Origin of the sequence: Lacrimispora sp., assembly GCF_032078915.1 — a bacterium.
Taxonomy (GTDB): domain Bacteria; phylum Bacillota; class Clostridia; order Lachnospirales; family Lachnospiraceae; genus Lacrimispora.
On record NZ_DAMAUN010000008.1, the window covers coordinates 18,241 to 75,911 of the forward strand.

The window sequence follows — 57,671 nt, forward strand, 5'->3', positions numbered from 1 at the left end:
CGGTCCAGGGAAAGCTCACCTATGATGTACTGCATCTCATCGTTGGTGGTGATGCTTCCCTCCATAATCCTTCTCATGTAGGATTCAACGACCACAGGCTTCTGTTTCTCCACCAAAAGGTTTAAAGAGGTAGCCATGGATTCCTTTACAGTCAGCTCATTTGCAAGCTGGGTCAGGCAGCGGCTGCCGAAGGAAGAAAAAATTCCCGCTATGATTCCGCCCAGACATAAGGACGCAATGGTAATGGCCGTAAAAAAACGCTGGTAAGGGAGGATAGAGTAATAAGCCTTATCCGCAGGCTGGACCAGATAGTAGGTCCAATTATTATAGGAAGAAGCAACCGTGGTCACCAGCATCTCCTGGCGGTGCCCCTTGGGGGTAAAGTGGGCTGTCTGGTTTCCGTAATCCAGTCCTTTTAAGGCATCAGAGTTCTCTGCCTCCCCTGCTCCGGACAGAAGGAACGCCTGGGAGCCGTTTTTGTCATAAGCAACCAGGTACCCTTCTCCATATAAGTTCATGTCTGAAAAATACGCTGTGATCAGGTCATAGTCAAATTCATAACAAAGAACAGAATCCGCACCTGCTTTAAGAACTGAGGCGGTGAGGGGCTGGATGTAGAGGAAGCTCCTGGAGGTACTCTGTAAATGTCCGAAGGGGATGAATTTGTTCCAGAATTCACTGTTTAAAAGGGCTTCGGAAAACTGTTTGGGTTCGATCTGATACGTTGTGTTATGCCGGATATAAAAATCGTAATCCGAAAACAGGGTGGAAGAAACTGCGTATTTGGAATTTTTCATATAAATAAATGAATTACTGATAGGAAGCAGCAGCTCAACCGGAGTGATGGATTTTAAACTCTGCTGGGTCTTATAGGCCAGGTGGTAAAAATCGGGTTCTTCATCCCCTGTCAGATGAGAAAGATCATTGAACAGGATATTGGAAGAGGTCTGTCTCGCTGCTGCATTCATCAGTTTCATGGTGTAATCCAGCTGAGTGACAGAGGAAGAGAGGGTGAGCCGGTTCTGTTTGTTGATACCGTTTTTAACCTGGCAGCAGGATATGTAGTACAATATTACTCCGATAATAAGAATTATTGCCAGTATCAGAATGTAGGACAACATTAACTGATTTTTAAATGAGATGCCGCTATTTTGTTTTTTCATGTTTACCATTCCTTTTTTCATATGAAGAAATTATAGTATGAATTATTATCAAAAGCAACAAATTGGAATAACAGGGTAAAATCTGCACACTGATAGTAAAAAATGTATTCAAAAACAGCCTGTATTTTAACATATCATTCATTTCCAGGTAATGATAAAGGAAAAAAACATATCAATTGCACAATGAAAAAATGAATTGTATCCGGGCATAGAAAAAAGTGTACAATGGCATGTAAAATTGAGCGTTGATAATGGAGGTGCCGGATGCTATCATGGCAATGCGAAAAAAATTCGCACCACAAATAAACTCTTATGGGAGGTATGAAATGAGAATCAAGAAAATGTTTGCAGCTGGAATGGCCGTGACAATGGCGGCCTCCGTCATCTTAAGCGGATGCGCTTCAAAGACTGCAGAAGTACCAACCACCGGTTCCGGCTCTGCTATCGGTGAGGCAACAGGGGAAAATGAGATCAAAAAACCGGAAAAGATTACTGTTTTAGTAGACGGAACGGTTACCACCAAAATTAATAACAGAGATGCCTTTGAGAAACGATGGGAGGAGCTTACCGGAATTGAACTGGAGTTTATACAGCCGGATCATGATGCCTATTATGATGTAGTTGGACAGACCTTTGCTTCGGGCCCTGATAACTGGCCGGATGCAATCATTCTGTCTTCTTCCTATTATACCGGATATGCGCAGGAGGGGGCATTGTGGGACATGACAGACACCTGGGAGAATTCAGAATTAAAGGCTTCCGGTCGTGTGACAGGTGAAGATGTAATTGAAAATATGAAGATCGACGGACACTTATATGGCCTCCCTGTTACCAGGGGAAATGGCTGCATCACCTATGTAAAGAAAGCATGGCTGGATAATTGCGGTTTGGAAGTACCAGAAACCTATGACGAGTATTATGACATGCTGAAGGCGTTTACAGAGGGTGATCCGGATGGAAACGGAGTCAATGGGGATACCTACGGTGTTTCCGCACCAGGAATCGTTGGAACAGAGGCTCCCTATGTAAATTATCTGCCTGAATTTTACCAGGATGCATATCCTTCCTTTATAAAGGGAGAGGACGGCGTATGGTACGACGGATTTACAAAGGATAACTTTAAGGAAGCCCTGACAAGGCTGAGGGAAGCTTATGCAGCCGGCTATATCGATAAGGAAACCCTGACCAACGGAAGCAAGGATTGCCGCAACAAATTTTATGAGGATAAGTTTGGTGTGTTTACTTACTGGGCAGGTACATGGGCAACAAATTTAAAGAGCAATCTGGAGAAGAACGGAAAAGACGGCGAGCTGGTCGCTTTAAAACCACTTAAGGAAACAGGTACATATATAGAAAGAATTCCTCCCGTATGGGCAATTACATCTGCCTGTGAGAATCCGGAAGGCGTGTATAAGTATCTCATCGAATCCATGCTGGATGGAGGCGATATGCAGACCCTGTGGACTTACGGTGTGGAAGACATCCACTGGTCAACAAAGGCAGAGGCTGTGCTGGACAATACATATGGGGATGGCGTATTTCATTTAAAGGAAAGCCTGGAGTTTCCAGGTACACAGTATACAAAACAGCATATGGATCCCATGCTCTCCATTACGGAATGGGAGAATAATCCCGGTGAAGATACGGTAGAGGAATCAGCCAGGGAATCCCAGATCATGTTCAATGAAAACTGCCGTCAGGCTCAGATCGTTCCTTCCACTGAAGTAATGGCAACTTACAACGGAGATTTGACCACATTAAAGAACTCCATCATTGCAGACGTTGTTGTCCAGGGGATCTCCATCGAGGAGGGTTATAAGCGCTTTGAGGCTGAAAATGGGGCAAAATGGTCCCAGATGATCGTTGATTCCTTAAATGAACAGACATCTGCAAAATAGTTCAGGAAGGTAGAGTATGAGTAAATTAAGAAGAAGGCCTGCAGCAAATGCTGCAGGCGAAAATAAACGTCCTCTGCTTGTTTCGATTTATTATTACAGAGGTTTTTACATAATGTTCCTTCCTGTTCTTATTTTTGCAGTGATCTTTCATTATCTTCCCATGTTCGGAATCCGGCTTGCTTTCTTTTCCTATAAAGGAATCAAGGATCCTGTATTCGTAGGCCTGGCAAATTTTGAAAAGATGGTTAACATGCCCGGGTTTTGGAGCGCTTTCGGCAATACCATCACCTTAAGTGTCACCAAGCTACTGTTAAATACGTTCATGGGAGTCGTACTTTCTCTTATGCTTAATGAGATCAGGTCCCTGGTTTTCAAAAAGTTTTCCCAGACAGTGGTATACCTTCCTCATTTCATGTCATGGGTGGTTACTGCCTCCGTCTTTACCTTAATTCTTTCTCCCACCGGTGCAGGACTGGTCAACTCCATACTAATGAAGCTTGGAATTGTAAACGATGGAATCTATTTTCTGGGAAACCAGAAATGGTGGCGGCCGATGTTTTACATCATCAACATCTGGAAGGACACCGGCTGGGGAACGATCATCTTCATGGCGACGCTGTCCGGGATCAGCCCGGAGCTTTACGAGGCTGCCTCCATGGACGGGGCAGGGAGGTGGAACCAGATGCGTTACATTACCCTGCCGGGCCTTTCCAATACCATCATCACGGTTCTGATTTTAAATCTGGCCAAAGTCATGAACTTATTTGAATCCGTATTCGTACTGCAAAATGATGCGGTTGTTCAGAAAGCGGATGTTCTTCAGACTTACATTTACACACAAACATTCAATTCCGGCGCTCTTCCTGACTACGGCTATACCACGGCAGTAGGCCTGACCTCTTCATTGGTTGGCTGCTTCCTTGTCCTGATCTGCAACAAGGCAAGCCACAAGGTCCGCGGAAGAGGAATTGTATAGAGGGGAGAAAGAAATGAAAAAGAAAGCAACCGCATTTGACTATGTGCTGGTGATGATATTCGTGCTCATAAGCTTAGTTATGATTATCCCCATTTACAAAGTACTGATTGACTCCCTGGACTTAAAAACAGCTTACGGTATGAAGCTGTTTCCGGAGGAGTTTGGCCTTGAGGGATACATTTCCGTATTCACAAACCCGACTCTGTACCGGCCGTTCCTGGTATCCTGTCTTACCACAGTCGCCGGAACCTTTATCGGCCTTACCATTTCCACTCTTGGAGCCTATGTCCTGATTCAGTGGAAGATGCCCGGCAGAAATTTTTTTGCTAACCTTCTGCTGTTTACGATGATATTTAACGGCGGTATGATCCCAACTTATCTGGTGATGAAGGGGCTTCACCTGACCAATACCCTGTTTGTGGTGATCCTTCTTCCGGCCATCAATGTTTACAATATGGTCCTGATGAGAAATTTCTTTGAAGGAATTCCGGTAAGTCTGTTTGAATCCGCGGAAATAGACGGCTGTTCCCCGATGAGGATATTCTTCGGGATTGTCCTTCCTCTTTCCAAGGCGGCTCTTACGGCCATTGGCCTGATGTATGCCGTAGGTTACTGGAACGATTACACCAATTATAAACTTTATATTACCAATGAAAACCTTTACAACTTCCAAATGAAGTTAAGATCTGTCATAATGGGAAGTGATCTGCCAACGGCAGTTGGGGGAGCAACGGAGAATACGGTGAAAAATGCTGCAGTCATCGTAGCAATCCTGCCCTTTATGATCATTTATCCGTTCTGCCAGAAGTATTTTATTCAGGGTGTGAATATCGGAGCTGTAAAGGAATAACGGCCTGGCAGGGAAAGGGGCAGAATGTCTGTCCCTTTTTCTCTATGTTAATAATATGACAAGGGGGTAATAACAATGTATCAAAATCCGATCTTGTATGCAGATTATTCAGATCCGGATGTCATCCGGGTGGGAGAGGATTACTATATGGTGGCCTCTTCCTTTACCTATCTTCCAGGGGTTCCCCTTCTTCATTCCAGAGATTTGGTCCACTGGGAAATCATCAACTATTGTGTCCGCACTCTTCCCTTTGATAAATACAACAAGCCTTCCCATGGTTCAGGAACCTGGGCTCCGTCCATTCGATTTCATGACGGGATATTCTACGTGTTCGTTCCGCTGCCGGATGAAGGGATCTTTGTGGCCCGGTCCGCAGATCCATATGGAGAGTTTGCCTTGAATTGCCTGCATCCAGCCAGAGGCTGGATCGATCCATGTCCTTTTTGGGATGACGATGGGAAAGCCTATATGGTATTTGCCTATGCAAACAGCCGCAGCGGCATCAAGCACCGGCTGGATCTGGTGGAGATCGACTCCCAGTGCACAAAGCTTTTGGGAGAGCCGGTTACCATTTTTGACGGAAAGCAGCTTGGGCCAACCACGGAAGGACCAAAACTTTACAAGTATCAGGGATATTATTATATCCTGATGCCTTCCGGAGGCGTGGCAGCCGGATGGCAGTCCGCTCTGCGCGCAGAAGCTGTCACAGGTCCATATGAATACCGGATCGTCATGCACCAGGGAAATACAGAGGTAAATGGCCCTCATCAGGGAGGCTGGGTAACAGCGGGCGACGGAAGACACTGGTTTGTCCATTTCCAGGATGTGACCGAGCTGGGGAGAATCACCCACCTTCAGCCCCTGTGCTTTCATGCAGGATGGCCCTTTATTGGAAGCGAGCAGAACGGGGATGGCATCGGAGAACCTGTAAAGGAGTGGGATATTCCAGCCAAAGGACAGCCGGAGTACCGGATCGTCCAGTCCGATGATTTTTGCGGGAACCGCCTGGGCCTTCAGTGGCAATGGCAGGCCAATCCGCAGGATACCTTCTATTCCATAAATGGACATTCCGGAATCCGGCTTTTCTGTCTTGCGAACCCGGCAAGAGAAAATCTCTTATGGTATGCTCCCAACGCCATGACCCAGATCCCCCAGCACCAGGCCTTTTCTGCGGTGACAAAGGTAAAGCTTAAGGGAAAGGAAACAGGAGATGTGGCGGTTATCGGCATGATCGGCCATTCATATGCTTATATGGGGCTGATGAAAACAGAGGCCGGCAACCGGCTAGTGCTCTATTCGGGAACCGTCACATATAAGGAATATGAGGGAGAAGCAAAGGAGAACCAGGAAGTTTCCAGCCCCTATGAGAAGGATACGGTTTATCTTAAGGTAGAAGTATTCCGAAACAAGACCTACCGGTTTTTCTGGTCTGCGGATGGAATACGCTACACATCCATAGGAGAGGCCAATCCACTGCGGAGAGCCACCTGGACCGGGGCAAAGCTCTGCCTCTGGAGCTCAAACAAAAACAATGTAATTTCAGAGGGGTACGGAGAATATGATTTCATACACATCGAAGACAGAAGCAATTGCGAAACAGGCCTTTAAAGCAGCAAAAAATGGGGATCAGCCGGCGGTTATCCGTCTGATCGATCACTCCTTTAATACGGAAGACTGCGATGAAAAGGGAAACAGCCTGCTTCACTATGCAGTAAAAGGGAAGAATCCGGATCTTGTAAAATATTTGGTGGAAACATGCGGTATGGATCCTGCATGGGCCAATCAGGATATGGTAACACCCTACGATCTGGCCCGGGGCATTTCTCCCATTGAGAAATACTTTCAGTCGTCCTGCGGTTTTTCCTATGAGGATTGCTACCGGAACCCGGTGTGCAGGGGGATGCATCCGGATCCCAGCATCGTTCGGGTGGGGGAAGATTACTATATGGTCAATTCCAGCTTTATCTGCTTTCCCTGTATTCCTATTTCCCATTCCAGGGATTTAGTCCATTGGAAAACCATCGGATATGGGGTGACGGACCCGAAGTGGGCGGAGGAATACTTAGGAGAGCTGGAGGGCGGAAGGGGCTTTTGGGCTCCGGATATCAGCTATCACAACGGAAGGTTCTATATCTGCGCCACCTTAAGAAGGAACGACGATGCCCCTTTTATCCAGACCCAGATGATCACCAGCTCCGGGAGTCCGGAGGGACCTTACGAAACACCGGTCATCCACAATGTACTGGGGATCGACCCCTCTCTTTTTACTGATGACGACGGGAAACGGTACATGCTTTTAAACCGGGGAGCCCGGATCATGGAGATATCAGAGGATGGAACGAGGATTCTCACAGAGCCTTCTCTTATATGGTACGGCCATTCCGGCCATGCACCGGAGGGGCCGCATATCATAAAAAAGGATGGATACTATTACTGCTTTCTTGCAGAGGGAGGAACGGGAAAGGGCCACATGATCACTGCGGCAAGGTCCAAAAGCCTGTTTGGCCCTTATGAAAACTGCCCCTATAATCCCATTTTGCAGCAAAAGGATGAGATCGGAAGCATCCAGTGCTGCGGTCACGGAAAACCAGTACAGACTCCGGATGGAAGATGGTTCATCGTGTACCTGTGTTCCCGCTTCCTGGAAGGCCGGTGGGGGATGTTAGGCAGAGAAACCTGTCTGGATGAAATGACCTGGTCAGCCGATAGCTGGCCAGTCATCAATCGGGGGAGAGGGCCATCCTACATGGCAGCTTTACCATTTCCCGCTGATTTAAGGCAGAACTTTGAGGGGAAGAGCTTTGAGGGGCAGGCGCCAGAGGTATGGCTTTCCCCCAGAACAAAAGATCCGGAAATCGTAGGGGAAAATTCGGATGGAACCATATGGATCAAGGGGGATGGGCTTGACTTAAACCAGAGGGAGTGCAAGAGCCTTTTAGTGAAGAGTCAGCCTGATTTTCGCTTTTCCGTGGAATTTGAAATGAGTTTTCCCCATGAGGGAGAAGAGGCGTTTACCTCGGACGCAGGCGTGACCCTTTATTATGATGAGAATACTTACATAAAATTCGGAGTGACAAGGGACCAGGTATTTGTATCTGAATATGTAGACGACACCTATGTAAGGACAGAAACAAAGCCGTTCCGGTTCCAGGGCCCGGTGACATTCCGGGTGGATACAAACGGACTTATAAGAAACTTTTTATTAAACAGTAAGCTTCTGTGGCAATGGACAGATGTGACCTCCATCTGTTCGGAGGGCCTGGTAAAAGGCAAGCGCTTTACAGGAGCCATGTATGGAGTGTATGTAAATGGCAGTAATCTATTATGCTGGAGACAGCACAGTGAAATTCAATAAGATATCCACCTATCCACAGACCGGGATATCCCAGGCACTGTTATTATACTTAAAGGATTCCGTGGAAATGAAAAGCTTTGCCCAGAATGGGCGGAGTACAAAATCTTTTATTGATGAGGGGCGCCTTGCTCTGATCGAAAACGAGATAAAGAAAGGAGATTATCTCTTTATCCAGTTCGGTCACAACGATGAAAAAGACGATCCGGCAAGGCATACGGATCCGGACACTACTTTTCCGGAAAATCTCATACGGTTTATTAACGCCGCAAAGGAAAAGGACGCCTGGCCAGTCCTGATCACCCCCATAGCCAGAAGGATATTTGATGAAAACGGAGTCTTCCGGCCGGGCAGCCACGGTGCGTACCCGGAGGCGGTCAAGCGGACCGGAAGAAAAGCAGGTGTTCCTGTTATCGATTTGACAGCGATTACGGAAACCTATCTGGCATCTCTGGGAGATCTGGCCTCAAAAGCCTATTTTATGTGGCCGAAGGACAATACCCATTTAAAGCCTGAGGGAGCAGTCCTTATGGCCGGTTTTCTCTGTGACGAGCTGCAAAAACTGGGATCTCCCTATGGGGATCTCCTGGAAACCAGGGAAGAGTATCCGGAAAATACGGGACTTGATGTTTCCTAAGGAGCGGGCTATGAAAAATTATGAAGAAATTGAACGCCGTTTTGTCCGGTGTTATCAAAAATACGGGAATCATTCCGTCATGGTTCTTCTGGGTTTTTATAAGGGCCAGTATCATAAGTTCTTAATCTCCACCTTCTTTTTTCTGATCAAGCATGCTCCCAGCCTTTTTTCGGCTCTGCTGATTGCCAATGTGATCAATGGGGCCCTGGAAGGAGGTGAGGCTGGAAAACAGGCCATTTTATTAAATGTGGCGGTCTGGCTTGGGCTGCTGGTCATCCATCTGCCTGCCAACTGGTTTCATAACAAATATAAAAATAAAGTCATCCGTAAGACTGAGGCTGGCTTAAGAGGGGCTTTGGTGAGGAAGCTTCAGGAGCTTTCCATTCCCTACCATACGGAAATCCAGTCGGGACGCCTTCAGTCAAAGATTATCCGGGATGTAGAAGCGGTAGAAACCCTGTCATCCCAGCTCTTTGTAAACCTGATGAACATTATAATGAATCTGGTGATCACCCTGTCCATTACAGCAGTAAAAAACAAAGTTGTCCTTTTATTTTTCCTCATGGTGGCGCCCTTGACCTCAGTAACAGTCATTGCCTTCCGGAAGAAAATACACAGGGAAAACCGGGCATTCCGTCAGGAAATGGAAGAGACCAGCGCCCGGGTCATGGAGATGGTGGAGCTGGTTCCTGTGACAAGGGCCCATGCCCTGGAACAGAAGGAAGTGGAAAAGATCAAGGAGCAGCTGGAAGAAACTGCGGATAAGGGGTACCGTCTGGATATGATACAGGCTCATTTCGGCGCGGTCAGCTGGTGTGTGTTCCAGGTGTTTCAGGCTCTCTGCCTGGGCTTTTCTGGTTTCATGGCATTAAAGGGACTCATAAAGATTGGAGATGTGACCTTTTATCAGTCCAGTTTTACAACGGTTGTAAACCAATTCACTTCCCTTATAAACCTTCTTCCGATCCTGACAAAGGGACTGGAATCCGTTACCTCCATCGGTGAGATTCTGGTTTCAGACGATGTGGAACATAACGATGGAAAGACAGAAATGAAGGAGTTAAAAGGAGACTATTCTTTTCATAACGTGCAGTTTTCCTATAAGAATTCCGAAGAACAGGTGCTTGATGGCTTCCAGCTGGAGGTAAAGGCGGGAGAAACCATTGCTCTGGTAGGAGAATCCGGTTCCGGAAAGACGACCGTCCTTAACCTGATTATTGGGTTCATCACGCCCTCGGATGGAAGGCTTTTGATCGATGGCATGGATGTGAATGACATCAACTTACGAAGCTACCGGAGATTTATTTCTGTGGTACCCCAGTCTCCGGTCCTCTTTACAGGAACGGTCAGGGAAAATATTGTTTACGGCCTGGAATGCGTTTCGGAAGAGGAGATCGGACATGCAGTGGAAGCAGCCAACTTAAAGTCAGTCATCGCAAAGCTTCCCAAGGGCCTTGACACCATGATCGGTGAGCACGGTTCCAATTTAAGCGGCGGGCAGAGACAAAGGATCTCCATTGCCCGGGCGATCATACGGGACCCGAGAGTTATCATACTGGATGAAGCCACTTCAGCCCTGGATACCATATCGGAGAAGGAGATTCAGGATGCCCTGGATCATCTGATTCAGGATAGAACCACCTTTATTGTGGCTCACAGGCTTTCCACGGTCAGAGGGGCAGACCGTATCGTGGTGTTAGATAAGGGAAGGATAAGAGAAGAAGGAAGTTATCAGGAGCTGATGGCCCAAAAGGGAGAATTCTATGAGATGGAACGGCTTCAGATGGCTTTAAGATGAGGATTCTAAAAAAGAAACCGGTGCCGGGACTTACGTCCTGAGCGCCGGTTTGTCTTAAGAACCTAATAAATTAATAAAAATTCCGTAAACGGCTCGCAAAGTAAAAGGTTCTATGATATAATAGGGTGATATCTTATGGTTTAGTGAGGGAACTATATGCTTAGTGAAGAGAAAATAAAGATCATGACCAGCCTTGCAATGTTTGAAAAACACGAAGGAAAAAGGATATTTCCCATCAACCGGTACTTTAAAAGTGATTACATCAGCAGTAAGCTGTTCCGCTCTTTTTTCAGCTACACCCTGAGCTTTGTTTTATGTCTGGTTTTATGGGAATTATATGGTATGGAACAGTTGCTGAATACCATGGAACTGAAGGGCTTAACGGCAGCCGGTATGCGAATTGGACTGATTTATCTCGTTGGACTGATCATTTACCTTGGAATCAGTGCGGTTGTATATATGAAGCGATACGAATATGCCAGCCGTGGTACAAAGGTATATTTGGCAAAATTAAAAAGGCTGGACAAGCGGTACGAGGGAAATACCAGACCTTTAAAAAGAATTAAGGGAGGACGGACATCATGATGAGCCTTCTTGTATTTAAAGAACGATTGAAAGAGTTTTATGCCAGGTTTGAGATCTATATAACGCCTGTGATCAAGTTTCTATTCAGTCTCCTGGCGTTTTCTCTGATGAATAAGAATATTGGCTTTATGACAAAGCTGACGGAGCCATACATTCCATTGGTACTGGCTCTGGTATGCTCTTTTTTGCCCTATGGAGCCATCTCCTTTCTGGCGGCATGCTTTATGCTTGCCCATCTGTCGGGAATTTCCCTTGAGATCACTCTGGTCATGGCAGTTTTTATTGTGGTGGCAGGACTTCTTTATTACGGATTCCAGCCGGGTGACAGTTATTTACTGGTGCTGACCCCGGTATTTTTCCTGTTAAAGATCCCTTATGCGATCCCATTGATCGTAGGGCTGACAGGGAGCGCCATATCTGTGATACCGGTAAGCTGCGGTGTATTTATTTATTATACGCTTTTATATGTGAAACAGAATGCAGGAGTGCTGACCAACGATATGTCGGTGGATGAAATCGTTAAATTCATGCAGCTCATGAAGGTCCTGCTGTCTAATAAGCTGATGCTTGTGATGGTAACGGCGTTTGCTCTTTCTCTTTTAGTGGTGGCGGTTACCCGGAGCTTATCCATGGATTATTCCTGGATCATCGCCATTGTGGCAGGCACCATTGCGCAGCTTGGCGTGATTTTTGTCGGAGATATCGTTGCAGATGTATCGGTATCGGTTATCGGGCTCCTGGTGGGAATCCTGTTTTCCATCGTAATTGCAGGAATTTATACATTTTTTGTCTTTGCAGTGGATTATTCCAGGACAGAATACGTACAATTTGAAGATGATGATTATTATTATTACGTCAAGGCAGTTCCAAAGCTGACAGTCAGCGCACCTGACGTGAAAGTTCAGAAAATCAATGCCAGAAAACTCCAAAGGCCGCAGAGGTAGGAAGCGTCCTGCGGGCATACCTTTACACCCGGTAAAGCGGGGCGGCCCTGCCCAAAAAGCACGGGCAGTAATAAGGAAAAGGAAAGGGAGGTGGAGACAATAGCAGATTTTTTAGACGGAATGTACTCCTGGGTATCGTTTCTGCCCAGAATATCGAAAACAAACTTAGTTGAAATTATTATCATAGCCGTTCTGCTGTATGAGCTGCTGACCTGGATCATGAATACAAGAGCATGGACATTATTAAAGGGAATTATTGTGATCCTTCTTTTCTATCTCTTTGCATATGTATTCCGGTTGGATAATATTTTTTGGATTCTCAATAAAATTGCTACGCCGGCTGTTACCATGGCGATTGTGATCTTCCAGCCGGAGCTTCGGAAGGCTCTGGAGCAGTTAGGAAGCAAGAATCCCTTTACGGGAATTCTCACCTTTGATGACGGCAGGGATAATTCCGGTTTTACGGATAAAACCATCAACGAGGTGGTAAAGGCCACTTTTGAGATGGCAAAGGTCAAGACCGGAGCACTCATGGTAATCGAACGAGTGGATTCTTTAAAGGAGATCGAACGAACTGGAATAGAAGTGGGTGGAGTTGTAAGCAGCCAGCTTATTATCAACATCTTTGAGCATAATACACCGCTTCACGACGGAGCGGTGGTAATCCGGGGAAACCGTGTTGCAGCGGCTACCTGTTACCTGCCTCTGTCCGATAATATGAGCATCAGCAAGGAACTGGGTACAAGACACAGGGCCGCAGTAGGCGTCAGTGAAGTAAGCGACAGCATTACCATTGTGGTATCGGAAGAAACCGGGCGTGTGACGGTGGCTATGGAAGGCGGTCTTAGGAAGATTACAGATGCTGATATGCTCCGGTCAGTCCTTGCAGGTGTAAAACAGTCGCAGGAGGAAGGAAGCAGATTCAGGATTTTGAAGGGAAGGCGTAAGAATGAAGGAAAAGCTGTTAAATAATCTTGGACTGAAGCTCTCGTCTCTGGTGCTTGCCTTTGCAGTATGGATGGCTGTTGTCAATATTTCCAATCCTATCATTGACGATTCTCAGATGGTTACGGTGGAGGTGCGCAATGAGGATGTGCTGGAGGCTGCAAATTTAACCTATGAAATTGTGGGAAAGGATGCGGTAACAGTCAGTTATCAGGTGAGAACAAGAGACCGTTCCCTGCTGAGGGCTTCGGACTTTCATGCCTATGTTGATTTAAAGGACTATAACGTGACTGGGGCCATTCCAATCACGGTGGAGATTAATAAAGATAAAGAAAACCTTGTAAAGAGCGATACCATTACGGCTAAGCCCATGGTGATGCGGATCAGAACGGAAGAGCTTCAGCGCAAGAAGTTTGATCTTCAGGTTCAGACCAAAGGAATCCAGGAGGACGGGTATGAACTGGGAATGATCACCCTGTCACCGGATTATGTGACAGTGGAAGGTCCTGAATCCCAGATCGGCCAGATCAACCATATGGGAATCGAAATCGATGTGGATAATGCCAATGCGGATATAAAGGGAGTGGCTAATCCGGTCTTTTTCGATGCCAACGGCAACAAGATGCCGGAACTGGAAAATAAGGTAACTGTCAACAGGCATGAGATCGAATATACGGTATCCGTGCTAAAGGCAAAGAATCTTACGATCAATTTCGAGGTTTCAGGAGATGTGGCAAAAGGATACCGGTATACGGGATTGGAATCCAACTTTAAAACCGTGCCCGTGGTAGGTACGAATTCCCTTCTTGCCTCCTTGACCAGCATATCTGTTTCTTCGGATAAGCTGAATATTGACGGCGCCACCACTGATAAGGTGGTACAGCTGGATTTAAGCCAGTATCTGCCGCCAAACACCTCTATTGCAGGGGATGAATATAAGAATGTAACCGTGAAGCTGAAGGTAGAGCCATTGACTACCAGGGTATTCACTTTAAAACTGAAGAATCTGGATAAGAAGGGTGCAGAAGCTGATTACGATTACAGTTTTGATAAAGAAACTTCTGATGTTACGGTAAAAGGGCTCAAAGCAGATTTGGATGCCTTGACCGAAACGAACTTAAATGCAGTTCTTGACGTAACGGACCAGGAGGCTGGCCCTCATCCCGGAATGGTGACATTTGAGGTTTCAGGAGGATTTGAAGTGGTTGGTTATACACCTTTCAATGTGACGGTAGCCCATAAAAATCCTGTCTCCGGAACGGATGAAAGTACCACAGCCACTTCTACGGAAGTGCCTGAGTCACAATGAGAACGTTTGATGAAGGAATGGAGGGAGGGAATTCAGTATGGTTAGTGCTAAAGTTGTTATAAAGAATCCTACCGGCCTGCACCTAAGGCCGGCGGGGATTCTTTGTAAGGAAGCCATGAACTTTAATTCTTCGGTGAGTTTTCGATTTAAGAACACCACCGCCAATGCGAAAAGCGTGCTTAGCGTATTGGGTGCCTGCGTAAAAAGCGGGGATGAGATTACTTTTGTCTGTGAGGGAGCAGATGAGGAGGAAGCTCTGGCAACCATGGTCAAGGCCGTTGAAGAGGGTCTTGGCGAATAGATGAATGATCCAGTAATTAATAAGGAGGCTAATTATGTTTAAAGGAACAAGTGCATCTGCGGGAATCGGTATTGGGAAGGCCGTCAACGTGGAAGAAGCAGAACTTAAGATCAGGAAAGAGGCAATCACAGATCCGGAGGCTGAAAAGGCCCGCTTTCAGGCAGCAGTCAAACAGGCCATGGAAGAGACCGGCATTCTGGCACAGGATCTGGCAACAAAAGTGGGAGAAAAGGAAGCGGAGATTTTAAATGGTCATTTATTGCTCCTTTCCGATCCAATGCTGACAGGTGAGATCGAAAATTCCATAACAGGGGAGAGTGTTAACAGCGAATATGCGGTTGAAAAAGTATGCAATACCTATGCCGATATGTTTGCTTCTATGGGAGACGAGCTCATGCAGCAGAGAGCAACAGATATGCACGATATCAAAACCCGTGTGCAGAAGATACTCATGGGGGTAAGCTCTGTGGATATTTCCGCGCTGCCGGAGGGAAGTGTGATCGTTGCAAGAGATTTAACGCCTTCCATGACAGCCGGGATCAATCCGGAAAAGGTAGTAGGTATTGTCACAGAACTGGGAGGAAAGACATCCCACAGCGCGATTCTTGCCAGAGCCCTCGAAATTCCTGCAGTGGTTGCCATTGAGGGATTTTTAAGCAAGGTATCCGATGGAGATGAGATGATACTGGATGGTTCTCAGGGAATTGTCATCGTAAATCCGGAAGATTCGTTAAAAACGGAGTATACCGTAAAAAGAGAAGCCTTTTTAAAGGAAAAGAAGGAACTGGAGCAGTACATCGGAAAGCCTACCGTAACAAAGGATGGCACGGCCATTGAATTGGTAGCCAATATCGGAAAGCCTGAGGATGTGGAAAAGGTTCTTCATTATGACGGGGAAGGAATCGGACTGTTCCGTACGGAATTTTTGTTTATGGACCGTACCTCAATGCCAACAGAGGACGAGCAGTTTGAAGCTTACCGGAAGGTTGCGGTTGCAATGAACGGCAAGCCTGTGATTATCCGGACTCTGGATATCGGCGGAGATAAGGAAATCCCATATATGGGCCTTGAAAAGGACGAAAATCCATTTTTGGGTTACAGAGCGATCCGTTTCTGCCTGGACCGGAAGGAAGATGTGTACAAGCCTCAGCTGCGGGCCCTTTTAAGAGCCAGCGCGTTCGGCAACATCCGCATCATGGTTCCCATGGTGACTTGTCTGGAAGAGTTCAGAGAAGCAAAGGCCCTTGTTGAAGAGCTTAAGAAAGAATTTGATGAAAAGGGAATCGCCTATAAAAAAGACATTTCAGTGGGAATCATGGTGGAGACGGCTGCCGCTTCTTTGATGGCGGATGCGTTTGCAAAGGAAGTTGATTTCTTCAGCATCGGAACCAATGACTTAACCCAGTACACCATGTCTGTGGACAGGGGAAATGATAAGGTATCCTACTTATATTCCCCATTAAATCCTGCAGTTTTAAGAAGCATCCGCCATGTCATTGAATGCGGACGCAGAGAAGGGATTATGGTGGGAATGTGCGGGGAGGCTGCCAGCGATCCCATGATCATTCCCCTGCTTCTGGCATTCGGCTTAAATGAGTTCAGCATGAGTGCGTCGGCTATCTTAAACGCCAGAAAGCTGATCACCGGCTACAGCATAAAAGAACTGCAGGCAGTGGCAGAAGAGGCAATGTCCTATTACACTGTAAAAGAGGTAGAAGATTATATGAGAGAGTTCATCAGCCGCATATAATGGACGACCAAAGGGGAAGTGCGGCTGTCGCCTGGCGGCGGCTGCCTTTTTTCCATATAAGACGGCGTTTCTATTATTTGCAAAAGGGGATATTTTGTGATGAGTGTTTATCTGATCAGCTATGGAGCGTCTTATTTATTTGCAAGAGCAGGTTTCTACTGGCTGTCTGGTATTATTTTAATACTGGCAGCTCTTTTCCTGTATTGGCGGGATTACCGCCGGACCGAGAATATCATTCATTTAAGGGGATTGTTTTCTCTGTTCTGGGTAGGAGGAGAAGGCATCGCCTGTTTAAAGCTCTCAGAGCTTTCTTTTGACTGGAATATTATTACGTGGCTCTGCTTTCTGGTAGCATTCCTGGGATTTTGGGTCACCTTTGAATTTTTTGCAAAGCTGCAGGGAGAATCAGGAGGGCAGCGTTCCAGCTGGTTCAGTTTTAAAGGCTATGAAAGGCCTCTGTTTCTATCCATGGTTTTTGTCACCTTTGTATCCCTTGCCGGTTTTATCGTTGAGGCGGCGGTACTGGGGTTCATCCCATTCTTTGTGAAAGGAGTGCCCCATGCTTACTCTACGTTCCACATAACAGGAATTCACTATTTCACTGTATCCTGCGTGCTGGTGCCTGCGCTGTCGGTCCTTTATTTTTGCATAGAACAAGGGAGAAACGGCTTAAGGCTGATTCTGGCTATACTTATGGACGTCATCGCATGTTTGATTCCGATTTTATGCGTGTCCAGGTTCCAGCTGATCCTTTCTGTAGGATTGGCAGTTCTCACCTATATTGCGATGGAGCACAGGCTGAAGATCGCTTATGGGGTGGGCTTAGCGATCGGCATGATTCCCATTTATGTGATCCTCACCATTGCACGAGGCCATGATGTCTCTTACTTAAATGGTATTTTTCAGATGAAAAACAGCCAGATGCCCATTTTTATCACCCAGCCTTATATGTACATTGCGAACAACTACGACAATTTTAACTGTCTGGTGGAGTGGCTTCCGTCCCATACCTTTGGTCTTCGGATGCTCTTTCCCTTATGGGCTCTTACAGGACTTAAATTCCTTGTCCCGGCCCTTGTGGACTTTCCCATCTATGTGACAAAAGAGGAATTGACTACGGTTACCCTGTTTTATGATTCCTTTTATGATTTCGGCATCGTGGGCGTCCTGCTTTTTGGATGTATTCTTGGGGGAATTGCGTTTTTCCTGGTGAGGATGTCAAAGCGTATCCGCAATCCCATCGGCTATCTGTTCTATGCCCAATTTGCCATGTATATGATCCTTTCTTTTTTCACGACCTGGTTCAGCAATCCCTCCACCTGGTTTTATTTTGGAATGACAGGGATTTTATTCGCTTTCTGTTCGTGGAAGAACAATGGAAGGCATGGATGACACGGATGACAATAAAAAAGCTCCTGGAAAAATCCGGGAGCTTTTTTTTATTTGGTATGATTTGATGTCAAACTTTAGGTGTGCCGAAAGTCTCCTTTTCCTCCTTGGTAAGAGGGATGGCAGGGAGTTTTTTCTTTTTGCGCCGGCAGAAGAAGATAATGGCAGAGGCAATGGCTGCAATGGGGAACCAGAATGGGATAGTGGTAATGATGCCGATCGTAAGGCTTAACACGACGTCCTTAAAAAGCTTAAGATTGCTTGTAAATCCATTGCTTATACGGGTTCCGGCTGATTCCGGAGCAATGGGAGTAAACGTGGTGACTTCCCTGATACTGAGGGAAACCGTACTGTAATCCACCTGATTGTCAAAAAGCTTAAGCTGGGATTCCATGGATTCCAACTGATAGCGTATCTCGGAAAGCCTCTGCTGAAGGGTGATGACCGTATCAATTGATTCCGCTTTTTCAAGGAATTCCCACAGCTTTTCCTGCTCTATTTCCAGAGACTTCTTTCTGCTTTCCAGATCGCTGTACTGCAGCGTGACATCCTGGGTGGATTCGGATTTGTTTGTAACATTTCCGTTTGTTTCTACGGTATCAATAAAGCTGTCGATCTGGTTTACGGGAACCCGGACGGTCATATTGGCAAATCTTGGGCCCGGACTTCCCATGCGGTCCTGGCGGCTGCCTGACATGTCGGACTGTTCCACATATCCGCCAAGCTGTGTAATTTTGGACTGCAGGTTTGAAAGAAGTGTTTCAAACTCATTTGTTTCCACGTTCATGGATATGTTACGTATAAGCTTTCTTCCAGCCGGCAGCATCTGGCTGCTTCCGGTTTCGCTTGCCAGTGATGTCACCGGCTTTTCCTCCGTCTCATTTTCATACTTGCTGTCTGCGCTAACCGAGTCATTGATCTCTGCAGGCATGGCAGCCCCATAATCCGATGCGGCGTTCTGAGCCGTTGCTGCGGACTTGTTTGAACATGCACTTAAGCAGAAAACGATCAGAAGAGACGGAATAAATCCCCATTTTCTTATTCTCATGGAACCCCTCCTTTTATCAGCATATTTCTAAGAATCATGTGATATCCTTAGAATAGCATGACGCCCTGACCATTTCAACAAAGGCAGAGAAAGCTTAAGAAAAACTTATATATTTACACGTTCTTTTACGGCTTCAGATGGGGAAACGTGATAGTGTTTTTTATAGGCTCTGAAAAACGTTGAGTAATTTTTAAAACCGCTGGCAAAACATGCTTCGGTAACCGGAATTCCTGTTCTTAAAAGATCCCTTGCCAAAGTCAGCCGTTTTTCCGTGATATAATCAAACAGAGTGTAGCCGGTTTCCCCTTTGAATAAGTGCATCAGGTGATAGCGGCTGATATAACAGGCCTCTGCAATTGTTTCTACGGTTATCTCCTCTGTTAAGTGATTGTTGATGTAGTCCATAATGTTTATAATGCGCCTGTCACCGGTGGTAGGGGGCAGGTATTGTACCCGGTTGGCCAGGGAGGCCCTGTTTAACTGAATCATGAATTCCAGAAAAACCACCTGGCAGTACAAATCCCTGGCATATCCATCATGGGTACAGGCATACTCCAGGTTCGCCAATGTGCGGTATAAGCCGCTCTTTTCCATGGAATGAATCCGCAGGACGTGGGAGTGAAGCTCTTTCGATTTCTGGAAGCAGGTGCTCAAATCATAGCTGTCGGACCGGTAAGCCAGTAAGAAGCCGGGAGAAAGATAGACGATAATCCTTTCATAAGGCACCGAAGGATCGATGTCAGGCTTGTGGATATCGTTATGGCGGACCAGTATGATGTCATAAGGCTTCAGTTTATAAGCGCATCCTTCAATCCGGTAAGTCACAGATCCCCGGATGAATATGATGATTTTATCAAAATCATGATAATGGTATTCAAAATCCTGTTTTATTGTATCGGTCAGATGAAACAGCCGGAAATCACTGTTTAAATATCCGCGCTTTTCGTAGTTGTCCATGCCAATCTTAAACCTCCTGTATGCTTCCTTTTATAATACAACATAATTTGCAATAAAAAAAGCATTATATTGATGGAAATGATAAATAGTGCTGTATATAATGGAGTATATAAAACAAATGTGCAGGAACAGAAGGAAGACAAGAATGAAAATAGTCGTGTTGGCGGGCGGTTACAGCCCGGAAAGAGAAGTCTCATTATCTTCAGGTGCGATGATCACAAACGCCCTGATAAAAAACGGACATGAGGTTTACCTGCTGGATTCTTATCTGGGAGTTGCTGACGGAGAAGCGGTCTGCTTTAAAAGCCTTAAAGATGGTACAGACCTTTCCTGGGAAATCGGAAAAAAGGTACCGGAGCTTGACCGTTTGAGTAAAGAGCGAAAGGGAGAAGGATATATAGGAAACCGGGTCATTGAAATCTGCAGTAAGGCAGATGTAGTATTTCTGGCACTGCACGGAGGTGCGGGGGAAAACGGACAGATACAGGCCGTTTTTGATGCCTATGGCATTTCCTATACAGGAACTGGTTATGAAGGGTGCTTAAAAGCCATGGATAAGCCCATGGCAAAACTCCTGATGAAAGCTTCAGGCATACCAACCCCGGATTGGCGCGTTTATACGAGAGGAGAGCCTTTGGAACCGTTTTCATTCCCCTGTGTGGTAAAACCATGCGGCTGCGGATCCAGCGTAGGCATTACCATGGTGGATAAGGAGGAACAATGGGAGCCGGCCCTTGATTCTGCCTTTTCCTATGAAGACCGGATACTGGCGGAAGTAAAAATTATTGGCAGGGAATTTTCTGTTGGAATCCTGGGAGAAAGGGCCCTTCCCCCAATCGAGATCATACCAAAGTCAGGGTTTTATGATTATGAAAATAAATATCAGGCAGGTATGACAGAGGAGATTTCTCCGGCAAGGCTGACAGAAAAAGAGGAGGAGGCCATGGGCTTTATGGCCTTAAAAGTCCACCGCGCTCTGGGACTTGGCTATTATTCCAGGGTAGATTTCATCATGGAGGAAGATGGCAGCCTTTCCTGTCTGGAGGCCAATACGCTGCCGGGAATGACGCCTTTCAGCCTTCTTCCGCAGGAAGCTTTAGCTGCCGGAATTTCATATTATGAATTATGTGAGGATATTGCAAGACACGGGAAAGGAGTTTTATCATGAATATCACATTGGAAAAATACCATGGACTGGGCAATGATTATCTGATCTTTGATCCTAATAAAAATGAATTGGAGCTGACAGAGGAAAGTGTCCGGCTGATCTGCAACCGGAATTTTGGTGTAGGATCTGACGGGCTTTTGGTAGGTCCGATTCTGGGGCAGGATAAACTGGAGCTTAAGATTTTAAACCCTGATGGAAGCGAAGCAGAGTTAAGCGGCAACGGAGTCCGGATCTTTGGAAAATACTTAAAGGATGCGGGATACGTGCAGAAAAACCGCTTTATTGTAAATACGTTAAGCGGGCAGCAGACGATCCAGTACTTAAATGAGTCCGGGACCAAAATAAAGGTGTCCATGGGAAAACTAAGCTTTTTCAGCGATGAAATTCCTGTAACAGGGCCGAGGAGAGAGGTATTGAATGAAACCCTGATGTTTGGAAGCATCCCTTACCGGGTCACCTGTGTGACCATAGGCAATCCTCACTGCGTCATCTGGCTGAATGACATATCAAAGGAACTGGCCTGCCGGATCGGAAAGCATTCAGAAACAGCCGATTATTTCCCGGAAAAGATTAATACGGAGCTTTTGAAGGTTGTGGACAGGACTAATATTGAAATTGAGATTTACGAACGGGGAGCAGGATATACCCTTGCCTCCGGAACCAGCGGCTGTGCGGCGGCTGGTGCGGCATACCGCATGGGGCTTACAGATCCCAAGATGTACGTGCACATGCCGGGAGGCGTGCTTGAGGTGGAAATTGAAAAGGATGGCAGCGTACTGATGACAGGGGAAGTCGGTTACGTGGGAAGATTCACCCTTTCTCATGAAATGACGGAGGAGCTGCGGGCACTTCGGTAGTAAAATATAACAGATTGGCAAAGAGGCACGACGATCACCGTAAACTCAGAGCAGGAGGGAACTGCTGGTCTGGGATAAACGGAGGATCGTAGTGCCTCTTTCGTGTTCCTGTTTCATGATCTGGGGCTGAACCGGTTGACGGAAATAGCGTTTTCATACTATAATATTACAATAATTTATATGGTCGCAGATAATGTGATGCAGGAGAGGCGGGGGCTTATGAATCTTATGTCGGCTGAAAATGCAGAAGCCGGTATTTACATAGTTAACCAGGATTACAGAATCATTTATCTCAATGATGCGGCTAAATCATATTATCCGGATTTAAGAGAAGGTATGTACTGTTATCAGGGGGTTGGGAAAGGACTGGAACCCTGTAAAGACTGTCCTGGTACAGGAGGAAAGTCCGGGCATGCGATATTATATAATTCTGCCTCAGAGCTTTGGATGGATGTATCCTCAGGCACAATTGACTGGCCAGGACATGACGGATGCAGGCTCATCATGTTCCGGCCGGTGGCTGAAAAGAATAAAAATCTCTTTTATCATCTGACGGACAACACCGTTTATGATGAACTTTTTGAAATGAACATTGCAGCAAATTCATATAGGATCCTGTTTTATCAGAAAGATAAATTCAGGATTCCAAAACTGGAAGGACAGTTAGACGCCATGTGCCGGGAGGTGGCGGATTTCATGATCCACCCGGAAGACAGGGAGAGGTTCCTGGAATTCTGGGATGGGCCTACCCTGCTGGACCGCCTGCATGCCAGCGGAAAGATCATCAGGGGAGAATTCCGCAGGCTGCTGGTGGGCGGAAGTTATTGCTGGACCAGTGTGATTGCTGTTTTGTTCCGGTGCGGGGATTGTGCGGACCCTATTATCATGAGTTATGTCCAGGATGTTGACATAAGAAAGAAACAGGAAGAGGAAGAAAAGAAAAAGCTTAAGGAAAAGCGGGAAGAAACGGATTCCATGACAGGGCTTTTCCGATACGGTCCTTTTTTTGAAAAAGCGGAGCAGCTTTTAAAAGCTCGATCCGGCACAAGATATTTTATGGTGGCCATTGACATTGAGCATTTTAAGCTTTTTAACGAATGGTATGGGGAAGAGGAAGGGGACCGGTTCCTGATAAAGATCGGAAAATATTTGAAGTCCTTAGAACTGCTGTATGGTTCCATTGCAGGGTATATGGGAGGCGACGATTTTGTCGTCATCCTTCCGGAAGATATCTCCATTTTAAAAAACCTGGAAGGCGAGATCAATTACTATGCCAGACAATATGGCGGAAATGCGGGATTTCTTCCGGCATTTGGCGTCTACCGGATCGAGGATCACAGCCTTTCCGTCAGTATGATGTATGACAGGGCAGCGATCGCACTGAACTCCGTAAAGGGCAATTATGCCAAGAGAATCGGCTGGTATGACCCTGGCATGAAACAAAAAATGGAAAATGATCAGATCCTTCTCTCGGAAATTCAGAGCGCACTGGAAAAAAAGGAGTTTATTTTTTACGTTCAGCCCCAATGCAATATGCTTACAGGCAAGATCATCGGTCTGGAATCCCTGGTCAGATGGCGGCATCCCTTACGCGGGCTGATCTCTCCCAGAGAATTCATACCGCTTTTGGAACAGAATGGGTTTATCACTTATCTGGATATTTATATCTGGGAGTTGGTATGCAGACAATTAAACAAATGGGGTAAGGCTGGGAAAAAGCTGATACCCATTTCCGTCAATATGTCCCGCATGGATATCTATGCCATTGATGTTGTGGAGAAATTCAAGGAATTGGTGGAGAGGTACGAAATCGATCCAAGGTACTTGGAAATCGAGATTACGGAAAGTGCCTATGCAGAGGATGATGATAAGATGCAAAGGGTACTGGAGGACCTGCGCAGGGCAGGCTTTCCGGTGTTCATGGATGACTTTGGAAGCGGTTATTCCTCACTTAACATGCTCAAAGATGTCAATGTTGATGTCATTAAGATCGACACCAAATTCCTGGATATGAATGAGAACAGCCAGAGCCGTGGAATGGGAATTTTAGAGACCATAGTGAGAATGGCCAGGGTCATGCAGATGAAGATCATTGCGGAAGGAGTCGAAACAAAGGACCAGGTGGATTTTTTAAGAAATATCGGCTGTATTTACGGGCAGGGATATTATTATTATAAGCCGCTTCCTGTGGAAGAAGCGGAGCAGCTCCTGATGCAGGAGGATCACGTAGATTACGGTGGGATCCAGGCCCGCCAGCTGGGGCAGCTGAAACTGGAGGACTTATTTAATGAGAACATCACCAGTGAGGCGATGTTGAATAACATGCTTGGAGCAATCGCCCTGTATGAAGTGAATGAGGACCGGTGCGAGGTTCTCCGGGTAAATCAGGAATATTACCGCATTACAGGGGATAATCCGGGGGATATGGAAGAACGCAGGTGGTTTCTCTTAAACCGGATCTATAAAGATGACAGAGACTGGGTTTTGAATATATTTGAGAACGCATACAGCAATCCGATCCGGGGAGGGGAAGGTATTTTCCGGCAGTACCGTTTAAGCGGGGAACTGATGTGGGTACATCTTCGCGTATTCTTTTTAAGGGAACAGGATGAACACCGTTTGTACTATGGAGCGGTAAGGGATGCGACTGAGCAGATGGAGCAGCGCCAGAAGCTTGAGGACTCCCAGAAAATATTGGGAGATGTGCTGAGGCTTTCCGGGAGAGACCTTTCCTTTGAGAGGCTGCCGGACCGTCATGCCGCCGTTTCCATGATGGAGACTTATGTGAAGCGCCGCCGCTTCCAGCCTTCTGCTTTAGTTCTGTTTGAGATCCAGGGACCGGAAGATATAAGCAAAAAAGGCTGTAAGGCTGAAAAACCGATTTTTGCACCTTATGTGGACTGCTTAAAGCGCTTTTTCAGGGAAGATGATATCATCTGCCTGAACGGTGTATATGAAGCAATGGTACTTTGCAAAAATATCCGGAGCAGTGATATGGAACATAAGCTAAAGCGGGTGGCGAATGCTTTAACCCGGGAACTTAAGGGAAATGAGAAAGAACCGCTGTTTTGGATCAATACCGCCTTTGCTGTGATCGAGGCGCAGGACAAGAATTTTGAAGATTGCTGTGATAAGGCAAGATTGGCTCTGGTACAGTCCAGTAAGCTTTCAGATAGAGAAAATGTGAAATTGGAATAGACCGCTTCCTACACTTGTGATACAATGAGCGCAAGAGAGCGAAGATGAGCTTGCTCATCGGCGCGAACGGCGAATGTTGATCATGAACCGCAGGTTCATGATATAATGAGCGCAAGAGAGCGAAGATAAAATCACTTCAGGGAAAGGAATAAGATTATGATAGCAGACAAGATGAGACCCCTTGTAGAAAACAATTCCGCCATCCGTGCCATGTTTGAAGAAGGAAAGAAGTTGGCTGCCGTGTACGGCAGTGAGAATGTCTATGATTTCAGCCTTGGAAATCCCAATGTACCGGCTCCTCCGGCAGTAAACCAGGCCATTCTTGACATTATCAGGGAAGAGGAAACCACTTTCATTCATGGATACATGAGCAATGCAGGATTTGAGGATGCGAGAGAAGCAGTTGCTCAGTCCTTAAACAGGCGGTTTGGAACTCATTTTCGTCTGGAGAATATCCTTATGACCGTTGGAGCGGCCAGCGGAATGAACGTCATATTAAAAACCATATTGGATCCCGGCGATGAAGTGGTGGTGTTTGCGCCGTATTTTATGGAATACGGTTCTTATGTCCGGAATTATGACGGTGTGCTTGTGACAGTACCTCCGGATAAATCCACCTTTCAGCCTGATTTAAAGGAGTTTGAACGGCGGATCACCTCTAAGACAAAGGCAGTGATCATCAATACTCCCAATAATCCTACCGGCGTGGTTTATTCTGCGGAAACTCTCCGTGAGATCGCAGGCATCCTTAAGAAAAAGGAAACAGAGCTTGATACCCAGATTGTGCTGATCTCTGATGAACCTTACCGGGAACTGGCTTATGACGGGGTGGAGGTTCCTTTTGTCACACCGTTTTATCATAATACCATAGTCTGCTATTCTTATAGCAAATCATTATCCCTGCCTGGGGAACGGATCGGATATCTGGTAATTCCCGACGAAGTGGAGGATTCCCCAAAGGTCATAGCTGCTGTCTCTGTTGCCAACCGTGTGCTGGGCTGCGTCAATGCACCTTCCCTTATGCAGCGGGTGATCGTCCGCTGTGTGGATAGCCAGGTAAATCTGGAAGCCTATGACAGGAACAGGGAGCTTCTCTACAACAAGTTAAAGGAATATGGATTTGACTGCATCAAACCGGAAGGAGCTTTTTACTTATTTGTAAAAACTCCTGTTGATGATCAGGCATTCTGCCAGTCCTGCAAAGAGCACCGGGTGCTTTTGGTGCCTGGAACTTCTTTTGCATGTCCGGGTTATGTAAGGATCGCTTATTGCGTATCCTATGAGCAGATCCAACGCTCTCTGCCTGCATTTAAGAAGATAGCAGAGGAGTATGGCCTTACAGGAAAAAGGGAGGAAGCATAATGAAGCCATGGGAAGCCAACATCCGCAGAGTTGCCCCTTATGTGCCAGGGGAGCAGCCAAAAGGAGAGAAGTTAATTAAGTTAAATACCAATGAAAATCCCTATCCCCCGTCTCCCGGCGTTAAGCAGGCTTTGGCACAGATGGACTGCGACTGGCTCCGCAAATATCCGGATCCGGCTGCCACAGTTCTTATTAAAGCCCTTTCAAATGTTTATGAGATCGAAGAGGACCGGATTTTCGTAGGTGTAGGTTCTGATGATGTGATCGCCGTAGCTTTTATGACCTTTTTCAATTCCGGGAAACCTCTCCTGTTTCCTGATGTGAGCTATTCCTTTTACAAGGTTTGGGCGGATTTATTCCGGATTCCGTATGAAACACCCGTCCTTGATGAGGATTTTCGTATCCGGAAGGAAGATTATTACAGGGAAAATGGGGGAATCATATTCCCGAATCCCAACGCGCCCACCGGTATTCTTATGCCCCTTTCTGAAGTGGAAGATATCATAGCCCATAACCAGGAGTCAGTGGTGATTGTGGACGAAGCCTACATTGATTTCGGCGGAGAAAGCGCCATAAGGCTGACTGAAACATACGAAAATCTCCTGGTGGTGCAGACCTTCAGCAAATCCCGTTCCATGGCCGGAATGAGAATCGGCTGTGCTTACGGACATCCGGATCTGATCCGTGCGCTGAATGACGTGAAGTATTCCTACAATTCCTATACCATGAATATTCCTTCCCTGGTTTTGGGAGCAAAAGCCCTTGAAGATGATAAATATTTTAAGGAAACCCTGGATAAGATCATATACACAAGGGAACAGGCTAAGAAAAGGCTTGGGGAACTTGGATTTACTTTCCCGGATTCCATGGCAAACTTCATCTTTGCCTCTCATAAAGAACGCAGGGCAGAGGAGATCTACAAGGCTCTCCGGGAAAACGATATTTATGTCAGGTATTTTAATCAGCCAAGACTTGACAATCATTTGCGTATTTCCATAGGAACAGATGAGGAGATGGAAGGGCTGTACACTTTTTTAAAAGAATTTCTTTAGATTTTTTTTGTTTGCCAGGAAGACTTTTAAGTAGTATCATATAATGGGTGATTAAAATGGAAAAAGTTAGAAAGTATTGCAGACTGATTCTCAATATTGTTATACCGATTTTATTTGTATACTTGATTTGTGTATGGGGACCGAAGATTTTAAATTTCTTCCTTCCCTTTGTCATTGGCTGGATCATTGCGATCATTGCAAATCCTTTGGTGCGCTTCCTTGAGAAACATTTGAAGATTGTCAGGAAACACAGTTCTGTGCTCATCGTAGTTGCAGTGCTGGCCCTTATTATCACGGTGCTTTATTTCCTGATCTCTAAGCTGGTTTATGAAGCGGCCGGATTTGCAAGAGATATTCCCAAGTATTATGAATCTGCCTGGATCGAGACCCAGAAGCTGCTTTTGCAGGTGGAGAGGCTTTTGCAGTTTTTGCCTCAGAACATTCAAGTTTCTGTGAACCAGTTTTTTACCCACATGGGCGAATATTTAAATGTGATGGTTCAGAAGATCGCTTCTCCTACGGTGACGGTGGCGGGAAATGTGGTAAAGAGCATTCCGGCAGCTTTGGTTTATACCATAGTTACGATTTTTTCATCCTATCTGTTTATTGTGGATCGGGATAGGATTATGGAAGTGCTTCGCCGGTATATACCGGAGGGAGGGACAAAATATTACCAGTATCTTAAGAAGGATGCAAAGCGTCTGGTGAGCGGTTATTTTCTTGCCCAGTTTAAAATCATGTTTATCATTGCAGCAGTACTGGCGGCAGGATTTCTGATATTGGGAATAAAATATGCGCTGCTTCTTGCAGTTATTATAGCGCTTCTTGACTTTCTTCCGATATTAGGTACCGGCACCATTCTGATTCCATGGGCATTGGTCCGCCTTGTTGCAGGTGAGTATGCCTTTGGTGTCGGCCTGGTGGTCATCTATGTTCTGACCCTGGTATTAAGGCAGGTCATACAGCCAAAGATCGTAGGGGACACCATGGGTCTTGACCCCCTCATGACGCTGCTGTTTTTATATTTGGGATTTAAGATCAGTGGGATTGCCGGTATGATTTTAGCAGTGCCCATTGGTATGCTGTTTTTAAATCTATATGAATTCGGAGCCTTTGATTCTTTTATTAACAGCGTGAAGACATTGATCCATGATATGAATGCGTTTCGCAGGGGACCGGATTAAATCACCCTGTAGGTATACTGTATACCAGGAAAGCATGAACAGGAAAGAGGAAATGATGAATAAGAATACAAAGATAAGAATAGCCTTATGCCTTGTTGCCGGACTTATGACGTTAAAAGCCACGGCTGTGCCCAAGGAAGGATTTTCTGCGGAGGCATGGAAGCTGGAAAACGGACAATATGTGGATGCCTCCGGTATTCCCATCCCAGGCGCGCTGGAAAAAGGAATTACCGTATCAAAGTATCAAAACCGTCAGACTGGCTTAAATGGCGGAATCGATTGGAAGAAAGTGGCTCAGGATGGGATTTCCTTTGCCATGGTGCGGATCGGTTATCTCAATGACATGGATCCTTATTATTCCATAAATATGGCAGGCGCAGCGTCAGGCGGGCTTAAGACCGGCGTGTTTTTCTATACCCAGGCTCTTGATACCCAGACTGCGGTAGAGGAAGCCAGGTATGTGCTCCGGATGGTGAAGGATTACCAGATTTCCTATCCGATTGCATACGATGTGGAATCCCAGTACCTGCTTGACAATCATTTATCAAAGCAGCAGATTACGGATAATATCAATGCATTCTGCAAGACTATTTCAGACGCAGGATACCGGCCGGTGGTTTATGCCAATAACAAATGGCTGACCAATTACATTGATATAAACCAGATCCCGTATGATGTCTGGTATGCCAGATACGGTTCCGTAAACAATTATAAGAACCGTACCATTTGGCAGTGTACGGACCAGGGAAGAGTGGAGGGAATCGACGGTGATGTGACCATTGAATTTTCCTTTGCGGATTACAATGCACTGATCCCTTCGGAAGGCTGGAAGAATATTGACGGAAACCAGTATTATACTAAAAATTATAGTAAGCAGACTGGTTGGATCCAGGTGGGAGGCGCCTGGTATTATCTTGATTCCAATGGTATCATGATTCATGATACAACCATGGATATAGACGGAGTTACCTATACCTTTGGCTCTGACGGAGCCATGGTTCAGTGACCGGATTAATGGAGTTTTGATGTGAAGACAGAAAATAATTTAGATACGGACCAAATAAAAGGACTGGTGTGGAGACTGGCGATTCCCTCCATGCTGGCCCAATTTGTTAGTGTTTTTTACAGCATTGTCGACCGAATGTACATAGGAAACATCGCCGGAATAGGCGAGACCGCTTTGGCAGGAGTAGGAATCTGCGGTCCAATTGTGACCATGATCTCTTCTGTTGCATTCTTAGTAGGAGTAGGCGGCTCCCCCTTAATGAGTATCCGCATGGGAGAGAAAAACCATCGGGCAGCCAGCCAGATTCTTGCAAACTGTTTTTTACTTTTAACGATTTTATCGGTGGTAATCACCGTTCTTTCCTTTATGGGAAAGGGAAGGCTTTTGATGTGGTTTGGGGCCAGCGAGGCCACCTTCTCTTATGCCAATGATTACATTACCATATGCTTACTTGGCACTATTTTTGCTCTTTTGTCTACGGGAATGAACCAGTTCATCATTTGCCAGGGCTTTGCAAAGGTGGGTATGAAGTCGGTTCTTTTGGGGGCCGTATGCAATATCATTCTGGACCCGGTGTTTATGTTTGTGTTTGGTCTGGAAGTAAAGGGAGCTGCAATCGCCACAGTTTTGTCTCAGATGGCTTCCTGCATCTTTGTGCTCCGGTTTCTGTTTGGAAACAGGCCCCCTATCCGGATCACCTTTGGGGATTACGACTGGCAGATTATGAAGCGTGTTCTGGTGCTGGGCCTAAGCCCCTTTCTTATCATCGCATTTGATAATATTTTGATCATATCCTTAAATATGATGATCCAGCGTTACGGCGGAGAGGGCCAGGGAGACATGCTTCTTACCTGTATGACCATCGTGCAGAGCTTTATGTTAATGGTTACCATGCCCCTTGGAGGAATTACCGGCGGAACCCAGACCATCTTAGGCTATAATTACGGTGCAGGAAGGCCTGACCGGATTAAAAAGGCAAGCCTTCATATTTCAGGTCTGGCCCTTGGTTTTACTACCATCATGTTTATCCTTGCTCATACGGTTCCTAAGTATTTTGTCCTTATCTTTACGAAGAATGAGGCTTACGTGGAACTGACGGTATGGGCAATTAAGATCTATACCATGGGCATCATACCTCTGGCCCTGCAGTATGCAGTTGTTGACGGATTTGTGGGGATGGGTGTCGCAAAAGTCGCAATTTCCCTTTCCATGTTCCGGAAGGTGATATTTTTAGCCGGTGCCGCCCTGATCCCGATCTGGTTTGGAATCGATAAGATATTTTATACGGAGCCTGTTTCAGATTTTATCAGCGTAGCCGTGTCGCTGATCGTGACTTTTTTGGTGCTTGACCGGGTCATTAAAAAGAGTGGGGCGGAAAACAAAGGAACTTAAGAATGGAGGTCATATTTATGAAGATTGCTGTAACTTATGACAACGGAGAAATATTCCAGCATTTTGGAAAAACAGGGCAGTTTAAAGTTTACCAGATAGAAGAGAAAAAAATAGCATCCACAGAAGTGGTTGATACAGAAGGAAACGGACATGGTGCATTGGCAGACTTCTTAAAAGGGCTTGGGGCTGATGCCGTAATCTGCGGAGGAATCGGAGAGGGTGCCAGGACTTCTTTAAGCAAAGCCGGGATTCAGTTGTATCCAGGAGTGACCGGGGCAGCTGATCCTGCGGTGGAAGCCTTATTGGACGGCAGCTTAGTTTATAACCTGGATGCGTGCTACAGCCATCATGGAAAAGATGGGCACTAGACCATAAAGAAAGACCGGGGAGCAAACGGAATCTTAAGATTCCGCCTGCTCCCCGGTCTTTTTGTTTTGACTTAAGAACCGGCCGATTGGTAACGGGACAGTCCAAAATTCCATAAGAGGCCGGCCGGTACCAAAAAGAGACAGGCAGCCAGAGGAAGGATGCTGTACCATGATTCAGAGGTCTTTCCTGTGAGATATAAAAAGGGATAATATTGAAACAGGGCAAAGGGAACCAGGTAAGTACAGATGGTCAAAAGGGTTTTTCCATAGATGCCGATGGGATATTTCCCGTATTCTCTGGCTCCGTCCGTAAATATGTTCATAAATTCCAGGCCCTCAAGGGTAAAAAAGCATATGGAGGCAAAAATCAGATAAATGGCCGCGAACACCGCCACCCCGCCTATGATCATAAGGACAACGGTCATAACACGGACAGGGGTCCAGATGATAGAACTGGAATACAGGCCGTAGGCCAGCATAACGACAGCCTGCAAAAGCCGGCCGATTCTGGTCAGCTCTATTTTACTGCACAGGACAAGAAACAGGCTACCCCTTGGACGGAGGAGGATGCGGTCAAATTCTCCGTTTCCGATGATGGTTTCAAACGTGTCCAAACTTCTAAAGATGGTCTCAGCGATGGTAAAGGCCATAAGCGTAATAGAAAAACAGAGCAGGACCTCACCGTAAGAAAACCCCTTTACTTCTTTAAATCGGTCCATCATAAAGCGGACTCCAAGAAATATGTTAAAGGATATTAAAAACTGCCCGATGGTGGTCAAAAGGAAGGATACTTTATGCTGCATCATGCCCTTTAAGTGTATGAGAAGATACTTTTTATATAATTGTATTGAATTCATGTTTCCTCCTTTCAACCGCCCTGGATCACAACACGCTTTAAGGCATTGCGCTCCATGACCCGTCCGATAACCAGGAACACCGCCAGCCAGCATACCTGCCCAAGAAGGCTGACATACATATCATGTCCATTCAAGTCGCCGCCGAAAATCCGGAAAGGGACATTCTGGGCCGATGCAAAAGGCAAAAAGTTCACAAATTCCCTGATCCCGTCCGGCAGGAACGGAAGAGGAATGACCGCGCCGCTTAAAAACTCGGAAAGGGAGGTGACGATCAGTTTGATTCCCTGGGAGGAAATGGTGTAAAAAACGGACATATATACCACCATACCAAAGGCGACTACAAAAAGAAGCCCCAGGGTCATAGACAAAAGGGTAAAAAACCATGTATGGAGGCTTCCGGGAAGTGCGAGTCCGTAAGGAGCCGGCAGCAGCCAGGCAAACAGCAGGATGGGCATGCACCGCAGAACTGCCTTGGAAAGGCGGACAGCCAGACCTCTGACAAACCACATATGGTAAAGACGGATTGGACGGCATAATTCATAGGCTACGTTTCCGGTGGTTATGGAATTGAAAAGCTCAGACTCCCAGAACCAGGTCATGTAAAGGGCCAGAAAGGCCTGCTGCAGCCATATGTAGGTGGAAAGAGCCTGGAATTCCATGGGAAAGCTTTCCGGAGCAGCCTCATAAAAGGCCCGGAATAAAAGAATCTCCATAGTTCCCCATACGAACTGGGTAACCATGCCGGAAAGGGCCGCTGCCCGGTATTGAAGCCCGTGGATAAAACGGATGCGGAAAAAGGACCAATATTTTCTCATGATACCTTCCTCCTATATCCGGTAATCCCGGTAAAGGGCGGCAATGATCTCATCCAGTGTTGCTTCTTTTGTGGGACGGTGGGATTTCAAATCGGAAAGGGTACCGTCCAAAAGCAGCCGTCCTCTTCCAATTAAGAGGACCCTGTCTGCCAGTGCATCGATGTCCTGCATATCATGGGTGGTGAGCAGGACCGTGGTCTTGTGTTCCTTATTCTGCTTTCGGATAAAATCCCGGACCGCAAGCTTGGATACTGCATCCAGACCAATGGTGGGCTCATCCAGAAACAGAATTTTAGGCCTGTGAAGAAGGGATGCTGCGATTTCACAGCGCATCCGCTGGCCCAATGACAGTTGTCTGGCCGGAGTGCGCAAAAGCTCGCCTAAGGATAACAGCCCGGTCAGCTCGTCAAGGGTTTCCTGGTATTGGTGTGTGGGGATTTCGTAGATGTCGCGGAGCAGTTCAAAGGAATCAAGGATGGGGACATCCCACCAAAGCTGGCTGCGCTGGCCGAAGACAACGCCGATGTCCTTTACATGTTCCTTGCGTTTCTTCCATGGGATACGGCCATTGATCATGCAGGTGCCGTTATCCGGTGTCAGTATTCCGCTAAGAATTTTGATGGTGGAGCTTTTACCTGCTCCATTCGGTCCGATATAGCCTACCATTTCTCCGTCTCCTATGGTAAAGGAAATATCGTTAAGAGCGAGGATGAGTTCCATCTCTCTGTGAAAAAGAGCCTTCACTGCTTCTGAAAAGCCGGCACTTCTTCTTGCGACCTTAAAGGTCTTGTTCATGTGTTCCACTTGAATCATATAAGTTCCTCCTGGCAGTAATATTTGTGAATCCGTTCGTTCCGGCAGCGGGCAGCTCTTTGTTAAAAAAGAAGCTTGTCATGACCAGTCAGAGGATCCTAATATCTTTCCAAGCGGTGAGCGCCATTGGGGAAACCAATGGAAACGCTGCTCTCCGGAATCCGTAATTTTCTTTTTCCGGGGACTCTACCGTGGTATCAATATTCTCTTTTCCTGAATGTCAGATTTGAAATTAGATTGGAAAAGGACCTTTAGTCTACCACCGCGGATAATGGCTGTCAAGTGAGGAAGAAAAAACTCTTGACAATTATAAAAAAAGTGATAATATAAACATATGAACAATTATTCATATAATAATATAAGGATCAAGGAGGTACCAAATGGAGCAGGATAACAAAAAGAACATTCGGGATAGTGAGATCGACCAATGCGATTTTATCTGCGTTCATGAAAATGTTGTGAACCAGGTGCTAAAGGTCATGCCCCAGGATCAGGAGCTTCTTGATCTGGCGGATTTCTTCAAAATATTTGGTGATGCTACCAGAATAAAAATACTCTACGTACTCAGCCAGTCGGAGATGTGTGTGTGCGATATCGCAAATCTTTTAAAGATGGGGCAGTCAGCCATCTCCCATCAGCTTCGGGTGTTGAAGCAGATGCGCCTGGTGAAGTTCCGCAGGGAAGGAAAGACCGTATTTTATTCTCTGGCCGACGGCCACATCGAGTCAATTCTGGCTCAGGGGATGGAGCATATCAATGAGTGATGAAGACGCTGATAAAAAAACATAAAAGGAGAGAATGGCTATGAAAAAGATTATTAAACTGGAAGGTTTATGCTGTGCCAACTGTGCGGCTAAGATTGAAGAAGAGGTAAAAAAACTGGCTGGTGTGGAAAGTGCATCCTTAAGCTTTATGACTCAAAGGATGACCATGGAAATAGAAGACAGTAAGTCGGAGGAAATCGTAGAGGCAGCCAGAAAGATATCAAACAAGATTGAGCCAGAAGCAGAATTCAAGGTACTTCGGTAAGAACAAAGGAGCAGTTATGACAAAAAAACAGAAACGGATGGCAATAAGGCTTTTAGCCAGCGCCCTGTTTTTTGCAGCAGGGATGTTTGTGGAAGGAAAGGTTGCCTGGTACTGGATATTCTTTTTGATCTCCTATCTGGCAGCAGGTTATGACATACCTTTAAGAGCAGTACGGAATATTATGAACGGCCAGTTTTTTGATGAAAACTTTCTTATGTCAGTGGCAACCTTCGGTGCCATCGGCATCGGTGCTTTGGAAGAAGCGGTAGGAGTTATGCTGTTTTACCAGGTAGGTGAACTTTTTAATGACTACGCGGTAAATAAATCCAGAAAATCAATTACCGATCTTATGGATATTAATCCGGAATATGCGAATCTTATTAAGGATGGGAAGGAAGAGAAGGTAGACCCTTATGAGGTTTCCGTTGGAGACAGAATCGTAATAAAGCCGGGAGAAAAAGTACCCCTTGACGGCATCGTCGTAAAAGGGACCGGAGGACTGGACACCAAGGCCCTGACCGGAGAATCCATGCCGGTGGAAGTGAAGGAAAACGATGCCATATTAAGCGGTTCCATCAATTTAAACGGTGTACTGGAGGTTGAAGTAACAAAGCTGTTTGATGACTCCACGGTAGCTAAGATCTTAGAGCTGGTGGAAAATGCCAGTTTTAGAAAAGCAAAAGCTGAGAACTTTATTACCAGATTTGCAAAAATTTATACACCGGTTGTGGTGAGCCTGGCGCTTATTCTGGCAGTGATTCCGCCCCTGGTCTTCGGCGGAGAATGGGGTACCTGGATTTACCGTGCCTGCAGCTTTCTGGTTGTCTCCTGTCCGTGCGCCCTGGTGATTTCCGTGCCTCTTAGCTTTTTTGGAGGGCTTGGAGCAGCGTCCAGACACGGGATTCTCATGAAGGGAAGCAATTATCTGGAAGCCATGGCTTCTTTGGATACGGTTGTCTTTGACAAAACAGGAACCCTTACAACAGGGAAATTCCAGGTCACAGATGTGGATCCTGTGGAAGGAACAAAAGAAGAGCTTTTAAGGCTGGCGGCTTATGGCGAGTTTCATTCCAACCACCCCATCGCTTTATCAGTAAAGGAAGCTTACGGAAAGTCTGTTGATGAGGCATTGATCGGCTGTGTGGAAGAAATTGCAGGATATGGCATTAAGGCAGAGCTTAAAGATGGGGAAAGAGTAAATGAGCTTTATATCGGCAATGCAAGGCTTATGAAGCAGAAGGGAATTGAGATCACTGACCAGGGGCCTGTGACAGGAACATCCCTTTATGTGGCAGATGGAGGGCGCTATCTTGGTTCCATTACCATATCCGACACCATCCGGGAAGATGTGCCCATGGCCTTAAAAGGGTTAAAAGCAGCCGGAGTCAGGAAACTGGTAATGCTGACTGGTGATAAGCCGGAAGTTGGTCAGGCGGTTGGCGAAAAGCTGGGGCTTGATGAGGTTCACGGCGGACTGCTTCCTGGTGATAAGGTAGGAAAGCTAGAGGAACTGCTGTCCAAAAAACAGGAAGGACATAACCTGGCCTTTGTGGGTGACGGCATCAATGACGCTCCGGTCCTTGCCCGTGCCGATGTTGGGATCGCCATGGGAGGAATCGGCTCCGACGCGGCAGTGGAAGCTGCCGATGTGGTGATTATGACGGATGAACCGTCAAAGCTTATAGACGCCATTGCTATCGCAAGAAAAACCGCAAGAATTGTAAGGCAGAATATTATTTTCGCCATTGGAGTGAAAGTGCTCATCCTGATATTATCGGCAGCCGGAATAGCGACTATGTGGGCAGCCGTATTTGGAGACGTAGGCGTCTCGGTGATTGCCATATTAAATGCCATCCGGGCGTTAGCATATCAAAGTAATCAATAAAAAATATTGACAAATTTTTTTCTAGCTGTTATATTTTACACATATGACGGGGTGGTGCAAAGATGGTCCATTGATGTGAGACTGTATTTGCCTACCCCTTTTCCTATTAGGGGAAAACGTGTTTCTTATGGTTTTTAAGAAGGGAGAAAGCATTATGAACAAGTACAGCAAAGAAGATATATTCCGGATTGTAGAGGAAGAAGATGTGGAATTTATCCGGCTTCAGTTCACTGATATTTTCGGTATGCTGAAGAACGTTGCAATTACCAGAAGCATGCTTGGGAAGGCTTTGGAGAACCGCTGCATGTTCGATGGCTCTTCCATTGAAGGCTTTGTAAGAATGGAAGAATCCGACATGTATCTTTATCCGGATCTTGATACCTTTGAGATCCTGCCATGGCGTCCACAGCAGGGAAAGGTTGCCCGCCTGATGTGCGATGTGTATTGTCCGGACAGGACGCCTTTTGAAGGAGATCCCAGGTTTGTGCTGAAAAAGGTGTTAAAAAAAGCCAGGGACATGGGATATGAATTTCACGCCGGTCCGGAATGTGAATTCTTCCTTTTCCATATGGATGAAGAGGGACGCCCCACAACGGATACCCATGAAACGGCAAGCTACTTTGACGTGGCTCCCATTGACTTAGCTGAGAATGTCCGCCGGGATATGGTGCTGACTTTGGAGGAGATGGGATTTATGATCGAAGCTTCCCATCACGAAATTGCACCGGGACAGCATGAAATTGACTTTCAATACGCAGAGGGAATGGTGACTGCGGATAACATCATGACATTTAAGATGGCGGTAAAGACCATAGCCAAGCGCCACGGACTTCACGCGACCTTTATGCCAAAGCCAAAAGCAGGGGTCAACGGCTCCGGAATGCATATCAATATGTCCCTGTCTGATTTAAATGGCAAAAATATGTTTGAGGATGAGGCAGATGAGCTGGGCTTAAGCAGGGCTGCCTACCAGTTTATAGCCGGTATCCTTTACCATATGAAGGGAATGGCCATACTCACCAATCCTCTGGTCAACTCCTACAAGCGCCTGGTTCCCGGATATGATGCTCCGGTTTATATTGCATGGTCGGCCAAGGCAAACAGAAGTCCCCTGATTCGAATCCCTTCTTCCAGAGGGGCGGGCACCAGGATCGAGCTTCGCTGCCCGGATCCTGCCGTTAACCCATACCTGGCTCTGGCCGCCTGCCTGGCTGCCGGTCTTGACGGGATCGAAAAAGATATGACCCCGCCGCAGAGCGTTGACCGGAATATATTTACCATGCAGCCGGAGGAAATATTGGAAAAAGGCATTGAACATCTGCCGGAGACCCTGGGTGAGGCCATCGAGGCCTTCCGGAAAGACGATTTTATGAAAGAAGTGTTGGGCGAACATATCTACACCAAATACCTGGAAGCCAAGGAAACCGAATGGCACATGTTCCGGGTGCAGGTGACGGATTGGGAAGTGGAAGAATACCTGTATAAGTACTAATGATTTCTGTTTTCTGATACGGTTATCTGGAGGTGAGAGTGTTTGACCAATGTGATAGTAGCATTTTCCAGAGAAGAGGATGCAAAAAATATTAAAAATATTCTTGTGAGAAATGGCTTTTCGGTGGCGGCGGTCTGCACCTCCGGCGCCCAGGCGGTAAACAGTGCTGATGAGCTGGGCAGCGGAATCGTAGTATGCGGCTGCAGGTTTGCTGATATGGTATTTCATGAGATTTACGAATGCCTCCCAAAAGGCATGGAGATGCTCCTTCTTGTGTCGCCGAGCCAGTGGAGCGGCAGAGTGCCTGAGGGCGTGGTCTGCCTGGGTCAGCCCTTAAAGGTACAGGACTTACTAAGTACTCTGGAAATGATGGTAGAATCCTTTACCAGAAGGCGGAAGAAATTAAAAAGCCAGCCAAAAGAGCGGAGCATGGAAGAAAGAGAAATAATCAGACAGGCAAAGGAGCTTTTGATGGAACGAAACCATATGTCCGAAACAGATGCTCACCGTTACATCCAGAAATGCAGCATGGACAGCGGAACCAATATGGTGGAAACCGCCCAGATGATCATGAGCCTGATCAATCGATAGCTATGGGAGAGAATGATGAAATTTACAAAAATGCAGGGAATAGGAAACGATTATGTCTATATTAATTGTTTTGAGGAATCCGTGGAAGATCCGGCGGAGCTTGCAAGAAAAGTCAGCGACCGCCATTTTGGGATCGGATCGGATGGGCTGATACTCATTTGTCCGTCAGAAACGGCGGACTGCCGCATGCGGATGTTTAATGCCGACGGTTCGGAAAGCCAGATGTGCGGCAATGGGATCCGTTGTGTAGGGAAATATGTTTATGATCGTCATCTGGTGGAAAAGACGGAATTCGATGTGGAAACCGGAGCAGGAATCAAACACTTAAAGGTTAAACCGGAACATGGCAAGGCTGTTAAAATTACGGTGGACTTGGGAGTACCGGAGATCACCAGCCAGGTGCCGGAGTTAATTCGCATAGAAGGAAAGGACTACGAGTTTATTGGTATTTCCATGGGCAATCCCCATGCCGTTTACTACATGTCTGACATTGACGGTCTGGATCTTGTGGCCATGGGGCCTGCCTTTGAAAACCATGAGCGTTTTCCGGAACGCACGAATTCCGAATTTATTGAGGTGGTGAGCCGTGAATACATTCGAATGCGGGTATGGGAGAGAGGCAGCGGGGAAACTTATGCCTGCGGAACGGGAGCGGCTGCCAGCGCGGTTGCTTCTGCCTTAAGCGGCCGTACTTCCAATACGGTTGAGGTGGAATTAAAAGGCGGCAATTTACACCTCCACTGGGACAGGGACGGAAGCGGGCATGTGTTCATGACCGGTCCGGCGGTAGAAGTATTTGAGGGAGAGTTTGACATTACAAATCTTTAGGATAACAGGAGGAACCAATGGTAAAAATTAATGAAAATTACTTGAAGTTACCGGGAAGCTACCTTTTTTCCACCATTGCAAAAAAGGTAAATGCCTTTACCGAGGCAAATCCGGGGAAGAAGATCATCCGGCTGGGGATCGGAGATGTGACCCAGCCCATTGCACCTGCTATTATTAAGGCTCTTCATGAAGCAGTGGATGAGATGGGACAAAAGGAGACCTTTCACGGTTATGCGCCGGATCTGGGCTATGGATTTTTAAGGGAAATCATTGCAAAGGAAGATTACACCGCCAGAGGCTGTGAGATATCCCCTGATGAGATCTTTGTCTCGGACGGAGCCAAGAGCGATTGCGGAAATATCCAGGAGATCTTTGATGAAAGCTGCAGAATCGCAGTCTGCGACCCGGTTTATCCTGTTTATGTGGATTCTAATGCCATGGCAGGAAGAACAGGAGAATATGAGGAAGAGGCCGGTAAGTGGAGCAATGTGATTTATATGCCCTGTACGGCTGAAAACCATTTTGTGCCCGAGCTTCCGGTAGAGACACCGGATCTCATTTACTTATGCGTTCCGGGCAATCCGACCGGTACGACTCTGACAAGGGACCAGTTAAAGGTCTGGGTGGATTACGCCAATGAATGTGGTGCGGTGATCCTTTATGATGCAGCTTATGAAGCTTATATCGCTCAAGATGATGTCCCCCATTCCATTTATGAGATTGAAGGTGCGAAAACCTGTGCCATTGAATTTCGTTCCTTTTCCAAGAATGCAGGCTTTACCGGGGTCCGTCTGGGATTTACCGTCATTCCCAAAGCTCTGGAAAGGGGAGGGGTTTCCCTTCATTCCCTGTGGGCCAGACGCCATGGAACCAAATTTAACGGAGCTCCATACATCGTTCAGAAGGCCGGGGCAGCGGTTTATTCCGCCGAGGGAAAATCCCAGTTAAAGGAACAGGTGGCTTATTACATGAGAAATGCGAAAATCATTTACTCAGGATTAAAGGAAGCCGGGTGTGAAGTTTACGGCGGTGTCAATGCGCCCTACATCTGGTTAAAGGTACCGGCGGGAATGACCTCCTGGGAATTTTTTGACCGGCTTCTTGAGGAGGCCGGTGTGGTGGGAACTCCTGGAAGCGGGTTCGGGCCAAGCGGCGAAGGATATTTCCGTCTGACCGCATTTGGAACCTATGAGAATACCGTAGAAGCCATTGATCGGATGAAAGAAATGCCATCCCTAAAAAAATAAATATTGACAAGTTTTTAATGATTGGTTATGATGAGTTTAAGCAGAACAAAAGCGTTCAGTGCCCTGGTGGTACTGGCGCTTTTCTTATTTTTGGGAGGAAATAATGGACGATATCGATAAAAAAATAGTGAAGACCCTGCAGAACAATGCCCGGGCATCCTTAAAAAATATAGCGGAAATTGCCTTTTTGTCTTCTCCTGCAGTTTCTGCCAGAATTGAAAAGCTGGAACGGGAAAAAATCATCACCGGATATCATGCGGCGGTGGATTCAAGGAAGCTGGGATATCATATCACCGCATTTATAAGTCTTGATGTTTCTTCGGCGGATAAGATCCAGTTTTATGGAGATATGAAGTCCATTCCCAATGTGCTGGAGTGCAACTGCGTCACAGGAGAATACTCCATGTTGGTCAAGGTAGCCTTTCCAAGCACCATGGAGCTGGATGTTTTTATCGGGCAGCTCCAAAAATATGGAAAGACCAGCACTCAGATTGTATTTTCTACTCCGGTTGGGCCAAGAGACATGGATGTAATGGCGGAATTAGGAGAAAAAGAATAAATGTAGTACGAAAAAATGGTACCGAGAAGGCTGCCCTTACATACTTTATATAATAGAAGTATGTGAAGGGAGTTTTTCTTTTGGCTGAGAGAATGATCGTAGTAATAGATGCCGGTCACGGCGGCACAGATCCAGGTGCGACCTTTGACGGACGGCAGGAAAAAGATGATAACTTAAGGCTTGCGATGGCTGTGGGAAGAATTCTTGCAGACAACGGAATGGATGTCAGGTATACGAGAACTGACGATACCTACAATACGCCCCTTGAGAAGGCCGTGATGGCCAACGATGCGGAAGCAGATTTTCTCGTTTCCATTCACCGAAATGCCATGCCGGTTCCAGGTACCGGTTCCGGAATAGAGGTTCTTGTATTTGAAGATAAAGGGGTGCCGGGCAAGCTGGCAAGAAACATAGGTGAAGCCTTAAAGAAGACGGGTCTTACCAACTTAGGCACAGTGGAACGACCGGGGCTGGTAGTACTCAGACGGACAAAGCTGCCATCGGTTCTGGTGGAAGCAGGATTTATTGACAATGAAGAGGATAATAATCTGTTTGATCAGAATTTTCAGATGATTGCACAGGGGATTGCAGAAGGCACTCTGAATTCTATAAACGAACAGACTGCAACATGCCCCGAATATTATCAGGTGCAGACAGGAGCATTCCGGGTTCACACTTTGGCCGAAGATCAGGTTAATACTTTAAAGGCTCAGGGGTTCCCGGCATTTGTTGTTTATGAAGATGGACTTTATAAGGTCCGTGTGGGGGCATTCCGCAATATTGATAATGCGGTGCGCATGGAGCATACTCTCAGGCGGAACGGATATATCACGTTCATGGTAAAAAGACCGGCTGTGTTTTGAGATCTGGCCGCAGGGAGCAGGCAATGTCCTTGCGGCTTTTTGTCATCCGCTTAACGTGTTGGCAGGTGATAGCTGGAACCAGGGGAAAAATGTATTAGAAGCGGTTAAAAAGGCATAGGATATACCATATCTATAAATTCAGGAGGAATTGCTTGGAGTATATCAGTGAACTTCTAAAGGGTGTTATCATTGGTGTGGCGAACATACTTCCCGGCATCAGCGGGGGAATGTTAGCCATTACCATGGGAGTGTATGATAAGATCATTCATGCGGTAACGCAGCTGTTTCGGGAGCCTTTAAAAAGCCTGCGGATTCTCCTTCCCTATGGGCTGGGAGCGGTGGCCGGCATTGTTTTTCTGTCTCTGGCATTTGAATATCTTTTCCATACATATCCGCTCCAGACCAAAATGGCATTTTTGGGATTGATTGGGGGCGGGCTTCCTACCTTGTTTCAAAAATCATTTTCAAAAGACCGGGCAGACAGAAGAAAAGGGATATTAACGGCTGCTCTCACTTGCGGCGTAGTCATTCTCATCACCTTTATCGCTGAAGCAACCATTACCTCCGGCAGCAGCGGAGAGGGAATGAATATGGCTTCCGGTGCGGCTTATCTTTCTTCCGAAAAGTTCTGGGTATTCACGATGTTTCTGGTAGGCCTGGTAGCAGCGGCCACCATGGTGGTTCCGGGAGTGAGCGGGTCCATGATTATGATGATGCTGGGTTTTTATGAACCTATACTGCAAACAAACAATGCCTGCATAAGAGCTCTGTCTTCCTTTGATGTCCCAAGCCTTTTGTTCAATGGAAGGGTGCTTGCGCCTTATGCAGCAGGTCTTTTGATAGGTGTTTTTCTATTTGCAAAAGTGGTGGAAAGTCTTCTTACCCGCCATAAACGCCAGATGTACCGGGTTATCATAGGCCTGGTGTTTTCCTCTCCTTTTGTCATATTATGGGATATGCCGTGGGAAATGGTGAAGCTGTATGAGCTGCTTGGAGGAATCGCTCTTGCTTTACTGGGATATGTGGCAGCTGAGATGCTGGGGGGAGAAGGATAAAGAGTATAGAAAAAGGAGGAATGGTTTCCTCCTTTTTTATATGCTTGCCTGATAAAAATGCGGATATATCTTAGGGCATTATGAACTTTTTTTTAAGAGTATTCTGCGATTCGGGTAATTCCTACATAAATGTGAGAGATTCTGTACCATGTTGCGAAGTCGATGATACCGGTTACCGGAAGCCCGAAGATGGACTGGAACTGCCGGACTGCATTTGCGGTTGCCTGGCCATAGATTCCGTCGGCCGTGATGCGTGGAATCGCAGTGTAGACGGTAGCGATTGTATCAAGCTGTTCCTGGACCTGGCGAACACTATCTCCGCTGGCGCCGATGGTTAAGTTATAACCGGGGAAGGAGGAGGGGATTCCGGATACCTGTTCGGCGGTGTTGATATACATATTGCTTCCGTAAAAATGCCGCAATATTTCAATAGCGGAGTAGCCTTGTTCTCCAAGCCTTAAACTCCCCCACTGAGTCATCCAGTTCGGGCATTGGACCCTGTTGCCGTCACAGTACTGGGTAAGTATGGGCTGCCGGATGCCGGGGCGGGATAAGTAATTGTTAAAGATTTCGTCAACGACCTGGGAAATGCTTTCATAAATGTTTCGTCCATAGATCCATTTATGGTCAAAGGCTGTGGAAGATGTAATGGTGAAATTATATCCCTGGTTCCTATACCATTCCGTATAAACCCGGTTTAAAGTAAAGCTCATAATAGCAAGGACATTGGCAGTTATCGTAGGCCGGGGCCAGGTTGCATAAATTTCGCTGGAAGCCACGTTTTTAATATAGTCAAGATATGGGACGTAATAATTGGTAGCCGTCGGATCGGTAGGGACTCCGTCGTGGACCACGATTGTCTGGGGGATTACCACCCGGCTTAAAACGATTTCTCCGGTCTCTGCCACTGCTTTTACTTCATCTTCCGCAATTTTTGGGGGATATTCTCCATATAGGGTGTGGTCCGGAATAACAATGGGAACGTCCGGAGATACTGCATCCTGGATCGGAACCATGCGTACCGGCTGTATGGCTGTGGTGTCCGGAAGGATTTCCGTGCCGGAGATGGCGACGGGCTCAAATCCCTGGGCCCGGATATTAACGACGTATTCCGAGTAAGGCTGGGCGAGGCCGGGGGATAAGCTTAAGTCAAGGGGAGGAGCAGCTAGGCTGACCTGCTCCGTCTGGCCGGAAGAATTGGTGGTAAGCTGTTCCACTGTACTTTCAGGATCTCCTTTGTAGGCAATGGAAACCTCCGCATCCCGGACGGGAAAGTTGTTTTCCTGGGAAACGACGTTTACCTGAAGAATGCCGGTATATGTGGCTTGCTGGTCGCCGGAAGCGTTGGTTTCCTGGGCTACGGCTGTTATGTATTTTTTCATAGAATGCCCCTTAATGAATTGATTATTATTAAATATATTAAGGGGGAAAAGGAATAATTACAAAAGCACCCGCAGGTTAAGATAAATTTTAATCCTGCGGGAAGCTTTTAAAAAAAGGATGATTTTGTTTCTTGAAACATGGACTCCACATAGTTTCGCATTTCATCCCGGCTGTCAACGTTTCTGGCTCCGTCTACGATCCTGTCTCTCTCTTTTTCTGAAAGGCCGGCAAAACGAGTCAGAATATCCGAGTGCTGCGCTAACTCCATGGTAAAGCCAATGGGCAGTTCGCTGTTATCAATCATGATTTATCACCTCAGCCTTAGTCTGTGCGGATTGTCCCGAAAGTATACTTTTGAAAGAATATCCTTGTACTTTGTATTATTATGCAAGGTTTTTAGCCGGAATAATTAAATATGCAGTATTTATAAGAAAATAAAAGAAAAATTTATAAGAAGAAAACAGTTGAAAAATGTCGCAGTATCATGTATAATCTATTCAATTTGGGCATTAATGTTCAGACATGCAGAAACATTTAAGCAGGCTCAACAACCATAGCATTAAGAAAGGACAGGACTTTGCGTATGAAAGCTTTTTTAATACTGGAAGACGGTACTGTGTTTACAGGATCGAGCATCGGTTCAACCCAGGAAGTGATCAGTGAAATCGTATTCAATACTTCCATGACAGGTTATTTAGAAGTCCTAACCGACCCCTCCTATGCAGGGCAGGCGGTTGTTATGACTTACCCCCTGATTGGTAATTACGGAATTTGTCATGAAGACATGGAATCATTAAAACCTTGGCCGGATGGCTACATTGTCAGAGAATTATCTAGAATTCCCAGCAACTTTAGAAGCGGGGATACCCTTCAGCATTTCTTAAATGAACATAACATTCCAGGTATCAGTGGTATCGATACGAGAGCCCTTACAAAAATTTTAAGAGAAAAAGGAACCATGAACGGCATGATCACTACGAATGAAAGTTTTGATCTTGACGAAGTCATTTTGCGTATGAAAACATATTCCGTGACTGGTGTGGTGGAGAGAGCTACCTGCAGGGAGAAATATGTTCTTCCCGGCGGCGGGAAAAAGGTGGCTCTTCTGGATCTTGGAGCTAAGAAAAATATTGCCCGCTCCTTACAGGAGAGAGGTTGTGAGGTGATCGTTTACCCTGCAACGGCGAAAGCAGAAGAGATCCTTTCCGGCCGTCCGGACGGAATCATGTTGTCCAACGGGCCTGGGGATCCCAAGGAATGTGTGGAGATTATTGAAGAGATAAAGAAATTATACGAATCCGATGTGCCGGTTTTTGCCATCTGTCTGGGACACCAGCTCATGGCCCTTGCCACAGGTGCGGATACCCATAAGCTGAAATACGGCCATAGGGGCGGCAATCATCCAGTAAAGGATTTAGAAACAGGCCGGGTGTATATTTCCTCTCAGAATCACGGCTACGTGGTGGATGTGGATACCATCGATCCAGCAGTGGCGGTTCCTGCCTTTATCAATGTAAATGACGGGACCAATGAGGGACTGAAATATACGAACAAAAACATATTTACCGTACAGTACCACCCGGAAGCCTGTCCGGGTCCCCAGGATTCCAGCTACTTATTCGACCGGTTTATAAAAATGATGGAGGTAGGAAAATAATGCCGAAGAATCAGGATATTAAAAAAGTGCTCGTTCTTGGCTCCGGGCCTATTATCATCGGCCAGGCAGCTGAATTTGATTATGCCGGAACCCAGGCCTGCCGTTCCCTGAAAGAAGAAGGGGTCGAAGTGGTCCTGCTAAACTCTAATCCGGCAACCATCATGACGGATAAGGATATTGCGGATAAAGTTTACATTGAACCCCTTACCGTAGAGGTGGTGGAACAGCTCATTTTAAAAGAAAAACCGGACAGCGTACTTCCCACTCTTGGTGGACAGGCCGGCTTAAACCTTGCCATGGAACTGGAAGATAAGGGATTTTTAAAAGAGCATAAGGTGCGCCTGATCGGAACTACGGCTCTTACCATTAAGAAGGCGGAGGACCGGGAGCTGTTTAAAGAGACCATGGAAAAGATCGGCGAACCGGTGGCACCCTCTGATATCGTAGAACATGTGGAGGACGGCCTTAAGGTGGCTGAAGCGATCGGATATCCTGTGGTGCTTCGTCCTGCCTATACCCTGGGAGGCTCCGGGGGAGGAATTGCTGATAATCCAGGAGAGTGTCGGGAGATTTTAGAGAATGGACTCCGCTTATCCCGCGTGGGACAGGTTCTTGTGGAACGCTGCATCGCAGGCTGGAAGGAGATCGAATACGAGGTGATGCGTGACGGCGCCGGCAATGTGATCACCGTATGTAATATGGAAAACATCGATCCGGTGGGCGTTCATACCGGAGACAGCATTGTGGTGGCCCCTTCCCAGACCCTGGGGGATAAGGAATACCAGATGCTGCGCACCTCTGCCTTAAAGATCATCAGCGAGCTGGGAATCACAGGAGGCTGCAACGTACAGTATGCCCTTCACCCGGAAAGCTTTGAGTATTGCGTGATCGAGGTAAATCCCAGGGTCAGCCGATCCTCGGCTCTGGCCTCCAAGGCAACCGGTTATCCCATTGCAAAAGTTGCGGCAAAGATCGCAATGGGCTATACCCTGGACGAAATAAAGAATGCGGTGACAAAGAAAACCTACGCCAGCTTTGAGCCGATGCTGGATTACTGCGTGGTCAAGATGCCCCGCCTTCCCTTTGATAAATTCTTGAGCGCCAAGAGGAATTTGGGAACCCAGATGAAGGCCACCGGTGAGGTCATGAGCATTTGCACCAACTTTGAGGGCGGTCTTATGAAGGCGATCCGTTCACTGGAACAGCATGTGGACAGCCTGATGTCCTATGATTTTACAGGGCTTACGGATGAAGAACTGGCTGAGACCCTGCATCTTGTGGATGACCGAAGGATCTGGATCATTGCCGAAGCATTAAGAAGAGGCTTTTCCTATGAACTGATCCATGATATTACAAAAGTTGATGTGTGGTTCATTGATAAGCTGGCAATCCTTGTGGAAATGGAAGAAGCCCTTAAGAAGGGGCCTCTTACTCTGGAGCTGCTAAAGGAAGCAAAGCGGATTGAGTTTCCGGATACAGTCATTTCCAGGCTGACAGGTATTTCTTTGGAAGAAATCCGCCGGATGAGAAAAGATAACGGCATTACAGCCGCATTTAAAATGGTGGATACCTGCGCCGCCGAATTTGCCGCTGAAACTCCTTACTATTATTCCTGCTTTGGAAGTGAGAATGAGGCAGTAAAAACAACCGGAAAAAAGAAAGTGCTGGTCCTTGGCTCCGGTCCTATCCGCATCGGCCAGGGAATTGAGTTTGACTTCTGTTCGGTCCACAGCACATGGAGCTTTAGAAGGGAAGGCTATGAGACGATCATAGTCAATAATAATCCGGAGACTGTGAGCACGGATTTTGATATTGCAGATAAGCTGTATTTTGAACCCCTTACCCCGGAGGATGTGGAGAGCATCGTTGACATGGAAAAGCCTGACGGGGCTGTGGTCCAGTTCGGGGGCCAGACGGCCATTAAGCTGACGGAAGCCCTGATGAATATGGGAATCCCCATTCTGGGAACTTCTGCAGAGGATGTGGATGCAGCAGAGGACCGGGAGCTGTTTGATAAGATTCTGGAGGATTGCGGGATCCCAAGACCTGCGGGCCAGACGGTATTCACGGCAAAAGAAGCCAAGAGGGTGGCAGGAGAGCTTGGATATCCGGTATTAGTAAGACCCTCCTATGTGCTGGGCGGCCAGGGGATGCAGATTGCCATCTCTGACCAGGATATCGATGAATTTATTGGGATCATCAACCAGATCGCACAGGATCACCCCATTCTGGTAGATAAATATATCCCAGGCAAGGAAATCGAAGTGGACGCGGTTTGCGACGGTGAGGATATTCTGATTCCCGGGATCATGGAGCATATAGAAAGGGCCGGCGTGCACTCCGGCGACAGCATCTCCATATATCCGGCTCAGAGCATAAGTGAAACAGTAAAGGAAAAGCTGGTGGAATATACAAGAAGGCTTTCCAAAGCCCTGCACGTTAAGGGAATGATCAACATTCAGTTCATTGTAAGCGGGGAGGATGTATATGTCATTGAGGTAAATCCCCGGTCTTCCCGTACCGTGCCTTATATCAGCAAGGTGACCGGAATTCCCATCGTCCCCTTGGCGACCCAGGTCATCTGCGGGCATTCCATCAGGGAACTGGGATATGAACCAGGGCTTTCACCGGAAGCAGATTATATCGCTGTTAAAATGCCGGTATTCTCCTTTGAAAAGATCCGGGGCGCCGATGTAAGCCTTGGTCCGGAGATGAAATCAACAGGAGAGTGCTTAGGGATAGCAAAGACCTTTAATGAGGCTCTTTACAAGGCGTTTGCAGGAGCAGGGATCAAGCTTCCAAGGCATAAAAACATGATCATAACCGTGAAGGATTCCGATAAGGAGGAGATCATTGACATCGCCAGAAGATTCCAGGCTCAGGGATATAAGATATTTTCCACCTCAGGAACGGCCAGAGTGCTTAACAGCCATGGGATAAAAGCTCTTATGGTCCGCAAGCTGGAACAGGAATCACCAAACCTTCTGGACTTAATCCTGGGCCATGAGATCGATCTGGTCATTGATACGCCGACTCAGGGAGCGGACAGAAGCAGGGACGGATTTGTTATCCGGAGAAATGCTATTGAGACCGGTGTAACGGTTTTGACTTCCTTAGATACGGCAGCGGCCTTAGTGACAAGCATGGAGAACAAAGCCAAAGAACTGACTCTGGTCGATATCGCCAGAATTAAAAATAAATAAAAAATGCTGGGACAGGAGGAAAACCTGTTCCAGCATTTTTTATTATTGCATTGAGGATTTGACAAATTGCTTATCAAATTCCGGGTTAAAATAATAAAAGTTTTTAGAATTCAAATTGGATTTGATATTTTCAAGAGCTTCACCAAACCGCTGGAAATGCACGATTTCCCTTTCCCGAAGGAATTTTAATGGTTCTCTTACATCAGGATTCGGTATGATCCTGATCAAGTTGTCATAGGTTGTCCTTGCCTTTTGCTCGGCTGCCAGGTCTTCGGTCAAGTCGGTAATGGCATCGCCCTTGGACTGGAATTCACAGGCATTAAAAGGAACTCCGGCCGCAGCAGTGGGCCAGAGGGCTGTTGTATGGTCAATATAGTAGGCATCAAACCCTGCAGTCTTAGCCTGTTCCACAGTCAGATTTTTCGTCAGCTGATAAATGATAGAGCAGATCATCTCCAGATGCCCAAGCTCTTCCGTACCAATATCTGTTAAAAGTCCCCCAACTTCCTTGCATGGCATGGAATATCTTTGGGAAAGATAACGCATGGAAGCTGCCAGCTCTCCATCAGGTCCGCCAAACTGACTGATAATGAGAGAGGCTGTTTTCGGGCATGTTTCTTTGATGTTTACAGGGAACTGCAATCTTTTTTCATAATTCCACATTATAAATTACCTCCTTCCCAAGGTAACGGACCGTCTACCCAGGTGAAATGCTTTTGACCCGCATATTTTGTATTAGTTTCTGTTTTGTTGTTGGTATCAGGGCAGACACAGTTTATGGTGAGAGGTTCAAAGTTTTCCGCATAGGTTTTTAAAAGCTGTTTTCTTTGTTCCATGGCCTGCTTAAAGGCTGTTAATGCATTTTCATCCACTGGATGAGTATCTAAATACAATGTTAAATCATTAACAGTAAAGCTTACTTCCGTGATCTGCTTTAAAAGAGTTTTTTGATCTGCCATTACTGTTCACCTCCCGTTACATAAAAAGGAAGATTGAGGGATGGAAAAATAGTTCCATGTTTTAAAGCTGTCTGAGGATCATAAGGCTGTTCCCAGGGCTGCATGGGGATCGTAGCAATACCCAGTTGAACTGTTTTTGTTGGTGTAGCAAGATTAGGCTTTGTTGTGCCACATTCACATGAATTCATAATAACACTCCTTTCTACTTTCCTGCCCATCCTTTCAGGGCAAAGGTGTTTCATTGATTCATTTGACCTTTCTTTCTTAGTATGGTTGAAATAAATTAAAATACGTTACAAAAATTCTCCCATTTTAACCACTGTAATGATATTGTAATAAATGGAAAAATGAAATATAATGGAAAAGCAGAATCGAATTGACAGAAAAAAAGAAAATTAAAAAGACGGGAGAGCAGAGTGTTGAGTGACAAGAAATTTGCAGTATTGATTGATTCGGATAATATCTCGGCAAAGTATATTACAAGTATTCTGGATGAAATGACCCGATATGGTGTTATTACTTACAAAAGGATCTACGGGGATTGGACAAGTTCCCAGATGGGAAAATGGAAAATGGAGCTTTTGGAGAATTCGATCACCCCAATCCAGCAATTCTCCAATACCGTAGGAAAGAATGCAACCGATTCAGCCCTTATTATTGATGCTATGGACTTGCTCTATACGGATAATGTAGATGGATTCTGCATCGTATCCAGTGACAGCGATTTCACCCGCTTAGCCAGCAGACTTCGGGAGTCCGGCAAGGAAGTCATCGGAATGGGGGAGGATAAGACTCCCAAATCCTTCCGGGCGGCCTGCACGGTTTTCACCAATCTTGAGGTCCTCCTCGATCAGGAAGAGGATGGTACAGGAGGAGGCGCCATAGGAAAAGAGGTGATCGAACAGGATATCACTTCGATTCTTTTAGAAAATGAAGATAAAAATAAGGCAACAGGCCTGGGAGAGATCGGCAACCGCCTTGTGAAAAAATACTCTGATTTTGATGTGAGAAACTACGGTTACAGCTCCCTGTCCAAATTTTTGGAGGAAATGGGCGGCTTTGAGCTGAAAAAATCCAATAATGTGGTAACTGTCCGGATGAAGGATAACCGCACCAAAAAGCAGGAACTGGATGATTTTGCAGTGGGGATGGTAAAGGGCAGCGGAAAGAACGGTATGGAGCTGGCGGCTCTGGGAAATGGCATACACCGGAAATTTGCTGATTTCAAGGTAAAGGATTACGGGTATTCCACCTTCTCAAAATTTGTCAACAGCATTGGACAGTTAGAGGTCCGGGAGAATAAAAACAATAATAAGACAGTGTATTTGAAAAAAGAAGATTAAATAAGGTTGGCCAGGAACATGAAATCCATGTTTCCTGGCCGTTTTATTTCTGTTAATGCGTCAGTCGCAGGAATTACTCCATTCCTGCATCTGGCTTTACCAGATTCCTAGAATTATTTGAAGGACCAGGCTTACCACAGATATTCCAAGCCAGCAGCAAAAACCTAATAAAAGAGGCTTTTTGCCTGTCCGTATCAGCTTGATTAAATCAGTATTGGTTCCGATCGCTCCCATAGCAAGGATAATAAAGAGCTTGCTTAAGTCTTTTAATGAACCGGTAATGCCTGCTGGTATGGGAAATGCCGTGGTGATTATGGAAGCAAGCAGGAAAAAGAGTACAAAAGACGGAAAAACTTTCCCAATGGAGATGGAGCGTTCCGAAGCTTTTTTCTCTTTTCCGGTTTTGTAGCACGCCAAAAACAGCGTAATGGGGATGATGGCCAGGGTTCTGGTCAGTTTTACGATAGTGGCTGCTTCCAGGGTGTTGCTGCCGTACATGCCATCCCAGGCGGATGCGGCTGCCGTTACGGAAGAGGTATCGTTAATTGCAGTTCCGGCAAACAGGCCAAAGCCTTCGTTGGAAAGCCCCAAAGCCGAACCTAAAGCAGGAAAAAGCAGAGCGGCTATGATGTTGAAAAAAAAGATGACAGATATGGACTGGGCGATTTCACTGTCATCGGCGTCAATAACCGGAGCTGTTGCGGCAATGGCAGAACCTCCGCAGATGGATGAGCCCACGCCGATTAAAATGGAGGTTTTGCCGGGAAGCCGCAGCGCACGGGAAAGGAAGTATGCAATCAACAGGGAAGTGGAGATGGTTGCCAGGATGATTGGCAGGGCTTCCCTTCCCTTTTGAAGAACCGTAGCCAGATTCATGGAGAAGCCCAGGAGTATCACGGCGTATTGCAGGATTTTTTTGGAAGCAAAAGCCACTCCCGGCCGGAAAAATTCCTTCTCTTTTACAAGCGGTGCCAATGCCATGCCGATGAGAATGGCAAAAACAGGGCCGCCGATAACCGGGAAGGCTTTTCCTAGAAACCATGCGGGAGCGGATATTAAAAGGCAGAGAAGAACGCCTGGGGCGTATTTTTTCATAAGTTAAATCCTCCTTTTTGATCTGGCTTTATTATATTGGATAATAACAATAAAATAAAATTATTTATATTTATTAAATCATAAAAATATGTTATGGTTATTGGAGGAATCAAAAGGAGAATATAATTTATGCTGGATTTTCGGATTGATACTTTTCTTGAAGTATGCCGTTACATGAACTTTACAAAGGCAGCCGGTGAACTTCATATCACCCAGCCTGCTGTATCCCATCATATCCATTATTTAGAAAACAAGTATGGAGTCAGGCTGTTTGAATACAATGGAAAAAAGGTGAATTTAACGGAGGCGGGAAAAGTCTTCTTATCGGCGGCCATAACCATGAAGGATGATGAGCTGCATTTAAAGAAGATCATGGAGCAGCAATCGGGAAAAGGCGGGAGGCTGGTGTTTGGTGCTACCATGACCATAGGAGAGTATGTGATGCCGGAAGCTCTCATAAGGTTCCTTCGTCTTTATCCGGAGACAGCGGTTCAGATGGTGGTTGGGGATACCAGGGAGCTGCTTTTAAAACTGAATGAAGGGGAGATTGAATTCGCTTTGGTGGAGGGGTTTTTCCAGAAAAGGGAATATGATTTTCTGGTATTTGCCTCGGAACCGTTTGCAGCCGTCTGTGCCCCGGACTATGAGTTTCAGCGGGAGATCGTAAAAGTGGAAGATCTTCTGGGGGAAAGGCTTTTTATCCGGGAACCCGGCTCAGGAACCAGGTATGTCTTTGAGCGTTATCTGGAAGGGAAGAATTTACTGCTCCATGATTTCCTTAATATAATGGAAATCAGCAACATTGGCGCCATGAAACAAATGGTGGCAAAAGGGCAGGGAATTACATTTCTTTATGAGGCTGCGGTAAAGGAGGAATTAAACAGGGGCATTTTAAAAAGAATAGAATTGGAGGATTTTCAGTTGATCCATGATTTTACTTTCATATGGAGAAAGGGAAGTATTTATAAATCTTATTATCAGGAGTTGTTTGATATTCTCCATGGGGAATGATGGTGGGAAAAGGCATCTATCAACCTCCTGATTGCGAATCAACCAGATTTACTGACATATTTCCTCGATTCAACCCCATAAAAATGACAGGATTCCCCGTAAAACCGAGGTTTTTAAAAAGACAGGAAAAAATGAAAAAAATTGACAAAAAAGTGTTGACAATTAATACAATTAATATTATACTAATGTAGCAGTCGGGAACGAAAGAAAATGAAACGGTTTCCGGACAAAAAAAGCACTGGGATCTTAGCTCAGCTGGGAGAGCATCTGCCTTACAAGCAGAGGGTCACAGGTTCGAGCCCTGTAGGTCCCATTGATAAGCGGACATGCTTATCCATTCAATTAAATATGGCGGAATAGCTCAGTTGGCCAGAGCACACGGTTCATACCCGTGGTGTCGAGAGTTCGAATCTCCCTTCCGCTACTTTTTAAGACATCTGTTATATAACAGATGTCTTTTTTTGTGCATTTCCGTATAAACCAGAGGCATTCCAAGGTGTTTAAAAGAAAATTTATGGAACTGTTACAATCCCAGGATTGTAATGATACGTAACCTTGTAAAGTAAAGTGCATCTTCCTGTAGTCAGAAAGCAGCATGTAAAGACAAAATGCACAAAATTAAAAAAATATATCAAGAAAAGTATAAAATATGACGAAAGATATATTGACAATTGATAATAACAGTGATAATATCAGTAGTATAAACAGAAGAGCAAAGGAGATATGGTTATGACAAAGAGAGAGCGGGTTTTGGCAGCAATCCAGGGAAGAGAGGTGGATTATGTGCCCACCGGATTTTCATTACATTTTCCGGAAAGCGAGGCAAAAGGAGAGAAGGGAGTGGAGTCCCATCTTGAATTTTTCCGTCAGACAGATACGGATATCATCAAGATCATGAATGAGAACCTGGTTCCTGACGCAGGGGAAATCAGGACTCCTGAGGACTGGAATAAAATACCTCGCTATTCCTTGAATGATGCCTTCATGGAAAGCCAGATTGAGATGGTAAAGAGAATCATGGATAAGGCAGATCCTGATGCATTCTCTCTGGGCACGCTTCACGGCATTTGTGCATCCGCCATTCATCCCATTGAAGCGCGTTATGGTTATGAGAGCGTAAGAGAATTGTTCTGTACCCATATCAGGGAGAATAAACAGCCGGTTCTGGAAGCATTTAAGAGAATAGCAGACGGCATGTGCCAGCTGGCAGTAAAATATAAGGAGCTGGGCCTCAATGGAATATATTACGCAGCATTAGGCGGAGAGAAGCATTACTTTACGGATGAAGAATTTTCAGAAATGATGGAGCCTTTTGACAAGGAGATATTAAAGGCTTCCAAAGAAGCAGGAGGTATTAATTTCCTTCATATGTGTAAAAATAATTTAAATATGAAGAGATATGAATCCTACAACGGCTTGGCTGATGTGGTAAACTGGGGTATTTATGAGACAGATTTCAGCCTTGAAGAGGGGAAACGGCTATTCAACGGCATAACCGTCATGGGCGGACTTGCCAACAGAAGCGGAGTCATGGTAGAAGGGACCATAGATGAACTGAAAGCAGAAGCTAAGAAGGTAATTCGTGATTATGGAAAAACATCATTCATCCTTGGCGCTGACTGTACACTTCCTACAGAGATTCCTTATGAGAGGATCCGTGCAATCACAGAAGCGGCAAGAGAGATGTAAGAGGAGGAGAAAAAATGAAAAGAACAGTAGCAGGCTTTTTGGCAGCAGTGATTACAGCAGGCATGGTCGCAGGCTGCGGGGGAAACGGCGCCGGTACGGGCAGTACAACGGCATCCGCCGGTGACGGCACCCAGACAGCAGACGAGGAGAAAAGTACGGCAGAAGATAAAACCGTTTATCCGGCAGGTACCATCACCATTTACGGTACAGGCCAGCCCCAGTATCTTCAGGAGTACTATGATGCCTGGCTGGCGGATCACAAGGATATTGCACCGGACGTAAAGATTGAGATTGTGCAGACAGAGGGACATGCCCAGAGCCGTGAAAAAATCACCATGACTGCATTGGCAGGCGCAGATGACGACCTTCCTGATGCTACATATCTTGATCCGGTGAATATCATGGACCTTTCTCAGGCTGGGATCCTAAAGGATGAGACAGACTTCCTAAAGCCCTACATGGATAAGATGGTGGAAGGCGCCGTCAATGATGCTGCATTAAATGGCAAGATTTACGGACTCCCGGAATCTGTACGCCCCAATGTGTTATTCTATAACAAAGACATATTTGAAAAATACGGTGTGGATCCGGCGATGATGGAAACTTTTGACGGTTATGTGGAAGCAGGGCGCTTGTTAAAGGAAAAGAGCAATGGTGAGGTATATTTATCCTACATCAGCCCCAGCAGCAAGACCTGGAGGTACTGGGGAAGAAGAGGCCTTATGCCTCAGGCCAATGGGAGAATCTGGGATGATAACGGCAGTATTGTAATAGGAGAGGATGAAGGAACAAAGCTGGCTTTGGGAACTTTGGACACTTTATATTCCGAAGGGCTGCTGTTAAAATCTGAAATCATGGAACCTGCATTATATGATGAAATCAATGGGCAGAAAGTGGCCACCTTCTATATCGGTGCCTTCTGGGATGAATTCATGAGAAAGAACTGCCAGTCGACGGCAGGACAGTGGCGGGTCATGTCTTCCCCTGTCTTTGACGGCGTTGGCAAGGCAGGGGCTCCTGTATCATCCTATTTCTGTATTGTAAACAAGGGTGATAACGTATATGCCGGGCTTCTGGAACAGCTTTGGAAAGATTTTACCTTTGATACCCAGTCCAGGAATACATGGGTAAAATCCATGGAGTCCCAGAATGCTCCATATGCCAACCCTATTTCCTTAGAGATGCTTCAGGATGACTTCTGGAAAGAGCCTTCCAGTTTCTATGGTGGTATGTCCTTCCGGGAGATAGAGGGCAAGTGTCTGGAGAACGGTGCAGCCAATCTGGTTGTCACACCTCAGGATGCAGAGGCAGATGGAATTATCTCGGCAGAGATTGAGAATTACGTGGCAGGCAACCAGACCATGGATCAGGCCATCGCCAATATGGATAAGAACTTAAAGGCTAAAATCGGCCAGGCGGAAATCATCAAGTAGCATAAAACTTTATAAGGGGAAGGAACTGCCTTCCCCTTGTATTTGCGCCAGCCATAAGCCGGAGGAATATGCCAGCACATTCATCAGGCAAGTGCCGCGTTAACGAAGAAAAACTCCCATAGTCCGTTTTTCTTCGTTGTAAAATGTGAGGAGAAATCATATGCTTAAAACATTGAATAAATATAAAGCCCCCTATCTGTTCATACTGCCGTTTTTCCTGTTGTTTCTTGTATTCCAGCTGATCCCTGCCATCTGGACCTTTTACATCAGCCTTACCAGCTGGAAGGGGATCGGGACGCCGAAGTTTTGTGGAGCTGGCAATTATAAGAAGCTGCTGATTGACAACATGTTCTGGGATGCTCTGGGGAATACCGT

52 protein-coding genes and 2 tRNA genes (1 of these 54 running past the window's edge) are annotated in these 57,671 nt (G+C 46.2%); 42 read left to right on the plus strand and 12 right to left on the minus strand.

The features are described from left to right. The coding region (locus RT269_RS04985) for a hypothetical protein (protein WP_313180952.1) at positions 1-1,163 on the minus strand (1,163 nt) is incomplete at its 3' end. Positions 1,164-1,489: 326 nt separating this feature from the next. Here RT269_RS04985 and RT269_RS04990 point away from each other — a divergent pair. The 14 genes from RT269_RS04990 to RT269_RS05055 all read left to right on the plus strand — a co-directional run bounded on the left by RT269_RS04990 (position 1,490) and on the right by RT269_RS05055 (position 17,900). Next, positions 1,490-3,061 (plus strand): extracellular solute-binding protein, encoded by a 1,572-nt coding sequence (locus RT269_RS04990; protein ID WP_313180953.1) that lies wholly within the window; start codon positions 1,490-1,492, stop codon positions 3,059-3,061. 16 nt (positions 3,062-3,077) lie between these two features. Then, a complete protein-coding gene (locus RT269_RS04995; protein ID WP_313180954.1) occupies positions 3,078-4,037 on the plus strand; it encodes an ABC transporter permease in 960 nt (319 codons plus the stop codon). 13 nt (positions 4,038-4,050) lie between these two features. After that, positions 4,051-4,887 (plus strand): carbohydrate ABC transporter permease, encoded by an 837-nt coding sequence (locus RT269_RS05000; protein WP_313180955.1) that lies wholly within the window; start codon positions 4,051-4,053, stop codon positions 4,885-4,887. Positions 4,888-4,956: 69 nt separating this feature from the next. Further along, positions 4,957-6,495 (plus strand): glycoside hydrolase 43 family protein, encoded by a 1,539-nt coding sequence (locus RT269_RS05005; RefSeq protein ID WP_313181072.1) that lies wholly within the window; start codon positions 4,957-4,959, stop codon positions 6,493-6,495. Then, a complete protein-coding gene (locus RT269_RS05010; protein ID WP_313180957.1) occupies positions 6,446-8,242 on the plus strand; it encodes a family 43 glycosylhydrolase in 1,797 nt (598 codons plus the stop codon). Before RT269_RS05005 ends, RT269_RS05010 begins: the two co-directional genes overlap by 50 nt. Beyond that, complete coding sequence (locus tag RT269_RS05015) at positions 8,196-8,876, plus strand: rhamnogalacturonan acetylesterase (protein ID WP_313180958.1); 681 nt, start codon at positions 8,196-8,198, stop codon at positions 8,874-8,876. Before RT269_RS05010 ends, RT269_RS05015 begins: the two co-directional genes overlap by 47 nt. A gap of 10 nt (positions 8,877-8,886) precedes the next feature. After that, entirely contained in the window at positions 8,887-10,674 is a 1,788-nt protein-coding gene (locus RT269_RS05020) for an ABC transporter ATP-binding protein (RefSeq protein WP_313180959.1), read from the plus strand. Between the two features lie 156 nt (positions 10,675-10,830). Further along, the gene (locus RT269_RS05025) at positions 10,831-11,259 is read left to right on the plus strand and encodes a hypothetical protein (protein ID WP_313180961.1); all 429 of its coding nucleotides are present in this window, start codon (positions 10,831-10,833) and stop codon (positions 11,257-11,259) included. Continuing rightward, positions 11,256-12,203: an ABC transporter permease gene (locus RT269_RS05030; RefSeq protein WP_313180962.1), complete on the plus strand. Its 948-nt coding sequence runs from the start codon at positions 11,256-11,258 to the stop codon at positions 12,201-12,203. Before RT269_RS05025 ends, RT269_RS05030 begins: the two co-directional genes overlap by 4 nt. A gap of 99 nt (positions 12,204-12,302) precedes the next feature. Further along, positions 12,303-13,175 carry a diadenylate cyclase CdaA gene (cdaA, locus tag RT269_RS05035; protein ID WP_313181073.1) on the plus strand — a complete coding sequence of 291 codons (873 nt, stop codon included), beginning with the start codon at positions 12,303-12,305 and terminating at the stop codon, positions 13,173-13,175. Next, on the plus strand, positions 13,153-14,457 hold the full coding sequence (locus RT269_RS05040; protein WP_313180963.1) for a CdaR family protein: 1,305 nt from the start codon (positions 13,153-13,155) through the stop codon (positions 14,455-14,457). Before cdaA ends, RT269_RS05040 begins: the two co-directional genes overlap by 23 nt. 37 nt (positions 14,458-14,494) lie before the next feature. Beyond that, positions 14,495-14,758 (plus strand): HPr family phosphocarrier protein, encoded by a 264-nt coding sequence (locus RT269_RS05045; protein ID WP_025232049.1) that lies wholly within the window; start codon positions 14,495-14,497, stop codon positions 14,756-14,758. 34 nt (positions 14,759-14,792) lie between these two features. Beyond that, positions 14,793-16,508, plus strand: a complete 1,716-nt coding sequence (gene ptsP / locus RT269_RS05050; RefSeq protein ID WP_313180964.1) for a phosphoenolpyruvate--protein phosphotransferase — start codon at positions 14,793-14,795, stop codon at positions 16,506-16,508. Between the two features lie 99 nt (positions 16,509-16,607). Continuing rightward, positions 16,608-17,900, plus strand: a complete 1,293-nt coding sequence (locus tag RT269_RS05055; protein WP_313180965.1) for an O-antigen polymerase — start codon at positions 16,608-16,610, stop codon at positions 17,898-17,900. Between the two features lie 67 nt (positions 17,901-17,967). Here the strand turns inward: RT269_RS05055 and RT269_RS05060 are convergent, their stop codons facing one another. Continuing rightward, complete coding sequence (locus tag RT269_RS05060; protein WP_313180966.1) at positions 17,968-18,945, minus strand: DUF4349 domain-containing protein; 978 nt, start codon at positions 18,943-18,945, stop codon at positions 17,968-17,970. A gap of 105 nt (positions 18,946-19,050) precedes the next feature. Next, positions 19,051-19,902 (minus strand): AraC family transcriptional regulator, encoded by an 852-nt coding sequence (locus RT269_RS05065; protein ID WP_313180968.1) that lies wholly within the window; start codon positions 19,900-19,902, stop codon positions 19,051-19,053. 145 nt (positions 19,903-20,047) lie between these two features. Here RT269_RS05065 and RT269_RS05070 point away from each other — a divergent pair, with 145 nt between their 5' ends. From RT269_RS05070 to RT269_RS05110, 9 genes are all read left to right on the plus strand, one after another. Beyond that, positions 20,048-21,070 (plus strand): D-alanine--D-alanine ligase family protein, encoded by a 1,023-nt coding sequence (locus RT269_RS05070; protein ID WP_313180969.1) that lies wholly within the window; start codon positions 20,048-20,050, stop codon positions 21,068-21,070. Next, on the plus strand, positions 21,067-21,927 hold the full coding sequence (gene dapF, locus RT269_RS05075; protein ID WP_313180970.1) for a diaminopimelate epimerase: 861 nt from the start codon (positions 21,067-21,069) through the stop codon (positions 21,925-21,927). The genes RT269_RS05070 and dapF (RT269_RS05075) overlap by 4 nt, the downstream gene beginning before the upstream one ends. 219 nt (positions 21,928-22,146) lie before the next feature. Continuing rightward, positions 22,147-25,125, plus strand: coding sequence for an EAL domain-containing protein (locus RT269_RS05080; protein ID WP_313180971.1), 2,979 nt, complete (start codon positions 22,147-22,149; stop codon positions 25,123-25,125). Positions 25,126-25,281: 156 nt separating this feature from the next. Beyond that, positions 25,282-26,487 carry a pyridoxal phosphate-dependent aminotransferase gene (locus RT269_RS05085; protein WP_313180973.1) on the plus strand — a complete coding sequence of 402 codons (1,206 nt, stop codon included), beginning with the start codon at positions 25,282-25,284 and terminating at the stop codon, positions 26,485-26,487. Beyond that, positions 26,487-27,539 carry a histidinol-phosphate transaminase gene (gene hisC / locus RT269_RS05090; protein WP_313180975.1) on the plus strand — a complete coding sequence of 351 codons (1,053 nt, stop codon included), beginning with the start codon at positions 26,487-26,489 and terminating at the stop codon, positions 27,537-27,539. Before RT269_RS05085 ends, hisC begins: the two co-directional genes overlap by 1 nt. Before the next feature lie 56 nt (positions 27,540-27,595). Next, complete coding sequence (gene ytvI, locus RT269_RS05095) at positions 27,596-28,723, plus strand: sporulation integral membrane protein YtvI (RefSeq protein WP_313180976.1); 1,128 nt, start codon at positions 27,596-27,598, stop codon at positions 28,721-28,723. Positions 28,724-28,778: 55 nt separating this feature from the next. Further along, positions 28,779-29,729, plus strand: a complete 951-nt coding sequence (locus RT269_RS05100) for a glycoside hydrolase family 25 protein (RefSeq protein WP_334308537.1) — start codon at positions 28,779-28,781, stop codon at positions 29,727-29,729. A gap of 21 nt (positions 29,730-29,750) precedes the next feature. After that, entirely contained in the window at positions 29,751-31,121 is a 1,371-nt protein-coding gene (locus tag RT269_RS05105) for an MATE family efflux transporter (protein ID WP_313180978.1), read from the plus strand. A 17-nt stretch (positions 31,122-31,138) separates the two neighbouring features. After that, a complete protein-coding gene (locus RT269_RS05110; protein WP_313180980.1) occupies positions 31,139-31,489 on the plus strand; it encodes a NifB/NifX family molybdenum-iron cluster-binding protein in 351 nt (116 codons plus the stop codon). Positions 31,490-31,560: 71 nt separating this feature from the next. Here the strand turns inward: RT269_RS05110 and RT269_RS05115 are convergent, their stop codons facing one another. From RT269_RS05115 to RT269_RS05125, 3 genes are read right to left on the minus strand one after another with little or no spacing between them, the layout of a single operon-like run. Further along, on the minus strand, positions 31,561-32,346 hold the full coding sequence (locus RT269_RS05115; protein WP_313180981.1) for an ABC transporter permease: 786 nt from the start codon (positions 32,344-32,346) through the stop codon (positions 31,561-31,563). Positions 32,347-32,357: 11 nt separating this feature from the next. Continuing rightward, positions 32,358-33,161 carry an ABC transporter permease gene (locus tag RT269_RS05120; protein WP_313180983.1) on the minus strand — a complete coding sequence of 268 codons (804 nt, stop codon included), beginning with the start codon at positions 33,159-33,161 and terminating at the stop codon, positions 32,358-32,360. 12 nt (positions 33,162-33,173) lie between these two features. Next, positions 33,174-33,974 carry an ABC transporter ATP-binding protein gene (locus RT269_RS05125; RefSeq protein WP_313180985.1) on the minus strand — a complete coding sequence of 267 codons (801 nt, stop codon included), beginning with the start codon at positions 33,972-33,974 and terminating at the stop codon, positions 33,174-33,176. Between the two features lie 380 nt (positions 33,975-34,354). Here RT269_RS05125 and RT269_RS05130 point away from each other — a divergent pair, with 380 nt between their 5' ends. From RT269_RS05130 to RT269_RS05175, 10 genes are all read left to right on the plus strand, one after another. Beyond that, entirely contained in the window at positions 34,355-34,738 is a 384-nt protein-coding gene (locus tag RT269_RS05130) for an ArsR/SmtB family transcription factor (protein ID WP_313180986.1), read from the plus strand. Positions 34,739-34,778: 40 nt separating this feature from the next. After that, positions 34,779-35,003: a cation transporter gene (locus tag RT269_RS05135; RefSeq protein ID WP_089992630.1), complete on the plus strand. Its 225-nt coding sequence runs from the start codon at positions 34,779-34,781 to the stop codon at positions 35,001-35,003. Positions 35,004-35,019: 16 nt separating this feature from the next. After that, positions 35,020-36,888 carry a heavy metal translocating P-type ATPase gene (locus RT269_RS05140; protein WP_313180988.1) on the plus strand — a complete coding sequence of 623 codons (1,869 nt, stop codon included), beginning with the start codon at positions 35,020-35,022 and terminating at the stop codon, positions 36,886-36,888. A gap of 154 nt (positions 36,889-37,042) precedes the next feature. Beyond that, on the plus strand, positions 37,043-38,380 hold the full coding sequence (gene glnA, locus RT269_RS05145; protein ID WP_313180990.1) for a type I glutamate--ammonia ligase: 1,338 nt from the start codon (positions 37,043-37,045) through the stop codon (positions 38,378-38,380). Between the two features lie 42 nt (positions 38,381-38,422). After that, the gene (locus RT269_RS05150; protein ID WP_313180992.1) at positions 38,423-38,971 is read left to right on the plus strand and encodes an ANTAR domain-containing response regulator; all 549 of its coding nucleotides are present in this window, start codon (positions 38,423-38,425) and stop codon (positions 38,969-38,971) included. Between the two features lie 15 nt (positions 38,972-38,986). After that, positions 38,987-39,799 carry a diaminopimelate epimerase gene (gene dapF, locus RT269_RS05155; RefSeq protein ID WP_313180994.1) on the plus strand — a complete coding sequence of 271 codons (813 nt, stop codon included), beginning with the start codon at positions 38,987-38,989 and terminating at the stop codon, positions 39,797-39,799. A 17-nt stretch (positions 39,800-39,816) separates the two neighbouring features. Next, positions 39,817-41,046 (plus strand): LL-diaminopimelate aminotransferase, encoded by a 1,230-nt coding sequence (locus RT269_RS05160; protein WP_313180996.1) that lies wholly within the window; start codon positions 39,817-39,819, stop codon positions 41,044-41,046. 103 nt (positions 41,047-41,149) lie between these two features. Continuing rightward, entirely contained in the window at positions 41,150-41,605 is a 456-nt protein-coding gene (locus RT269_RS05165; RefSeq protein ID WP_313180998.1) for an Lrp/AsnC family transcriptional regulator, read from the plus strand. A gap of 92 nt (positions 41,606-41,697) precedes the next feature. Continuing rightward, positions 41,698-42,468: an N-acetylmuramoyl-L-alanine amidase gene (locus tag RT269_RS05170; RefSeq protein ID WP_313181076.1), complete on the plus strand. Its 771-nt coding sequence runs from the start codon at positions 41,698-41,700 to the stop codon at positions 42,466-42,468. 152 nt (positions 42,469-42,620) lie between these two features. Next, positions 42,621-43,523, plus strand: coding sequence for a DUF368 domain-containing protein (locus RT269_RS05175; RefSeq protein ID WP_313181000.1), 903 nt, complete (start codon positions 42,621-42,623; stop codon positions 43,521-43,523). Positions 43,524-43,615: 92 nt separating this feature from the next. Here RT269_RS05175 and RT269_RS05180 read toward each other — a convergent pair whose 3' ends face one another. Both RT269_RS05180 and RT269_RS05185 read right to left on the minus strand, forming a co-directional pair. Further along, entirely contained in the window at positions 43,616-44,905 is a 1,290-nt protein-coding gene (locus RT269_RS05180) for a peptidoglycan-binding protein (RefSeq protein WP_313181001.1), read from the minus strand. Between the two features lie 107 nt (positions 44,906-45,012). Beyond that, complete coding sequence (locus tag RT269_RS05185) at positions 45,013-45,210, minus strand: hypothetical protein (protein ID WP_038278888.1); 198 nt, start codon at positions 45,208-45,210, stop codon at positions 45,013-45,015. A 279-nt stretch (positions 45,211-45,489) separates the two neighbouring features. On the opposite strand from RT269_RS05185, the gene RT269_RS05190 reads away from it, so the two are divergent. Beyond that, positions 45,490-46,563 carry a carbamoyl phosphate synthase small subunit gene (locus tag RT269_RS05190; RefSeq protein ID WP_313181005.1) on the plus strand — a complete coding sequence of 358 codons (1,074 nt, stop codon included), beginning with the start codon at positions 45,490-45,492 and terminating at the stop codon, positions 46,561-46,563. Continuing rightward, positions 46,563-49,766 carry a carbamoyl-phosphate synthase large subunit gene (carB, locus tag RT269_RS05195; protein ID WP_313181006.1) on the plus strand — a complete coding sequence of 1,068 codons (3,204 nt, stop codon included), beginning with the start codon at positions 46,563-46,565 and terminating at the stop codon, positions 49,764-49,766. The genes RT269_RS05190 and carB overlap by 1 nt, the downstream gene beginning before the upstream one ends. 42 nt (positions 49,767-49,808) lie before the next feature. Here the strand turns inward: carB and RT269_RS05200 are convergent, their stop codons facing one another. From RT269_RS05200 to RT269_RS05210, 3 genes are read right to left on the minus strand one after another with little or no spacing between them, the layout of a single operon-like run. Beyond that, positions 49,809-50,429 carry a manganese catalase family protein gene (locus RT269_RS05200; protein WP_313181008.1) on the minus strand — a complete coding sequence of 207 codons (621 nt, stop codon included), beginning with the start codon at positions 50,427-50,429 and terminating at the stop codon, positions 49,809-49,811. Further along, positions 50,429-50,725, minus strand: a complete 297-nt coding sequence (locus RT269_RS05205; RefSeq protein ID WP_312426723.1) for a spore coat protein CotJB — start codon at positions 50,723-50,725, stop codon at positions 50,429-50,431. Before RT269_RS05205 ends, RT269_RS05200 begins: the two co-directional genes overlap by 1 nt. Continuing rightward, positions 50,725-50,913: a spore coat associated protein CotJA gene (locus RT269_RS05210; protein ID WP_313181009.1), complete on the minus strand. Its 189-nt coding sequence runs from the start codon at positions 50,911-50,913 to the stop codon at positions 50,725-50,727. Before RT269_RS05210 ends, RT269_RS05205 begins: the two co-directional genes overlap by 1 nt. Positions 50,914-51,144: 231 nt before the next feature. On the opposite strand from RT269_RS05210, the gene RT269_RS05215 reads away from it, so the two are divergent. After that, entirely contained in the window at positions 51,145-52,068 is a 924-nt protein-coding gene (locus tag RT269_RS05215; protein ID WP_313181011.1) for an NYN domain-containing protein, read from the plus strand. A 96-nt stretch (positions 52,069-52,164) separates the two neighbouring features. Here the strand turns inward: RT269_RS05215 and RT269_RS05220 are convergent, their stop codons facing one another. Beyond that, positions 52,165-53,163 carry a YeiH family protein gene (locus RT269_RS05220; RefSeq protein ID WP_313181013.1) on the minus strand — a complete coding sequence of 333 codons (999 nt, stop codon included), beginning with the start codon at positions 53,161-53,163 and terminating at the stop codon, positions 52,165-52,167. A 129-nt stretch (positions 53,164-53,292) separates the two neighbouring features. Between RT269_RS05220 and RT269_RS05225 the strand changes: the two genes are divergently transcribed. From RT269_RS05225 to RT269_RS05250, 6 genes are all read left to right on the plus strand, one after another. Next, a complete protein-coding gene (locus tag RT269_RS05225) occupies positions 53,293-54,174 on the plus strand; it encodes a LysR family transcriptional regulator (protein WP_313181015.1) in 882 nt (293 codons plus the stop codon). 240 nt (positions 54,175-54,414) lie between these two features. Then, positions 54,415-54,487 (plus strand) — tRNA-Val (locus RT269_RS05230). 37 nt (positions 54,488-54,524) lie between these two features. Continuing rightward, positions 54,525-54,598: transfer RNA gene (locus RT269_RS05235), tRNA-Met, on the plus strand. 305 nt (positions 54,599-54,903) lie between these two features. After that, on the plus strand, positions 54,904-55,863 hold the full coding sequence (locus tag RT269_RS05240; protein ID WP_313181016.1) for a uroporphyrinogen decarboxylase family protein: 960 nt from the start codon (positions 54,904-54,906) through the stop codon (positions 55,861-55,863). Between the two features lie 14 nt (positions 55,864-55,877). Beyond that, positions 55,878-57,296: an ABC transporter substrate-binding protein gene (locus tag RT269_RS05245; RefSeq protein ID WP_313181017.1), complete on the plus strand. Its 1,419-nt coding sequence runs from the start codon at positions 55,878-55,880 to the stop codon at positions 57,294-57,296. Positions 57,297-57,456: 160 nt separating this feature from the next. Continuing rightward, positions 57,457-57,671: the start of a carbohydrate ABC transporter permease gene (locus tag RT269_RS05250; RefSeq protein ID WP_313181019.1), read on the plus strand. Its footprint extends 655 nt past the window's final position; the window shows 215 of its 870 coding nt (coding positions 1-215); its start codon is at positions 57,457-57,459; its stop codon lies off the right edge, out of view.

What these genes read in the sequence shown, in the direction of transcription:
- dapF (WP_313180994.1), top strand. Translation starts at nt 38,987, where the DNA reads ATGAAATTTACAAAAATGCAGGGAATAGGAAACGATTATGTCTATATT.
- RT269_RS05000 (WP_313180955.1), top strand. Translation starts at nt 4,051, where the DNA reads ATGAAAAAGAAAGCAACCGCATTTGACTATGTGCTGGTGATGATATTC.
- RT269_RS05055 (WP_313180965.1), top strand. Translation starts at nt 16,608, where the DNA reads ATGAGTGTTTATCTGATCAGCTATGGAGCGTCTTATTTATTTGCAAGA.
- ytvI (WP_313180976.1), top strand. Translation starts at nt 27,596, where the DNA reads ATGGAAAAAGTTAGAAAGTATTGCAGACTGATTCTCAATATTGTTATA.
- RT269_RS05010 (WP_313180957.1), top strand. Translation starts at nt 6,446, where the DNA reads ATGATTTCATACACATCGAAGACAGAAGCAATTGCGAAACAGGCCTTT.
- RT269_RS05070 (WP_313180969.1), top strand. Translation starts at nt 20,048, where the DNA reads ATGAAAATAGTCGTGTTGGCGGGCGGTTACAGCCCGGAAAGAGAAGTC.
- RT269_RS05170 (WP_313181076.1), top strand. Translation starts at nt 41,698, where the DNA reads ATGATCGTAGTAATAGATGCCGGTCACGGCGGCACAGATCCAGGTGCG.
- RT269_RS05135 (WP_089992630.1), top strand. Translation starts at nt 34,779, where the DNA reads ATGAAAAAGATTATTAAACTGGAAGGTTTATGCTGTGCCAACTGTGCG.
- RT269_RS05125 (WP_313180985.1), bottom strand. Translation starts at nt 33,974, where the DNA reads ATGATTCAAGTGGAACACATGAACAAGACCTTTAAGGTCGCAAGAAGA.
- RT269_RS05245 (WP_313181017.1), top strand. Translation starts at nt 55,878, where the DNA reads ATGAAAAGAACAGTAGCAGGCTTTTTGGCAGCAGTGATTACAGCAGGC.
- carB (WP_313181006.1), top strand. Translation starts at nt 46,563, where the DNA reads ATGCCGAAGAATCAGGATATTAAAAAAGTGCTCGTTCTTGGCTCCGGG.
- RT269_RS05080 (WP_313180971.1), top strand. Translation starts at nt 22,147, where the DNA reads ATGAATCTTATGTCGGCTGAAAATGCAGAAGCCGGTATTTACATAGTT.
- RT269_RS05020 (WP_313180959.1), top strand. Translation starts at nt 8,887, where the DNA reads ATGAAAAATTATGAAGAAATTGAACGCCGTTTTGTCCGGTGTTATCAA.
- RT269_RS05040 (WP_313180963.1), top strand. Translation starts at nt 13,153, where the DNA reads ATGAAGGAAAAGCTGTTAAATAATCTTGGACTGAAGCTCTCGTCTCTG.
- RT269_RS05110 (WP_313180980.1), top strand. Translation starts at nt 31,139, where the DNA reads ATGAAGATTGCTGTAACTTATGACAACGGAGAAATATTCCAGCATTTT.
- RT269_RS04990 (WP_313180953.1), top strand. Translation starts at nt 1,490, where the DNA reads ATGAGAATCAAGAAAATGTTTGCAGCTGGAATGGCCGTGACAATGGCG.
- RT269_RS05025 (WP_313180961.1), top strand. Translation starts at nt 10,831, where the DNA reads ATGCTTAGTGAAGAGAAAATAAAGATCATGACCAGCCTTGCAATGTTT.
- RT269_RS04995 (WP_313180954.1), top strand. Translation starts at nt 3,078, where the DNA reads ATGAGTAAATTAAGAAGAAGGCCTGCAGCAAATGCTGCAGGCGAAAAT.
- RT269_RS05220 (WP_313181013.1), bottom strand. Translation starts at nt 53,163, where the DNA reads ATGAAAAAATACGCCCCAGGCGTTCTTCTCTGCCTTTTAATATCCGCT.
- RT269_RS05180 (WP_313181001.1), bottom strand. Translation starts at nt 44,905, where the DNA reads ATGAAAAAATACATAACAGCCGTAGCCCAGGAAACCAACGCTTCCGGC.
- glnA (WP_313180990.1), top strand. Translation starts at nt 37,043, where the DNA reads ATGAACAAGTACAGCAAAGAAGATATATTCCGGATTGTAGAGGAAGAA.
- RT269_RS05120 (WP_313180983.1), bottom strand. Translation starts at nt 33,161, where the DNA reads ATGAGAAAATATTGGTCCTTTTTCCGCATCCGTTTTATCCACGGGCTT.
- RT269_RS05205 (WP_312426723.1), bottom strand. Translation starts at nt 50,725, where the DNA reads ATGGCAGATCAAAAAACTCTTTTAAAGCAGATCACGGAAGTAAGCTTT.
- RT269_RS05210 (WP_313181009.1), bottom strand. Translation starts at nt 50,913, where the DNA reads ATGAATTCATGTGAATGTGGCACAACAAAGCCTAATCTTGCTACACCA.
- RT269_RS05160 (WP_313180996.1), top strand. Translation starts at nt 39,817, where the DNA reads ATGGTAAAAATTAATGAAAATTACTTGAAGTTACCGGGAAGCTACCTT.
- RT269_RS05165 (WP_313180998.1), top strand. Translation starts at nt 41,150, where the DNA reads ATGGACGATATCGATAAAAAAATAGTGAAGACCCTGCAGAACAATGCC.
- RT269_RS05130 (WP_313180986.1), top strand. Translation starts at nt 34,355, where the DNA reads ATGGAGCAGGATAACAAAAAGAACATTCGGGATAGTGAGATCGACCAA.
- RT269_RS05200 (WP_313181008.1), bottom strand. Translation starts at nt 50,429, where the DNA reads ATGTGGAATTATGAAAAAAGATTGCAGTTCCCTGTAAACATCAAAGAA.
- RT269_RS05185 (WP_038278888.1), bottom strand. Translation starts at nt 45,210, where the DNA reads ATGATTGATAACAGCGAACTGCCCATTGGCTTTACCATGGAGTTAGCG.
- hisC (WP_313180975.1), top strand. Translation starts at nt 26,487, where the DNA reads ATGAAGCCATGGGAAGCCAACATCCGCAGAGTTGCCCCTTATGTGCCA.
- RT269_RS05030 (WP_313180962.1), top strand. Translation starts at nt 11,256, where the DNA reads ATGATGAGCCTTCTTGTATTTAAAGAACGATTGAAAGAGTTTTATGCC.
- RT269_RS05045 (WP_025232049.1), top strand. Translation starts at nt 14,495, where the DNA reads ATGGTTAGTGCTAAAGTTGTTATAAAGAATCCTACCGGCCTGCACCTA.
- RT269_RS05140 (WP_313180988.1), top strand. Translation starts at nt 35,020, where the DNA reads ATGACAAAAAAACAGAAACGGATGGCAATAAGGCTTTTAGCCAGCGCC.
- RT269_RS05085 (WP_313180973.1), top strand. Translation starts at nt 25,282, where the DNA reads ATGATAGCAGACAAGATGAGACCCCTTGTAGAAAACAATTCCGCCATC.
- RT269_RS05100 (WP_334308537.1), top strand. Translation starts at nt 28,779, where the DNA reads ATGAATAAGAATACAAAGATAAGAATAGCCTTATGCCTTGTTGCCGGA.
- RT269_RS05015 (WP_313180958.1), top strand. Translation starts at nt 8,196, where the DNA reads ATGGCAGTAATCTATTATGCTGGAGACAGCACAGTGAAATTCAATAAG.
- RT269_RS05065 (WP_313180968.1), bottom strand. Translation starts at nt 19,902, where the DNA reads ATGGACAACTACGAAAAGCGCGGATATTTAAACAGTGATTTCCGGCTG.
- RT269_RS05190 (WP_313181005.1), top strand. Translation starts at nt 45,490, where the DNA reads ATGAAAGCTTTTTTAATACTGGAAGACGGTACTGTGTTTACAGGATCG.
- RT269_RS05060 (WP_313180966.1), bottom strand. Translation starts at nt 18,945, where the DNA reads ATGAGAATAAGAAAATGGGGATTTATTCCGTCTCTTCTGATCGTTTTC.
- RT269_RS05225 (WP_313181015.1), top strand. Translation starts at nt 53,293, where the DNA reads ATGCTGGATTTTCGGATTGATACTTTTCTTGAAGTATGCCGTTACATG.
- RT269_RS05115 (WP_313180981.1), bottom strand. Translation starts at nt 32,346, where the DNA reads ATGAATTCAATACAATTATATAAAAAGTATCTTCTCATACACTTAAAG.
- dapF (WP_313180970.1), top strand. Translation starts at nt 21,067, where the DNA reads ATGAATATCACATTGGAAAAATACCATGGACTGGGCAATGATTATCTG.
- ptsP (WP_313180964.1), top strand. Translation starts at nt 14,793, where the DNA reads ATGTTTAAAGGAACAAGTGCATCTGCGGGAATCGGTATTGGGAAGGCC.
- RT269_RS05240 (WP_313181016.1), top strand. Translation starts at nt 54,904, where the DNA reads ATGACAAAGAGAGAGCGGGTTTTGGCAGCAATCCAGGGAAGAGAGGTG.